Origin of the sequence: Bibersteinia trehalosi (assembly GCF_004346205.1) — a bacterium.
In the GTDB taxonomy this organism is placed as follows: Bacteria; Pseudomonadota; Gammaproteobacteria; order Enterobacterales; family Pasteurellaceae; genus Bibersteinia; species Bibersteinia trehalosi.
Map to the genome: position 1 here is coordinate 173,015 of NZ_SMAM01000003.1, position 57,161 is coordinate 230,175.

Genomic DNA, 57,161 nt, shown 5'->3' on the forward strand with positions numbered 1-57,161 from the left:
AAAAATACCACGCTTTTGAAGGGCAATTAAAAGGGGTGGACAGCCGTATTCTCGTGGCGCAAGTACCGGGTGGAATGCTCACTAATCTTGAAAGCCAGCTCAAACAGCAAAATGCTTCCGATAAACTTGATGCGGTATTAACTGAAATTCCAAAAGTACGTGAAGATTTAGGTTTCTTGCCGCTTGTTACCCCGACTTCGCAAATCGTAGGGACTCAAGCAGTAATGAACGTATTAATGGGTGAGCGTTACAAAACCATCGCTAAAGAAACCGCGGGCGTATTAAAAGGTGAATATGGTAGAACGCCTGCTCCTGTTAATACTGAATTACAAGCTCGTGTTTTGGAAGGTGGAGAAGCGATTACGTGTCGCCCTGCAGATAAAATCGCCCCAGAAATGGATAAACTGCTTGCAGAGGTGAAAGCACAAGCGGCTGAAAAAGGGTTAAAACTTGCAAATGAAGTGGACGACACATTAATCGTGGCACTTTTCCAACAAGTTGGCTGGAAATTCTTAGAAAACCGTAATAACCCAGCCGCGTTTGAGCCTGTACCAACTGCAGAAAGCAAAGCCGCAGAGAAATCAGCGGCAGCGCCTACACCGAAAGCAGGTGAACCAGCGGTTTACACCGTTGAGCTTGAAGGTAAAGCCTTTGTGGTGAAAGTGAGCGATGGTGGCGACATTAGCCAAATCAGCCAAGTTGCCGCACCGCAAGCAGCACCAGTTGCCGCTCCAGCCCCTGCAGCAGCGGCAGCACCAACAGGAGCTGGCGAGCCAGTTACTGCACCAATGGCAGGTAACATTGTTAAAGTGTTGGTTTCTGAAGGGCAAAGCGTGGCACAAGACGAAGTGTTACTCATCTTAGAAGCCATGAAAATGGAAACCCAAATCTGTGCAACCAAAGCTGGCACAGTAAAAGGTATTAAAGTCAAAGCAGGCGATGTGGTTGCCGTTGGCGACACCTTGCTAGAGCTTGCCTAAGGGGGCTGAATGGAAAGCATTATTGCATTAATTCAAGGCACAGGCTTAATGCACTTAGAGTGGGGGCAAGCGGTGATGATTATCATCAGTTTGGTGCTACTCTGGCTTGCAATTTCTAAGCAGTTTGAGCCGTTATTATTGCTGCCGATTGGTTTCGGCGGCTTGCTTTCAAACATTCCTGAGGCAGGCTTAGCAATGACTGCACTGGATAATTTGCTACACAGTGGCACAGCCGAACAGTTGGCGATTGTGGCTGCAAAATTAGGCACAAGTGCAGATTTAGGCTCAATTAAAACCGCTTTAAACACTGCTCTGCCATCAGTTCAAAATGAATTGGATGTGATGGCGGGCGATATGGGCTATACCGCAGGTGTGCTTGCCTTGTTCTATAAAATTGCAATTGGCTATGGGGTTGCACCACTGATTATCTTTATGGGCGTTGGTGCAATGACAGACTTCGGCCCTCTACTTGCTAACCCAAGAACGCTACTTTTAGGTGCTGCAGCACAATTTGGTATCTTTGCAACTGTACTCGGTGCAGTGGGCTTAAACTGGTTAGGTGTGATTGATTTCACTCTGCCACAAGCTGCAGCCATCGGGATTATCGGTGGTGCAGACGGCCCAACTGCAATCTATATTGCCAGCAAACTCGCCCCTGAATTATTAGGTGCAATTGCAGTTGCAGCTTACTCTTATATGGCATTGGTGCCGTTAATCCAACCTCCAATTATGAAGGCTTTAACTAATGAGCAAGAACGTAAAATCAAAATGGTACAACTTCGCCACGTTAGTAACCGTGAGAAAATCTTGTTTCCAATTGCATTATTGTTATTAGTCGCTTTCTTGTTACCGGATGCAGCACCATTGCTCGGTATGTTCTGTTTCGGTAACTTATTAAGAGTCAGTGGCGTGGTTGAGCGTTTGAACGACACCGCACAAAATGCATTAATTAACATTACCACGATTTTCTTAGGTTTATCCGTAGGTTCAAAATTAGTTGCCGATAAATTCTTACAACCGCAAACATTGGGTATTTTATTATTGGGTGTTATTGCATTCTGTATTGGTACCGCAAGTGGTGTATTAATGGCAAAACTTATGAACAAAGTGAGCAAAAACAAAGTAAACCCACTGATTGGTGCCGCAGGTGTTTCAGCTGTACCGATGGCTGCTCGTGTAGCCAATAAGGTGGGCTTGGAAGCGGATAAACAAAACTTCCTACTCATGCACGCAATGGGCCCGAATGTGGCTGGCGTAATCGGCTCAGCCATTGCCGCTGGGGTAATGCTCAAATATATTGCGACCCTTGGCTAAACGAGATTAAATTAAAAATCCCGCTTCGGTGGGATTTTTTCTGCTTGTATTTTGCAAAATTTTCCCTGAAATCGACCGCTTGCTTTATAATAATGCTTTTTTTAACGGAGATAACAATGGATTTCCCTATTTGCCCACAATGTAACAGTGAAAATACTTACCACGATTCTATTCAATTTGTTTGCCCAGACTGTGCTTACGAATGGACAGGCGAAGAAGTTGCAGAGCAAGATGATGAGGATCAATTAATTGTAAAAGATGCTAACGGTAACTTACTTGCAGATGGTGATGATGTTATTTTAGTCAAAGATCTTAAACTAAAAGGTTCATCAGAGGTATTAAAAAAGGGTACGAAATATAAAGGTATCCGCCTTGCCCACGGCGATCACAATGTTGATTGCGGTAAGATTATGCTGAAATCAGAGTTTTTGAAGAAAGCTTAATATCCCATTAAAGGCTAAGTTTATACTTAGCCTTATCTATATATTTTAAATTCGTAATTGCGCAACGAGAGCCTGAAAAAGCGGTGAATTTTGGCGGCTGTTAGGGTAATAAAGATGATAGCCGTCATAGTGCATTGCCCATTCATTCAGAATAGGAACGAGCGTGCCGTTATTTAACTCGGTTTGAATGCTGTCTTTCGGTGTCCAAATAATGCCTAAGCCTTGTTTTGCGTAGTGTGGTAACAAGAAGCCATTATTTACGGTGAGATTACCCTGTGGTTGAAGCTTGATCGTTTTTTGCGTGATGGGATCATTAAATTCCCACGTCATAATGCCCCCCAGTGTGGCAAGACGATGTTTTAGGCAACAATGTTTGGTTAAATCAAAAGGGGTTTTTGGCGTGCCAAATTTTGCCAGATAGTCAGGACTGGCAGCGGTAACCATTTGTAAATCAGGCGAAATGCGTAACGCAATCATATCTTTGGCAACATCTGCACCAAGCCGTATGCCTGCATCAAAACGCTCTGCCACAATATCCACAAAACGGTCTTCGGCAACCAGCTCTAATTCCACTTCGGGATAACGTTTGGCAAATTCAGCAAATTTATCGGCTAACACATAGCGAAAAACGTGTTCATTGCCGTTAATGCGTAATGATCCTTTGACGGTATTGCGAAATGCACTTAATTCGTCTATTTCTTGGTCAATTTCCGCAAAGAGTGGCACGAGTCGCTGATAGAGCTGTTCGCCTGCTTCGGTGGTGGAAATGCTACGAGTGGTGCGGTAAAACAGTTTTATATTCAACCGTTCTTCAATGCCTTTAATACTATGGGATAACGCCGACTGCGATACGCCCATTTGTGCTGCGGCTTTGGTAAAACTGCCTGTTTGTGCCACTTTCAAAAAGGCACGGAGATCGTTAAGGTTTTCTTTCATGTTGACTTTATTGATGAATTTTTTTCATAAGAGTATCCTGATTTTCCTATCTAATCAAAATAAATCTACCGTTTTATACTTATCTTAAAACAAGCAAGCGATTAGAAATCAGATGAAATTTGCAAAATGGCTTATACGGTAAAATTAAAAGAGCCGCAATAGACGCTAACACAAGCGATTGCGACATTATTCTAAATTCAAACGGAGCAAAAAATGAAATTAAAAACGACTTTGTTACTCGCAACATTAAGTGCGGTAGTTTTAACTGGTTGCCAAACTGCAAGCAATGCCTTACAGATTGAAAAACAGGGTAGCTTTACCGTAGGCGGAAGCTATGTGACTCACAAAGGCACATTTAATCCCGAGCACTTTATTAGCCCGAATGGGCAACGTGCTTATGGCGATTTTGCTTATGTGAAATATCAAACGCCCGTCAATGCGAAAAAATATCCACTGATTTTCCAACACGGTGGCGCACAATCTTCTCGCACTTGGGAAAGTACCGTTGATGGGCGTGAAGGATTTGATAGTTTATTTTTGCGTAAAGGGTATAGCGTTTATTTGCTGGATCAGCCAAGAAGCGGTAAAGCGAACCTTTCTACCCTAGCTGTTACTCCTGATACCCCTTGGGCAAGTAATCCAATGTATGGCGATAAAACGTTATGGATTCTTTCTCGAATGGGCAGTTACGATAACAACGGCAAGCCTGTGGCGAATGCTCAATTTCCACAAGGTGAAACAGCTTATCAAGCCTTCCAACAAGCGTGGACAATTGGCTCTGGCCCGCTGGATAATGATTTAAATGCAGACGTATTAGCACAGCTTGTTAATCAAACTGATGGTGCAATCCTTGTGACTCACTCAATGGGTGGTACTATCGGCTGGCGTGCTGCATTGCGTTCAAACAAAGTGAAAGGCATTGTGGCGTGGGAACCGGGTGGCACACCGTTTATCTTCCCTGAAAATGAAATGCCAAAAATCACCAAAGCTCGCTTTGAAGCGCTTAGCGGATCGGCAATAGGCGTACCCATGAGCGAATTTAAGAAACTGACTCAACTTCCAATCGTGCTTTACTACGGTGACTATATTCAAGTGGGATCGAAAAATGTTGGCGAAGATAAATGGGGAACTGAACTGGAAATGGCAAAACAGTTTGTAGCAGCCATCAATAGACATGGTGGAGATGCGACACTCGTTCATTTGCCTGAGATCGGCATTAAAGGCAACTCACACTTTTTAATGGGTGAGAAAAATAATGCCCAACTTGCCGAGTTAGCCGCAGATTGGTTAAAAGCGAAAGGGTTGGATAAATAATCATTTTTAACAAATAAAAGGAAATCATAATGAACTTACAACAACTCCAAGATCGTTTAGCATTAAAAGATTTAGTAGATACCTTCTCTAATCTTGCTGATGAAAAAAATGTGACCGCACAAATGCCATTATTTACGGAAAATGCCATCGTCAATACCTATATTGGTGGTGAATTAGTATTTGCAATGCAAGGGCGAGCGGAAATTGAAAAAGTGTTTACGGAATACTTAACACCTTTTCATTCAGTTTATCACTTAAATGGTCAGCATACGGTAACGTTTCAAGATGAAATGAATGCGAGTGCAATCAACTATTGCCAAGTGGCATTGGTGCGTAAAAATGAAGCGGGCAAAGACGTGATGTTAAGCCATTATGTGCGTTATCACGATACTTATGTGAAACAAGCGGGTCAGTGGCTTATTGCTGAACGCATTGCAAATTTTATGATTAGTGAAGAGCGAGTGATGGGGGCGTAGCGTGAAGGGAGGGCTTAGCCCTCCTTTTCGTTTAAAGCTGATTTAACCAAGCTAGAAATGCTTCTGCGGGCATAAAACCTGTAACTCGAGCTTGGCTTATTTCCGTTCCTTGCTCATCAAAGAATAAAATTGTGGGTAAGCCGAGCACATTGAAATGTTTCATGAGTTCATCATTAGCAGGTGAGTTTTTAGTCATATCAACTTGTAATACCAGCATTTCACTCAATTTAGCTTTCACTTCGGGATTTGGGAATGTGTATTTCTCAAACTCTTTACAAGCAACACACCAATCCGCATAGAGATCGAGCATTACTTTTTTTCCTTGTGAAGCGGTTAGTTTTTGTTGTAATTCTGCAAGTGTAGTCACTCGGCTAAAGTGAATAGGCGCTTGTGTTGTCTGGTTGGTATCTCCCCAAACTAAATCTGCGAAAGGCTTTGCACAGAGTGCAAGCGCAATGATTAAAAGTAGTTTTAGGCTTTTCTGATAAAGCTTGGCAGGGCCAACTTTTTCATAAGCCCAAGCAATAAAGGCAATTGCCAATGCTGACCATAGATAGCTTTCCCATTCAGGGAAGATGCGAGCAAGTAAAAATACGGGTAACGCTAGCATCACAAAGCCAAAAATCGTTTTCACATTGAGTAACCAATCGCCTGATTTAGGCAGAATTCTATTCCCGAACAGAGTAATTAAAATTAATGGAATACCCATTCCTAAAGCGAGCAGATAGAGAGCTCCGCCCCCTGTAATGAGATCGCCACTTTGTGCAACATAAAGCAGCGCGCCAGAAAGTGGCGCTGAAGTACAAGGTGAAGCAACTAAACCAGCGATCATGCCCATGATAAACACACTGATAAATGAACCGCCTTGTTGCTGTTGGCTTAGCGTGTTTAGCTTTTGTTGCCAGCTATTTGGTAGGCGGATTTCAAATAAGCCAAACATTGAGAGTGCCAGTATCGTAAATAAAATAGAGAGCCCGATCAGCACAGGTGGGCTTTGTAAAGCGACTTGGAATGGTAAACCAATTGCTGCAACGATTAAGCCTAGCAGAGTATAAGTTAATGCCATACCTTGCACATAGGTAATACTTAACAAGAGGGCTTTGGCGGTATTTGGGCGGTTTTGGTTGCCGATAACAATCGCAGAGAGCAATGGCAACATGGGTAATACGCAGGGGGTAAAAGCTAAGCCGATACCAAGTACAAAGAACCAAAAGACAGAAAGGCGACTTTGCGATAAATTTTGGGCAAGTTGGTCTTGTTTGGCAATAGGAGCATTTGTTAAAGCGGTTGTATTTTCCGTATTTTTTGCAAAATTTTGCGTATTATCAACCGCTTGCTTGGCTAAATCGAGAATAACGGTTTCAGGTGGATAGCAAAATCCTTTGGTGCAACCTTGATAACGAATTTCGACTTTCCCAACATGTTTTTGGAGTGGAACCTGAATGGCAAGTTGATGGCGGAAAATCTCGACATCGCCAAAAAATTCATCGTGATAACGTTCACTGGCAGGGAATTGTGGCTCGTCTAACTCACTATGAAGGCCTGTTATTTCAATCTCTTTTTTATACAGATAATAGCCATCTGCAATTTGCCAATTAAGTTCAAGGAGATTTCCTGATTGTTTATGCGAAAAAGCAAATGCTTGCTCACTACTGAGAAACTTTGGCTGTGATTTAAATAATCCTGCTTGTGCACTGCACGCAATAAGTAGCAGGGAAAGGTAGGTCAAAAAACGCTGCATAGGTTAGTTCCCGAATAAAATAGTCGCAGATTGTAATATGGATGTATGACTTGAGAAAGTGATAATTTTCAACGGGGCAATAAAAAATAATTAACAAAATTTTTTCAAAAAATTACTTGCATAATTATTCATTAAATTCTAATATCTATTCAAATTTTCGAAAATAGGATTACACGAATGGCAATTCGTATTCATAATGTCAATTTTTTCTATGGCAGTAATCAAGCGCTGTTTGACATTAACTTAGATATTGAAAAAGGCGATACGGTTGTATTACTTGGGCCGAGTGGAGCAGGGAAAAGTACACTCATTCGCACTTTAAATTTAATGGAAGTTCCACAATCGGGCTCATTGCAGGTTGCAAATCATCAGTTTGATTTAACTGCTAAAACAGATAGTAAGCAAGTCGCATTATTGCGAAGAGAAGTGGGAATGGTGTTTCAGCAATATCATCTTTGGAACCACTTAAGTGTTATGCAAAATTTAATCGAAGCGCCAATGAAAGTGCTTGGATTAAGTAAAACAGAGGCATTAGAGCGTGCTAACGGATTGCTTGCACGTTTAAAGCTTGCAGAATTTGCAGATCGTTTCCCATTGCAGCTTTCTGGCGGGCAACAACAGCGTGTTGCGATTGCTAGAGCATTAATGATGCAACCTAATGTGCTGCTATTTGATGAACCAACAGCTGCCCTTGACCCTGAAATTACCGCGCAAGTGGTAGATATCATTAAAGAATTGCAGGAAACTGGTATTACGCAAGTGATTGTTACGCATGAGGTATCAGTTGCCCGTAAAGTTGCGACGAAAGTCGTGTATATGGAACAGGGTAAAATTATTGAATTTGGTGATGCAACTTGTTTTGAACAACCAAAAACAGCGGAGTTTGCTAACTATCTTTCTCATTCTGATTAGTATAAGGACACAACAATGAAAAAATTACTTTTAAGTGCAGTGATCGCTGCGACTACTATGGCAAATGCGCAAGAAATTACTTTTGCTATGGAACCAAGCTACCCTCCGTTTGAATTAACAAACGAAAAAGGTGAGATTGTGGGGTTTGATGTGGATGTGGCAAATGCCATTTGTAAAGAAATTGGTGCAACTTGTCATTTTAAAAGCCAAGCATTTGATGCTTTAATCCCTAGCTTAATTAAAGGTCGTGGCGGTTTTGATGCGGCAATTTCTGCCATTGATATTACAGAAGCACGTGCAAAACAAGTGGCATTTACGGATGCTTACTATGAAAGTTCTGCAAGTTTTATTGCGGTAAAGGATAAAAATGTAAGCTTAGAAACTGCGAAGAAAGTTGGGGTACAAAATGGTACAACCTATCAGCAGTATGTGAATAATGAAACTAAACAGTATGCAGCTTCTTCTTACAATAGCTTGCAAGATGCTGTATTAGACCTAAAAAATGGTCGTATTGATATTATCTTTGGTGATACCGATGTGTTGCGTGATATGTTTGAGAAAAATCCTGAATTAGGGTTTGTCGGTGAAAAAGTGACTGATAAAAAATATTTCAATAACGGCTTAGGTATTGCAGTGAATAAATCTAAGACAGAGTTAGTTGAAAGCTTAAACAAAGGTATCAAAGCAATTAAAGAAAGCGGTGAGTACCAAACAATTTATGATAAATGGATGACTAAATAATCTTTATGTTTTTTGATTATCTTCCTTTAATGTATACCGCAACCCTAATGACCCTAGGGTTAGCGGTTTGTTCGTTATTAGTTGGTATGTTGCTCTCAGTCGTTTTTGTGAGTTTAGAAACGAGCAAATGGGCAGCGTTACGCAAGACGACAACTGTATTTCTAGCATTATTACGAGGTTTGCCAGAAATTTTAGTGGTATTTCTGATCTATTTTGGTGCACCTGAAGTGTTGGAGATGATTACAGGGCAATTCATTGAATTAAGTGCTTTTGGTAGTGGGGTTACGGCATTATCATTGATTTTTGCCTCTTATGCTTCGCAGTCGCTACGAGGCGCTATTCAAGCTATTCCAATTGGGCAATGGGAATCAGGGGCTGCGCTTGGTTTAAGTCGTGGCTATACCTTTATCCATATTGTAATGCCACAGGTGTGGCGCCATGCATTACCTGGGTTAAGCAATCAATGGCTGGTGCTACTTAAAGATACCGCGCTGGTATCTTTAATTGGGGTACATGATTTAATGCGCCAAACTGAATTGGTTAATACTCGTACTCATGAGCCATTTACTTGGTATGGTTTTGCGGCTTTGATCTACTTAGCAATTACCTTAATTAGCCAGTTCTTTATCCGCCGTTTAGAACAGCGCGTAACTCGTTTTGAAAGAGGAGGCAGATAAAAATGTGGCAAGAATATTTATCCGTCATTGCACAGGGAATCCCAACCAGTTTAATGCTGACAGCAGTCGCATTAGTTGTTGCTTTCGTGCTGGCTGTGCTGCTAACCTTCCTGCTTTCAATGGAAAATAAACCGATAAAATGGTTAATTAATGGTTTTTTAACGCTATTTACAGGAACGCCATTATTGGTGCAATTTTTTCTGATTTATGCAGGGCCGGGACAATTTGAATGGATTACCCAAAGTCCTATTTGGGGATTACTCTCGAATGCGTGGTTTTGTGCAATGCTTGCTTTGGCGCTTAATAGCACTGCTTATTCTACCTTGCTGTTCCATGGCGCGGTAAAAGCGGTTCCTAAAGGGCAGTGGGAAACTTGTGCAGCATTGGGGCTAAACCGCATACAGACGTTAAAAATCTTAATTCCGTATGCATTGCGTCGAGCATTACCTTCATACAGTAATGAAATTATCTTAGTATTTAAAGGCACATCCTTAGCTTCAACTATTACCATTATGGATATAATGGGCTATGCACGTCGTTTATATGGTACGGAATATGATGCACTTACGATTTATGGTATGGCTGGTGTAATTTATCTTGTGATTACAGGAATAATGACGGTAGTACTGCGTAAAGTTGAACGCAAAGTACTTTCATTTGAGCGCTTAGAAGCGGAAAAAGCCTAAAATTATTTTAAAATGGCTTAATAAGCGGTGGATTTTTGCAAATTTTCTGCAAAAATCCACCGCTTTATTTTTGGATACGGCAAACTATTTTTGGCTTTCAACTGCTTCCATTGCACGTAAAGCATAGGTATATGCTGCTCCTGCATTTAACGCAATCGCAGTAGCTAGCGCGCCAGCAATTTCACTTTCCGTTGCTCCTGCTTTTGCGGCTTCTTCTGCGTGAACGCTAATACAGCTTTCGCAACGAGTGGTAATTGCTACGGCTAACGCAATAAGCTCACGGGTTTTTGCATCAAGAGCTTCCGCTGCCGCAGCGGTATTTAGTGCTTTATAAGCATCAAACATTTTAGGATGATTTTGCGCAAGTTTACCGAATGATTGTTTGACATGTGCTGTATGTGCTTGCCAGTCTGTAAATTGTTGCATAATGATTTCTCCGTTGGGTTGTATAAAAAACAGTGCTATTATTGCGATCTTTTCAGAATGTTTCTTATTAAAAAATCTCAATTTCTAGCAAAATCGTATGATCAAAAGTTTAGATAAATTAGTACAACTCGCTCAAGTGAGTGGTGGGATTAATGTGCAGTGTCATTTTCAGGGAGAATGGCTGGTACAGCATCAATGCCAAGCCGCACAAGCGATTGTGCATATTGTAGTAGCAGGGACTGGATGGCTAAAGTTAGCCAATGAAACACACTATCGTCCACTAAAGCAAGGAGATATTGTATTGCTCAGTCGTTCTACCTCTCATCAATTAAGCTATCATAAACAATATAATGGTGTTTCATTGTTACCAAGCATTGAACAAAAAGGTGGAATACAGATTCGAAAAATTCATAATGGGCAAGGCAATGAGCTGGAGTTATTTTGTGCGTGTTTTCACTATGAGCCACAATCTGAGTTGTTTAGCAGTTTGCCTGATTGCCTATGGCTAAACTTACCTAATCAGGTGCTACAACCAGTTTTAAGTTTGTTACAACTTGAAATTGCACAGAATGAAACAGCATCACAGCAGGTTATTGATTGTTTATCGACAGTATTGCTTATTGAAATTTTACGCCGTTATTTGCTGCAACAGCCCGATGATGTTGGTGGAATTTTACGGGGTATTCATGATCATCGACTTAATCAGTTGATTCAGAAAATTCTACATGCCCCAGAACAGGATTGGTCGATAGAGATGATGGTAAAGCAAAGCCCGATTTCTCGGGCACAGCTTATGCGCTTGTTTAAACAAAAAATAGGGCAAAGCCCGCATGCTTTTGTGCATAAAATTCGGTTACAAAAAGCAGCACAATTACTTAAACATTCCGCTAATTCGGTTCTAGCAGTGGCATTATCAGTTGGCTTTCTCTCTGAAACGCATTTTAGTAAAGCATTCAAACAACGCTATGGAATAAGCCCAAGTGCTTATCGCCGAGAGCATTAAAAGTGGGGCTAATGCCGTTCTTTTAAATAACCAATCCACTCTTTTAAAGCAAGCATATTGCTGTTCATTGCGCCAGCTTGCGGGATAAAATACATTAAATTCATTCCATAGGTTTCGGGGGTTGCTCCTGCGCCGACACTAGCAGGAAGCACCTCAAAACCTTGTTGCTCAAATAACATTCTAGCGCGTTGCATGTGCCATTGGTTTGTCACCAAAATGATTTTGTTAATATGTTGCTTAGCTAAAATTTTGTGGCTAAATAATGCATTTTCTTTGGTTGTCTTGGCTTGTTCTTCTAGCCATTTGGTTGGCACTTGGTAAAACATTTGTAATTCTTTAGCCATAACTGACGCTTCTGAAACGCCATTAGGCGCTGAGCCTGTGATTAAAATAGGCAGTTGCGTTTCTCTGTGCAAAAATGCCGCATAGCGCACACGTTCTACCGCAATTTGGTTCGTAGCAAGCTTGGCAAATAGCTCCTTACTATCGCGTAATCCTCCGCCCAATAAGACAATGGCTTGCGCATTACGGTAATCTGTGAGTGTGAGATTATCTTCTTTGATTAGGCTATCATTCAGTAGTTTTGATGTATATGGAATGCTGAAAAGATAGAGGATGCTGATCCCAAGTAATGCAGCACTATAGCCGATTTTACGCCAATTAAATTTAAAGCAGAACAGCGCAAACAGCCATAATAGCAAAGCATTAAATGGTGGTAGAATGATGGCTGTAATTATTTTAGTGAGCTCAAACATAGCTTAAGAATATAAAAAACGGGAGCGCATTATTCCTGATCTATTCTTGCTTGTCTATGGCTAAAAAATTACAATGGTAAACTCTTTTACAAGCGGTTAGATTTATGAAAAAAATTGCAATTATCCCTGCTCGCGCAGGTTCAAAGGGTATCAAGGATAAAAACTTACAATTAGTAGGTGGAATCTCTCTGGTCGGACGCGCGGTTTTAGCTGCAAAAGAGTCGGGAATGTTTGACGAGATAGTTGTAACCTCTGATGGTGAGAAGATTTTACAAGAGGCTGAAAAATATGGTGCACAAGCGTTGCATCGCCCACTTGAGCTCGCACAGAGCGATACTCGTACTATTGATGCGGTGTTACATTGCTTAAATAGTCTAGAATTTAGCGATGGTATTGCAACTTTATTGCAACCGACTAGTCCATTACGCACAGCACTTGATGTTCGTAACGCAATGCAGATTTTTTTAAATGGCGATTGCAAATCGGTTGTTTCTGCCTGCGAATGTGAGCACCATCCGTATAAATCATTTTCCTTAGACGGCGATGAGGTAGTACCTGTGCGAGAATTAACAGATTTTGAGGCTCCTCGCCAGAGTTTACCGAGAATGTATCGTGCTAATGGCGCAATTTATATCAATGATATCCGCTCGCTCTTGCATGCAAAAAATTTCTTTATTCCGCAAGTTAAATTTTATTTAATGCCAAGTTATCGTTCGGTAGATATTGATGCTACTCACGATCTGCAACTTGCAGAAAGCTTAATTGAGAAAGAAATTTAATGAAAGTTGTTAAAGATAGTGCAATTTATCTGATAGGCGAATTGACGGCACGTTCGGTGCCGTTTTTACTTTTGCCTTATCTCTCGCGTAAATTGGGCGTGGAAGGATTTGGGCAGCTTTCCTATTTTCAAGCGTGGTTGGCGCTGTTTACTATTTTTATTAGTTTGAGCCAGGAAGGTGCCGTTGCTCGCTATTTCTATTTTTATGGTAAGCGTTCGCTCAATTTAGTATTACGAACAGGGTATAGCTATAGTTTTGCTATTGGTATACTGATTTTAGCGGTTTGTTGGCTAACGCAATCAGAAATTTTAGCCATTGTAGCATTATCTGCTCTGTTTCAATCTTTTTTAAATGTGCAATTGACAGTACGACAATGCCGTAAACAGGCGCTGTCTTATGCGTTAATTCAGCTTTGTTCAACGATAGTATCTGCAGCTCTGACAGTACTATTGTTAGAAATCTACCAAGATGATTTAGTTGAGAAGCGCTTATTAGCGATTTTATGTAGCAATATTTTTGTTTTTACTCTTGCTTATGTTTTATATACACGGCATGTTCATACAAAAAGGTTTAGTTTCCAGCGTTATAAAATAGCACTTTACTATTTGCTTGGCTTTGGCTTTCCGCTTATTTTACATAACGGTAGCCTATTTTTACGTGGACAATTTGATCGCTTTCTGATTAATCATCAATTTAGTCAAACTGAATTAGGCTTATATGCAATGGGCTTACAGATAGCATCTATATTAACCATTGTAATTCAGGTGCTAAATAAGGCTTTAACACCTCATTTATTTGAAGGATTAAAGCAGAAAAAAATCACATTACGCGATATTCATCGCTGGGCAACATATAGCTTACTAATTATCCCTATTCCTGCTTTAGTTATTTGGTTGATTCCTGAAGATATTGTTATTTGGATTTTAGGGGAACAATTCGTAGGGACAAAGTATTATATTACACTATTTTTAATTTCATCTGCGTTATTAATTCCTTATCTGATTTTAGTGAATTACCTTTTTTATTTTGGAAAAAATAAGCAAATTTCATTTTGCTCAGTATTGGGAACCATCTGCTACATTATTGCATTATTACTATTGAGTAAGACAGAAGTTCAATATATTCCTTATGCGGGAATTTTAGGGGCGATCATTATTCTTCCTTTGCTATATACTATGACCGCAAGAGTGAGTAAAAAATTATGAATCTAATTATTTGTTGTACGCCATTGCAAGTGCTCATTGCAGAAAAAATTATGGAAAATTATCCTGAAGAAAAGTTTTTTGGGGTTATGCTACATACTGTAGATAATAGCAAATTTTCTCATTATAAGGCGCGTTTAAAAAGTAAATGCCAAGCTGGATTTTTTTCTTTATTACAGCATAATGATAGAATTAATTTGTTAAAAGAAATTATTCGGCTAAAATTTTTCTTTACAGGGAAATCTTTTGTTAGGGTATTCGTTGCCAATTTTACCGAATTACATATTCAATTTTTACTTAGTTCAGTAAAATTTGAACAGTTTTACACTTTTGATGATGGTACAGTAAACATTGTAGAGAGTAGCCCTTTTTTGAGGAATGATCCTAAAACACCTATGCGTAAAATGATTAATTGCATTTTAGGTAATCGTTTTTCTAACCAGAAATTAAGAACATTATCACAAAAGCACTACACTATTTATCAAGGTTTTCCAAATATCATTAAAAATACGGAAGGGATTGATTTAATTGAAAATAGTGAAATTAACAGTGATGATGTTGAGTCAGTAAATATTTTACTTGGGCAACCTGTTTATGCTGATGATGATGCTAATATTGCCTTAGCAGAAAAAGTGATAAAAAAATTTAATATCCATTACTATTTTCCTCATCCGAGGGAAAAATATAAATTATCAAATATAAGCTATATTAATACACCGCTTATTTTTGAAGATTATATTATTAGTAAGTTTTCTAAACGTAAATGTAAAGTATATACCTACTTTAGTAGTGCAATTTTGAATTTGAATAATAAAAGCCCTAATATTGATATGGCTGCCCTCAAAATTGAAACTCATGATCCCGCATTTGATGCAACCTATGCTCTTTTTGAGAAACTAGAAATTAATGTTATCGATATTCGAGAATAATATGCAAAAATATTTAATTTCCTTAGATAAGGATAATCTACGAAGAGAACTCTTTTTTTCCCAGCCAGATACAGCTGATTTCCAAATTTTTTCAGCATTTAATACGATGTCAGAAAGTGAAGAATATTTAAGTAAGCGGTTTGAATTAACCAATTTTTTGCAAAAATATGGAAGGCATGCTACTAAAGGTGAAGTTGGCTGTACTTTAAGTCATTTAGGCGTTTATCAGCAAATTATACAAGATGACTCAATTGGGGAAAACGAATTTAGTTTAATTTGTGAAGATGATGTACTATTTCACCAAGATTTTCCGGTGGTTTTGCAGGCAATATTAAATCAACAATCTTCAGCGGATATAATTTTATTAGGGCAATCAAAAATTGCAAAATTTAATGATAGGGAACTTGAACTTAATTATCCTACAGCGTTTTTAACAGACTTAAAACAAAATGGTTTTGCTATCGGGTATCCATATAAAAATTATTATGCTGGTACAGTCTCTTATTTAATTCGTAAATCTGCAGCAAGGATCTTTTTACAAACATTAGAGCAAGAGAAGCCTTTTTGGCTTGCTGATGATTTCATTTTATTTGGAGATGAATTTGGTTTGAATATTCAAGTTGTTCGCCCTTTAGTAGCAATTGAAAATCCTAAACTGAATTCAAATTTAGAAGCTTTGCGAGGTTCAAATTCGCACTATTTTTGGCAGAAGTTAATTAAATACCCTGCAAAGAAACTCTTAGCAATAAAACGAAATATAAGGAAATAAAATGTCGGCGATATTTAATCTATTTTATATTTATGATCCTTGGTTATTCCATTTTTTTCGAATGGCATTTTTATATGGGGTTTTAGCTTGTGTCATATTAATCTATCGTTGGGCGCAGAAAAAATTAGTTGATGGTATTATTTTACCAATAGATAGTTTAGTTGTTATTATTGGTTTGATTTTATTTAGTATTATTCCTATTTTTCTAAATGCAACAACGGAATTTGCAGTCATTATTCAATATGTAAAAACGTTAATTTTATTTATATTTGGTATAGCGATTTATAATCTATTTTATGCTAATGAAAGCGGACAAGCAAAAGTAATTCGAGACCTAAAAATAGGGATTGTTATTCAATCTATAGTGGGTATTCTGGCATTATCCGGCATACCTTTTGTGATTGATTTAAGCCTTTCAACAAATGTACTTTTGCCACGCTTTTATGGCTCAGAACAAGAATATCGTTTATATAACATTACCTCAATGGCATTTTTTCAGTTAAGTATTTTTTACTTAATGCTAATGCACTTCTTACTAGCTTATAATGCAAAGAATAATAATGTTAATAGTTTGTTTCTGTTTTTATTGTTATTTATTGGTTTAATTTCAGGACGAACATTTTTATTTTTATCAGTATTGAGTATTTTAGTTTACTTTAAATGGAGATATATCCCTGTATTAATCGTTTTTAGTGGTATTTGCTTGTTCTTAGCAATAAATTTTTCAGAACACAAATATGTATTACATGCACTAGAACCGCTCATTAATATTCTAAAAATTACAGGGGTATCATCAAGCGCAGAGCAAGCAGTGGTATTTAATGATATTTCTCAAATTAGTTCATCAAGTGAGAATTTAGTTAAAAATCAGCTTTATTTGCCAAAGCTGAAACAAATATTACTTGGTGATGGTTACTACTATACGCCCGCAGGGCATTATTATGGTGCAACAGATTCAGGCTTTATTCGCCAAATATTATATGGTGGTATTGCTTACTTAGCGGTTTGCTTTTTCTTTACCGCTTATTTTGTTTATCGCATTGCTCAAAATTGGTTTGATACGAGTTGGAAATTTATACTTTCAACTATATTAATTCTCTCTATTTTAAATATTAAGGCTGATACTTATGCCTTCCCAGGAATTATGTTAGTATTATTAATGTTTCTTTCGTTATTTGGTCGTAATGGCAAGCAAGTCGTTATTTTTAAACGTGGTAATTAAATAATGTTTAGTATTATTATTCCGTCTTATAATCGTCAAGAATATATTGCGGATTTATTAAAAAGTTTAGAGTGTCAGACAGTACATAATTTTGAAGTAATTATTGTGGATGATTGTTCTACTCAATCGGTAGAAATTAAACAATTCTATTCATTTCCACTAAAAATTATTCGTAACTCAGTAAATCAAGGAGCTGCTAAAAGCCGTAATATTGGAGCGAATGTAGCAGAAAAGGAATGGCTGTTATTTTTAGATGATGATGATCGCTTTGCGTTAGAAAAGTGTGAAATTTTAGCACATAAGATTTCTCAGGATCCTCAGGTGAATTTTATTTATCATCCGGCAGAATGTATTATGGTCAATGAGCATTTTAGCTATTTTACTCGCCCATTTACTGATATCGCAGATATTACATTAGATAATTTGCTTAGAGCGAATAAAATAGGTGGAATGCCGATGATTGCGGTAAAAAAATCACTATTTTTAAGTGTAAATGGTTTATCTGATGAGTTGCTTTCTTTAGAAGATTATGAATTTCTATTAAAGTTAGTGACTAATAAAAATTTTAAACCGTGTTATGTGGATAATGCATTAACTAAATGCGCATTTTATACTCAGCGTGCAAGTGTTTCTACTAACACAGAAAATACAGAAAAAGCAATTCAAGAGATTGCAAAAAAATATGTTAAAACAGCGCAACAACAGAGAAACTTTACATTTAATTCACTTTATATGCTCTCTTATACTCATATGATGAATTTATCACGTAAAGCAGGTGTTTTTTATTTAAGAATGTTTTGTGGCAGTTTTAATTTAAAATATTTAGCAATTGCGTTGATCACTTTTATTTCGCCTAAGTTGGCAATTAATATGAAACGGTATTTTTAATGAAATTCTCGGTATTGATGTCGCTCTATATTAAGGAGCAAGCAGCGTATTTAATCGAATGCTTCGAAAGTTTGGCAGCTCAGACTATTTTAGCTGATGAAATTGTTATTGTCTTTGATGGTAAAATTACGCCTGAATTAGAGCAAGTTGTACAAAATTTTGCTCAAAAACTACCGCTTGTTATTGTTCGATTGGCTGAAAATCAAGGTTTGGGTAAGGCTTTGAATATTGGCTTAACCCATTGTAAGAACGATTGGGTGTTTCGAATGGATACGGATGACATTTGTGTGCCGGATCGTTTTGAAAAACAAGTCAGATTTATTGAACAACATCCCGATTTAGTGATTGTTGGTGGGCAAATTGCCGAATTTGACAAAGATGTGCAGGATATTGTCAGCTACCGCCGAGTACCAACCTCTTATCAAGAAATTGTGAAATTCACCCAAAAACGTTGTCCATTTAACCATATGACGGTCGCCTACCGTAAGCATGAGGTTTTAGCTTGTGGTGGTTACCAAGACTTACAAGAAGACTATTATTTATGGATTAAATTGATTGCATTAGGCAAAGTTGCTAGTAATTTAGCCGATATATTAGTTTATGCCCGAGTAGGTAATGGTATGGTTGGACGTAGGCATGGTCTTTTACAAGCAAAAGCAGAGTGGCGGTTATTTAAACTGAAACGACAGCTTGGATTGCAAGATCTATTCTCTGGATTAGCCGTATTTTTGATGAGAGCATTGCCTAGATTACTACCTGTTTCATTACTTAGCCAAGTGTATAAATTAACTCGTCGCTAATAGATAAACATACCCACAATTTGTGGGTATGCGAAATTATTTGATAAACGTTGCAGAATAATTGAGTTTCTTTATCGCATTGACAATATCTGCTTCTTGTACATGTTGTTGTGCCACAATGACCACATTGCGTTCTTTAAAAGATGCTTTGCTTGACATTACTCCTTCCACTTCTCGAACTTCTTTATTGACTAAATAGACACAAAGTTGGCAATACATTTCTGGAATATGGAAGGTCATTGTTTTTTTCTCTATTGCTTGAGCAAAATTAGCTAGAGCAGAGAAAGATAAAAAGGTCAAAAGTAATTTTTTAAGCATAGTTTTCTAAAATCCATGGTAAAAAAGTTGGGTAGAGCAAAAAGAAAAGAATCAGTATAAATACTGCTGCATATAGCCACATCAATGTACGATGAGAGAGATATTTGCTACAGATAATTCGCTTGGAAAAGAATAGTAGCCAAAAACCATATGCAAAGATGGTAAGCGAAATGACTGTCATCGGAATTTGTAGCCATGTGAGTTTGCCTAATTGCATAAGCCAAGGTGAAGAGATCCCAAATAGCAGATATATTAAAGGTGCAATGCAACAAAGGCTTGAGGCAATGGCGGCTGAAAGAGCCGCCATTAGAGTTGTTATTAGGTTATTTGAGTTTTTTGGAGATGTACTCATATTTAAACTCTTTCGGATCGAAATGGTTTAATGGATCGCCACCAATTTCCGCATAAGGGTAGCCAAAATTGTTGATAGGAGCGAGTTCTGGTTGTGGATAGAGATCGAAATCTCGTGCGTGATTAAAGCCTACCCAATTCATTTCCCAGTTACCGAAAAGATATTTTGCCACCGCTTGAGTATCTGCATCTTCCACTGATTTATGCTCCGCTAAACGCATTTTGGCTACATCGGCGGAATCCACTGGCAGCCAACCAAAACCTGCTAAATAAAATTCAGCACGGCAATGCTGCCCACCGGCAATATCAGCAATGCCATTTTCATCCGCAGAACCAAAAGCACCTTTGGAATACTTACCCATTTTAATAGCTTGTCCTAAGCGGATACCAAAAACTTCTCGGGCAGGAATGCCAACAGCTCGTGCTAAAGCCACAAATACGGAGTTAATATCGGTACATTTACCTGAAAGCTTTCCACTGGTAAGGATTTTTTCAACATTACCATCGCCACAACCTAACACGGAATTATCTCGTTCCATATTAGCAACAATCCAGTTATGAATAAGACGAGCTTGTTCGAGCGGATTCTTTTCATTACCTACGATTTTCTCGGCAAACTCTTTTACAATCCCATCGGTTTTAATGTGTTCTGTCGCTTGGAGATAAGGCTGTACATCCACCCCATAAATGATTTTTTCAGGCACTTGATAGTTTTTCAGTGCATTTTGTGCCATTGGTTCACGATCACGAGTTTCAATAACTAATTTGAGTGTTAAATCTCGTGTTTCCGCTTTTTCGTCCCAACTAGCAAACAGCGTTTTTGCCCCATATTGGTTATTTTCCGTAATGTAAGCATGTTGGAAATTGCCATCAAACTCAAGTGATTTCACATCTTGGTAAGGAGTATTGCTTGGTAATGGAATCCAAAGTTTTGTTTCGCCATTTGAACCTTTAGGTACGGCTAAATCATAGCGTTGAGTTAATTCATAAACGTGAGTTTGAGTATAGTAGGATTGGCTAGCAACAGCCAAAGCAGCAGGGCTAAATGCCACTGCGAGTAGGGTAAGAGATCTCTTCATAGTTTGTCCTAATAGTTAAACTTAACATATTATACTTGGCGATAATTTGCCAAAACGGATAACATTCTAATGGAAATTTAACAGAATTTAAACAAACTTCAGTGACAATTTTTCGAGATCGTTCCAAATATCATTGCTAAATGTTTGCTTCACTTTCTTTTCAATTTCAGCCAGTGATTGAATAATCTGAAAGAGTTTTTGATAATTCAAACGTTGAACCGCATTTTGATAAATTGGGCGTTTATTCTGCCAAATCTTCAAGCGGTCAAATTCTTGGCGTAAATTGCCAAGATAAAGTGGCTGGCTTGAGTGAATAGTTTGCGGTGAGCGAGTAATTTCGAGCAAGATCATCAACTCTTTTTGCAAAATTCTCAGCAAAACGACCGCTTGTACATCCTCATTTTCAAGTTGGCGTAAAATTCGCACTGCTCTTGCTATTTTTCCAAGTAATAGGGCATCAACCCACTGAAATGGCGTAAATTGCGCGGATTGCTCAACAATTTCTTTCGCCTGAGTTATCCCAATTTTCTTATTGCTATACTGTAGCTGTAGCCATTGTAAAGCTTGCTTTAATGCGAGTAAATTCCCTTCGTAGCTATAACAAAGTAAGCCGATCGCTTCATTATCTAATTGTAAATTCATTGCTTTAGCACGATGATTTAGCCAAGTTGGCATTTTATTGATGTCGGGCGTTTGGCAGTTAATGATCGTGCTGTTCGCTTCAATTTGCGTAAACCATGCCTGCTTTTCCATTGCCTTAGAAAATTTAGGCAGGTGTAGAATAAACAGCAGATCGGGATGTGAAAGAGCAAGTAGTTCGTTTAATTGTTTCTGCTGAGTGGCTGTGGTAGATTCAGGCAAATCAAGGATGAAAATCTGGCGGCTAAAGAATAGTCCCCCAGATTGTGCTTGTTCGAAGAGATTTTCCCATTTGGTATCTGGAGCGACAGTGATTTCGGTTTTTTCATCAAATTCTTGCTGACGAGCAAAGGCGATAATGCTGTCTTTAGCTTCACCAACCAGCATTAAATCTGCACCACTTAATACATAAAAGGGCGTAAGACCTTTTTCTAACGCCATTTTTAAGCCTTCTGGAAAAATCCGCTGTAACATTGTGCTATTTTGTTTTGTTAATTTCGGTATGTAGCCCCGCAATTTTGATTAGTAACTGACGAGAAGCTTGTTCATACATTTGACGCATAATACTTTCGCGCTCTTCAGATTTTGCAAGGGCCGCACGAGAATCATCAAAGAATGTTCGGTGTACAGATACTTCTAGTGGATAGCTTTGCTGATCCGGCATTGTTACTGTTGCGGTTACATTTAAACTGAGAATTTTTTCCGCTTCACGCGCTTGCTTAAATACCGAGGCAACGGTATCGCTACTTTGCGTTGAATTCAGGCGTAAATTAGCGACATTGGCTGATTTTGGCACGATATGAATATCATTTGATAACATCTGATTGCGTAAAACACGGGACATATCGCTATATTGATCAGCACTTTCAAACGAGAGTGTACGTAGCTCTTCGGGAAACAGCTCACTGTTTTTAAATTGCCAACCGCAAGCGGTTAAAAAAATTGCAAAAAATGCAAAAAGTTTTTTGAACATTTGGATGAAATCCCTTGTAAAGGCGTATGTCATACGCCCTAATCATTGCATAAAAGGGCGTATGCAATACGCCCCTACATTTAGATGTGATGATATTACGCTTTCGGCTTCACCGCAAAGCTAAACATTTTCAGTGGTACGTAAATTTCTTTCACCACCTCCATATTCTCCAAGAATTTTTGCACATTCTCATCGGCAAGTGCCGCTGCTTTGATCTCTTCTTGGGTCGCTGTGGCTGGTACAGTCACTTTACCACGCACTTTGCCGTTTACTTGCACCACGATAAGTTTTTCATCTTCTACCATCGCTGATTCATCAGCTTGCACCCACTCGGCAAAATCAATGGTGCCTTCAAAACCGAGATCATTCCAAAGTTCAAAACAGATATGTGGTGTGATTGGGTAAAGCATACGAATCACCGCACTTAATGCCTCTTTCATTACCGCTTTATCTTGATCACCAGCAAGCTCAGCTTTGGTGAGTTTGTTCATTAACTCCATAATCGCCGCAATTGCGGTGTTGAATGTTTGACGGCGACCGATGTCATCGCTCACTTTGGCGATCGTTTTGTGCACTTCACGGCGAAGCTCTTTTTGTGCTTTCGTGAGAGCTGAAACATCTAATTCAACGCTTGCTGGATTTTGGTTATATTCGTAAGCCAAATTCCAAAGGCGTCCTAAGAAACGTTTTGCCCCTTCCACACCAGATTCTTGCCATTCCAACGTCATTTCCGCAGGTGAGGCAAACATCATAAATAAACGTACGGTGTCTGCACCGTATTTTTCCACCATCTCTTGTGGGTCAATACCGTTGTTTTTGGATTTTGACATTTTGGTCATACCGCTATGCACAAGCTCACGTCCTTCTTTATCAAAGGCTTTGAGAATACGACCTTTATCATCTTTTTCCAGTGTCACTTCAGTTGGGCTCACCCAAATACGCTCGTTAGTTGGGCTAGTGTAGTAGAATGCGTCCGCAAGCACCATACCTTGACAGAGCAGTTTTTCCGCTGGTTCATCACTACTTACCAAACCTGCATCACGCAGTAATTTGTGGAAGAAACGGAAGTAGAGCAAGTGCATGGTAGCGTGCTCAATACCGCCGATATATTGATCCACTGGCAACCAGTAATTCGCTTCATCGCTGTCTAGCATGCCTTCGGCAAATTGTGGGCTGGTGTAGCGTGCGTAATACCAAGAAGATTCCATAAAGGTATCAAAGGTATCAGTCTCTTTTAATGCTGGCTTGCCGTTGTAGGTGGTTTTTGCCCATTCAGGATCGGCTTTAATTGGGCTTTTCACGCCGTCCATCACCACATCTTCTGGCAGGATAATCGGTAAATCTTGCATTGGTGCAGGCACAACTTCGCCGCTATCAAGGGTCAGCATTGGAATTGGTGCACCCCAATAACGTTGGCGAGACACGCCCCAGTCACGCAAGCGGTAATTCACTTGGCGTTTGCCCACACCTAATGCTTCTAATTTATCCGCAATGCCGTTAAATGCTTGCTCAAAGGTATTGCCATCAAATTCCGCAGAGTTGATGAGTTTGCCGTGTTCGGTGTATGCTGCTTGGTTGAAATCCCACTCTGAACCATCAAGCGGTGCGATAACTTGGTTAATTTGCAAATCGTATTTTTGAGCAAATTCAAAGTCACGTTGATCGTGAGCAGGCACTGCCATCACTGCCCCTGTACCGTAGTGCATTAACACAAAGTTTGCCACCCAAATTGGGACTTCTTTGCCTGTTAATGGGTGAATTGCATACAAACCAGTAGCCATACCTTTTTTCTCCATCGTCGCGATGTCAGCTTCGGCAACTTTGGTGTTTTTCGCTTCACGAATAAATTCTGCAAGTTTTTCGTTATTTTTAGCCGCTTGCTCAGCAAGAGGGTGAGCGGCTGCCACCGCCACATAACTTACACCATAGAAGGTATCAGGACGAGTGGTGTAAACAGGCAAGGTTTGATCGCTATCTTTAATTTGGAATGTAATTTCTACCCCTTCCGAGCGACCAATCCAGTTGCGTTGCATGGTTTTTACTTGATCAGGCCAGTTTGGAAGCTGATCTAAACCGCCCAGTAACTGCTCGGCATAATCGGTAATTTTAATAAACCATTGCGGAATTTCACGCTGTTCCACTGGCGTATCACAACGCCAGCAACAACCTTCGTGAACCTGCTCATTTGCAAGCACGGTTTCATCATTCGGACACCAGTTTACGGTTGAAGTCTTACGATAAACTAAGCCTTTTTTGTATAACTCAGTAAAGAACCACTGCTCCCATTTGTAGTATTCTGGACGACAAGTAGTGACTTCACGATCCCAGTCAAAACCAAAGCCCAAAATTTTGAGCTGATTTTTCATATATTCAATGTTTTCGTAAGTCCATTTTGCTGGTGCGGTTTTGTTCTTAATCGCCGCCCCTTCTGCTGGCAAACCAAATGCATCCCAACCCATTGGTTGCAGCACATTTTTACCGTTCATACGTTGATAACGAGACACGACATCACCAATGGTGTAGTTACGCACGTGCCCCATATGCAGACGACCTGACGGATATGGGAACATAGAAAGGCAGTAGTATTTTGGCTTAGAGATATCTTTGATAGCTTTGAATACTTTATTTTCGGCCCAGAATTGCTGAACCTTTGGCTCAATCGCACTTGGATTATATTGCTGCTGCATAAAATTTGACCTTTATTTAAAAGCGAAAAAAATTGCGTGTAGGATAGCGTAAAAACGGCTTTTTTTGAATGGTATGCGGTAGGATTTTAGGGCTTTTTTGCAAAGCAATGTGCATATGCTATAATTCCAACGCATTTCTGCCGCCCAAAGTTGGGGCGAGATTTGCAAAATTTTTATGGAAAATAACCGCTTGTTGGCGGTTTTTTGTTTTATGTTCCCCTCTCCCTGATTATCGTTTCTGAACGAAACGCTAATCTATCCCTCTCCCCAGTGGGGAGAGGGTGGAGAAGCTGAAAGCTTCGGAGGGAGAGGGGAAAACGTATTCTGAAATCAACAAGTAACCTCTCGTATGGGTTACCACTGTAAGGAATTTAAAATGCCAATTATTACTTTACCAGACGGTTCACAACGTCAATTTGACAATCCAGTTTCTGTAATGGAAGTCGCCCAATCTATCGGTGCAGGCTTAGCAAAAGCGACCATCGCAGGGCGTGTAAATGGCGAACGCCGTGATGCTTCCGACATCATTTCCGAAGATGCTAGCCTTGAAATTATTACTGCCAAAGATGAAGACGGTTTAGAAATTATTCGCCACTCAACCGCACACTTATTAGGGCATGCGATCAAACAACTTTTCCCGAATGTAAAAATGGCAATCGGGCCGACCATTGATAACGGCTTTTATTACGATATTGATTTAGACAGATCTTTAACCCAAGAAGATATTGATGCGTTAGAAAAACGTATGTTAGAGCTGGCAAAAACCAATTATGACGTGGTGAAAAAACGTGTTAGCTGGCAAGAAGCAAGAGATACTTTTGAAGCGCGTGGTGAAACGTACAAAATGGCGATCTTAGATGAGAATATCAGCAAAGACGATCAGCCAGCCCTTTATCATCACCAAGAATATATTGATATGTGTCGTGGGCCACATGTGCCAAATATGCGTTTCTGTCATCATTTCAAATTGCAAAAAATTGCAGGGGCATACTGGCGTGGTGATAGCAAAAATAAAATGTTGCAACGTATTTATGGTACAGCATGGGCAGATAAGAAACAGCTTAACGACTATTTACAACGTTTAGAAGAAGCGGCAAAACGTGATCACCGTAAAATCGGTAAAGCGTTAGATCTCTACCATATGCAGGAAGAAGCACCGGGTATGGTGTTCTGGCATAATGATGGTTGGACTATTTTCCGTGAGTTAGAAACTTTCGTGCGTACCAAACTCAAACAATACGACTACCAAGAAGTAAAAGGCCCATTTATGATGGACAGAGTATTGTGGGAGAAAACAGGACACTGGCAAAACTACGGTGATTTAATGTTCACCACCCAATCAGAGAACCGTGAATATGCGATTAAGCCGATGAACTGTCCGGGGCACGTGCAAATTTTCAATCAAGGTTTAAAATCTTACCGTGATTTGCCGTTGCGTATGGCAGAATTTGGTTCTTGCCACCGTAACGAACCGTCTGGTTCATTACACGGCTTAATGCGTGTACGTGGCTTTACCCAAGATGATGCGCATATTTTCTGTATGCCAGACCAAGTGGAATCAGAGGTGACGTCGTGCATTAAAATGGTGTACGACATTTACAGCACCTTCGGCTTTGAAAACATTGCGGTGAAACTTTCAACTCGCCCAGAGAAAAGCATTGGTACGGACGAAATGTGGGCAAAAGCAGAAAAAGACCTTGCGACTGCATTAGAACACAACGGCTTGGAATATGAAATTCAAGAAGGCGAAGGGGCATTCTACGGACCAAAATTAGAGTTTGCTTTGCGTGATTGCTTAGATCGTGAATGGCAATGCGGTACGATTCAGTTAGACTTCTTCTTACCAGAGCGTTTAAGTGCCTCTTACGTTGCTGAAGACAACGATCGCAAAACGCCTGTAATGATTCACCGTGCGATTTTGGGTTCATTAGAACGCTTTATCGGCATTATCACCGAAGAGTATGCCGGTTTCTATCCAACTTGGTTAGCCCCTGTGCAAGCAGTGGTGATGAATATCACCGATAGCCAGTCAGATTATGTGCAAAACGTGGTGAAAACCTTGTCTGACGCAGGTATCCGTGTCAAAGCGGATTTACGCAACGAAAAAGTCGGCTTTAAAGTGCGTGAACATACCTTACGCCGTGTGCCATATATGTTAGTATGTGGTGATAAAGAGATCGCAGAGGGTAAAATTTCCGTGCGTACTCGTAAAGGGGCTGATTTAGGCACTTATAAAGTAGAAGAATTTGTGGAAATCCTCAAAGCACAAATTAAAAACCGAGAGCTGAAATTGCTAGGTGAAGCGTAAGCGGTAGAAAAACGGCATTTTTTGCAAAATGAAGATAGAGGCGGATGAGATATCCGCCTTTTTATTGCAGGTTAGCTATTTTTGGACGTAGGTACAGGCTGATTTTATGCTGCAGTATCGCGGGCGTTGCAGTTTGAATGGGATTCATCAAGTATTGGTGGCAGAGTAATTCTAAACAAAATTGCAACAGTTGATTAAGCCAAAATGCAAGAGTCGAAAGCATATTCTTTAACTAGGTAATGTGAAGTGATTATAAAATATCGTTCTGGTCTTGCTCAATGCCTTAAAACCAAGTAAAATCCCCCCGTTTTGCTCATTTTAGAGCCAGAGGTCGAAATTGAGCTTGTGACAAGCGGGCTGATTTTCGTAAAAATTTACCAATAGAAGGAATTTAATTATTAAACCTGCAAAACGTGTTCAGTCTAACCGTGCTCATCGCTTAAATGATGAGATTCGTGGTGTTAAAGAAGTTCGCTTAACTGATGAAAATGGCGAGCAAGTCGGTATTGTATCTATTCAGGAAGCTCAAGCACGAGCAGATGAAGCTGAATTAGATTTGGTGGAAATCAGCCCAAATGCAGAGCCACCAGTTTGCCGTATTATGAACTACGGTAAATTTATCTACGAAAAAGAGAAAGCCGCAAAAGAGCAGAAGAAAAAGCAAAAAGTCGTACAAGTGAAGGAAATCAAATTCCGCCCAGGTACTGACGTTGGCGATTATCAAGTGAAATTGCGTAGCATTTTACGTTTCTTGGAAGATGGCGATAAAGTGAAAATCACTGTACGTTTCCGTGGTCGTGAAATGGCTCACCAAGATATTGGTTTTGATGTGCTAGAGCGTGTAAAACAAGATACTGCTGAAATTGCAGTGGTCGAAAGTGCATCGGGTAAATTAGAAGGTCGCCAAGCAGTTATGGTGATTGCACCGAAGAAAAAATAATTTTTCCTTGCAAAAAATGAGCGGTTCTTATAGAATCCGCTCGTTTTTTCGTTGGAAAAACATAAGGCGAACAGGCAGACTCAGCAGCCTGATTTGCTTTTTTATTGCAATGAAAATTGCACGGAGAGTAATTAGTGCTTTTCAAGTAAGGGTAGCAAATGTTGCACTTCGCCTAATTACAAATATTCACTAAAACAATGCGGAGTTTTTTAACAATGCCTAAAATTAAAACAGTACGTGGTGCTGCTAAGCGTTTCAAAAAAACAGCGTCTGGCGGTTTCAAACGTAAACAATCTCACTTACGTCACATTTTGACTAAGAAAACCACTAAACGTAAACGTCACTTACGTCATAAATCAATGGTAGCGAAAGCTGACCAAGTTTTAGTTGTAGCGTGCTTACCATACGCATAAGCCTTTAAGGTTGCGTAGAAAGTACGGACGTACGAATAGAAATTCTTAGTAGGGGCGGAATGCTTACGCCCGTGAAATCAAAATAGACAATTTAGGAGATTAAATAATGGCTCGTGTAAAACGTGGTGTTATTGCAAGAGCACGCCATAAGAAAGTTCTTAAGGCTGCTAAAGGTTATTATGGTGCACGTTCACGCGTGTATCGCGTTGCTTTCCAAGCAGTAGTTAAAGCTGCTCAATATGCTTACCGTGACCGCCGTCAACGTAAACGTCAATTCCGTCAATTATGGATTGCTCGTATTAACGCAGCAGCACGTCAAAACGGTTTATCTTACAGCAAATTCATCAACGGCTTGAAAAAAGCATCTGTTGAAATCGACCGTAAGATCTTAGCTGACATTGCAGTATTTGACAAAGTTGCTTTTGCTGCATTAGTTGAGAAAGCAAAATCTGCTCTTTAATGTTTAAAGAATAGAGAATAGGACGCTGAAAAGCGTCCTTTTTTACTTTTATGCGATGAAAAAATTGATCATTATTCGCGGGCATGCAGGTGCTGGGAAATCTACTTTTGCTCAGCAGAAGATCGACGCTTTTAAAAAAGAATTTCCGCAAGCAGAGGTTTTTCATATAGAAAATGATAAATTTCTGTCTGAAAATGGTAAATATCATTGGACGCCGAGTCGCTTTAAACATGCAAAGCAGCAAGCTTTACAGGCATTGAGCCAAGCTTTGCAAACGAAACATAATTGTTGTTTGATTGTGTTAAGCAATGTTGGTGTAAATGCTACTTTTCTCATGGCTTTAATGGCACAAGCTAAAGCTTTGGGGTTTGTTGTCGAAATTTATCGGGTGCAAAATTTTTTTCGTAATCAGCATGGGGTTAGCTTAACGCAGGTATTAGAGATGTATCTAGCTTTGCAGTGTAACCCAATTTCTGATGAAATATTTGTGCCGGTAATAAAACCAATGAATGCTTACGTGCGCCAACGCTTGCTAAGGTTAATTTTGCAGAAAAATGCAGAAAATATACCGCTTGTAAAAGATTCTTTACCTAACTAGAAATAACTAGACAAAATATTCGTTAGAATAGCGAGCAAGATAACGAACGGGATTTGGAATAGGAGAATACATGAAAAAGTTAGCTGTGGTCATTGGGGGATTTGTATTAGCTGCTTGCTCTAGTCCTGTACAGCAAAGTTCTGTGCCAATGGATATGAAAACAGTGCAAGAATATCAGGCGCGCATAGCCACTGCTCAAAGCAACAAAGTGGCTGCACAAACGCAAAATGAGCCATGGGAATTGAATCAAAGTGATCATCGGCCAAAAGTTGTTGTGGTTCAGACTCATCCAAGAGTATATCCATCCTTTTACTATGGCTGGGGTAGACATCATCGCCATCACAGTGGGGGTGGTGTGCGCTTAGGTGGCTATTATTAACCAAGCGGGATAATGGCATTAAGAATTGATAAAGATAAGGGCTATCTGTTGATCTGTACCCCAAAAGTTGGACTAAACAACCAACAGATTAAGGTGCAGATTTTTTATGACTAAATACAACCAATCTTTCAAACAATAAGTCATCGAGTTTTATCTTCAAAATGGTAAGAATCGGTTTAACTTTTTGGGGGCTGATCAGTAGAGATAGCCCTTTCATTTATTAATTTCCAAACAATAAGCTATCATCACTGAGTTGCTCATGGCGACTTTGTTCAAACAGACGTAGTAGATCCGGCACATCCATTTGTTTGCGTTGTTCTCCGCTCACATCAAAAGCGACTTGTCCTTGGTGTAGCATTACTGTTCTGTCTCCATAGTCTAACGCTTGGCGCATGGAATGCGTTACCATCAATGTTGTAAGCTTTTGTTCGCGTACAATTTTATCGGTTAATTCCATCACAAAAGCCGTCGTTTTAGGATCGAGTGCTGCGGTGTGTTCATCTAATAAGAGAATACTCGAAGGTTGCAATGATGCCATTAATAAACTCACCGCTTGACGTTGCCCTCCTGAAAGTCGTCCCATTTGGTCAGTTAGTCGATTTTCTAGACCTAAGCCAAGTAATGAGAGCTTTTCTTTAAATAGTTCTCGTAGTGAGTGGTTTAAAGCAAAACCTAAACCGCGTTTTCTGCCGCGTTGGTAGGCAAGTGCCATATTCTCTTCAATGGTTAAACTTTCGCAAGTACCCGCCATTGGATCTTGGAAAACACGAGCGACTAATCCCGCACGCTGCCAGCTTGTTTGGCTATTTACATTTTCACCTTGAATGAGTATTTCACCGCTATCGATAGGGTAATCACCACTAATTGCATTTAGCATGGTAGATTTGCCCGCGCCATTACTGCCAATTACAGAGACAAACTCACCTTCTGCAACATTTAATGAAAGGCCTCTCAAAACAGGATTTTCAATTGCACTACCACGATTAAAAGTAATAAATAGATTTTTGAGTTCAATCATGATTATCTCCGTTTGACCTGAAATTTTTGTTTTAACCGTGGCAAGACAAGTACAATAACAACGAGCAATGCTGTAATCAAATTAAGGTCTTGTGGGCCGAAGCCAATATTATTTAACGTGTCATTATTCAGTGCTAATGCGATAAAAATACGGTAGAGAATGGAGCCGATAATGACCGCGAATGTGAGCCATATAATGCGTTTTGCTGAAAAAATTGCTTCGCCAATAATGACTGCTGCTAAGCCAATTACAATTGTACCCACGCCAATAGAAATATCAAATCCACCATTGCTTTGCACATATAATGCACCTGCAAGGGCAATTAATCCATTTGAAATAGCCATACCGAGTAAGGTCATCTTATTCACTGCAATACCTTGTGCTTTTGCCATACGCGCATTTGTTCCTGTAGCACGAATCGCTAAACCTGTTTGAGTCGCAAAGAAAAGATCGAATAGCAGTTTAGCAATAATTACGACAAAAACAGCAATAAGTAAGCGAACGATAGCCAACTGTAAATCATCATTAGCGCTAATGCTGTCGTAAACGGTTGGATCTCCAAGCAGAGAGACATTAGGTTTACCCATGATGCGCAGATTGATGGAATAAAGTGCAATCATCATTAAAATACTGGCAAGTAATTTTTCGATTTTGAAACTGATGTGCAAACTAGCAGTAATTGCACCTGCAACTGCCCCTGCTACCATGCCAATTAGTGTAGCAATCCATGGATCGATATTATTTAGAATACAGAGCACACAAACTCCGCCTCCTAATGGAAAGCTACCATCTGCGGTGAGGTCTGGGAAATCTAAGATTTTGTAAGAGATAAGAACGCCTAACGCGACGAGTGCGTAAATCAGCCCGAGTTCTAGTGCACCAATCCAAGTAATATTAGTGAGGAAGGTGCTTAAAAAAAAGAGTAAATCAGTCATTGAAACCATACTATTTCACTAGTACAAAACAGGCTGTATTGTACGCTATTTTTTGAAATAAATCAGTTTTTTTGAAAAAATTTTTAACGCAATCCTTTGCGTTTCAATGGCTTACCGACAAATATAAAAATAAGGCGTAAAATGCGCACCATCTTTATTTTACAAGGAAATTGTTATGATTGAACTATTAGGTTATTTGGCAACAACTTTAGTTGCTGCATCGTTTTTATTAAAAGATGTCATTAAACTGCGTTTAGTTAATGCGATTGGCGCTGCTTGCTTTGTCGTGTATGGCTTGATTGTTGGTACTTATCCCGTTGCCTTGTTAAATGCGTTTTTGGTCTGTGTAAACGGTTATTATATTTGGAAAGCGAAACAAGAAAAGGATTAGCAAGCGGTTGTTTTTTGCTACTTTTTTACAAAAAAATGCAGGTTTAAAACCTGCATTTTTTGATGGTTAGTAGTCAATGAATGATTGGCTATTTTCACCTTCTTTTTCCACCACGGGTTGGATCATATGCTCGCGCTTTAAGCCTAGATCGAGTGCTGTGGCGATAGCAATAAAGATAGTTGAATAAGTACCAAACCCAATACCAATTAATAATGCTAAAGAGAAGCTATGCAGAGTTGGCCCACCGAGTAAATAGAGAGCCCAAACTACCACTAAGGTTGTTAAAGAGGTGACTATTGTTCTTGCGAGTGTTTGGCTTAGTGAGATATTGATGACATCAGCCGATGAGCCACGACGAATTTTAGGGAAGTTTTCCCTTACGCGGTCAAAGACAACGATACTGTCATTTAGTGAATAACCTACTACAGACAAAATAGCAGCGACAAAGGTCAAATCTATTTCGATCTGCAAGAAAGAAAATGCACCTAAGGTTACTAAAACATCGTGGAATAAGGCAATTACCCCACCTGCAGCCAGCCGCCATTCAAAACGGAAGCCGACATAGGCAAGAATCATCGCGAGTGTACCCAAAGTTGCGTAAATTGCACCTTGTGTCAGTTCCTCACCAACGTTTGGCCCCACGAATTCGATACTTTTGACTACTGCATTTGGATCGATTTGCTGATGCAATACATCCATTACTTTATTACCCAGTGTCATATCACCTTCAGCGGCGCCAAGGCGGATCATTAATTCACTTTGGCTTCCTGTGGTTTGTACTAACGCTGAGGCGTACCCGTTTTTCTCTAATACGCTACGTACTTGAGCGAGATCAGCTGGCTGTGAAAAGCTAGTCTCAATTACTGTTCCGCCTGTGAAATCTAAGCCCCAGTTAAAGCCTTTCGTCACAATGGTAAATACACAGAGAGCCGAGAGAATTATTGAAAATAGATAAGCCCCAAGACGGTATTTCATAAACGGAACTAAGCGATAAGGCAACTTGACTTCCGTCGCATTTTTTTCTGTTTGAGTCGTCATGCAATCCCCTTAAATCCAAAGTTTTTTCACACGTTTGCCGCCATATACCCAGTTTACCAGCATTCTAGTACCAGTAATTGCAGTAAACATTGAGATCATTACCCCTAATGCAAGGGTTACCGCAAAGCCTTTAACCGGCCCAGTCCCCACCGCATACAAAATTAATGAGGTAAGAATAGTGGTTAAGTTTGAGTCAAAGATACTTGAAAATGCACCATCATAACCTTCGTGAATAGCTTGCTGTATTGAGCGACCATTGCGCATTTCTTCTTTAATCCGCTCGTAAATAAGTACGTTCGCATCAATTGACATTCCTACAGCAAGAACAATCCCCGCAATACCAGGCATGGTCAAGGTTGCCCCAATTAATGACATTAAACCCACAGTTAAAATGAGATTAACGATCAACGCCATTGATGCAAAGATTCCAAAGACTTTGTAGTACACTAGGCAGAAGATTAAGGTTAAGCCTAAACCCAATAAACCAGCCTCCATACCTTGAGCAATATTGTCTGCTCCCAATGATGCACCAATAGTCCGTTCTTCAACGATAACGATAGGTGCAATTAATGCGCCAGAGCGAAGTAATACCGCGAGGTTTTGTGCTTCAGCAGGACTGTTAATGCCTGTAATTTGGAAATGTGAACCTAAACGGGAGTTAATAGTTGCAACATTAATGACTTCTTCGTGTTTTTCTAAAATGACTTTGCCATTAGCATCACGTTTACCAGAATCTTTAAATTCGCTGTAGAGCGTAGCCATTGGTTTGCCGACTTCCGATTTGGTGATTTCCCCCATGAGACTACCACCTTCACTATCCAGCTCAATACTGACTTGAGGTAAACCACGTTCATCAATCCCTGATTTAGCATTAATAATATGCTCACCACCGAGTGATGGACGCATTCTGAGGACAACAGGACCTCCATGGCGATCATATTTCAACTCAGAGTTTAGTGGCACTATACCGCGGCTAGCCTGACCAAGATCGGCCTCTTGATTAACCATCCGAAATTCAAGTGTAGCTGTTGCTCCAAGGATTTCTTTTGCGCGTGCAGTATCCTGTACCCCTGGTAATTCCACCACAATACGATCAGCGCCTTGGCGTTGAATAGTAGGCTCTGAAACGCCAAGTTCTTCAACACGCTTACGCAGGATAGTTAGGTTTTGCTCAATAGCTAAATCACGTGATTCTGATAATCCTTGTGCGGAAGGCGTTAATACTGCTACGTTTGTGGAAGTGAGTAAGACATCTAGTGTTGGATAAGTACGACGAATGTAGCGTACCGCTTTTTCTGCACCATTTTCATCATTAAATTCAATTTCAGTGCCGAAATTATCGACTTTTTTAAATGACTTTGTTTCTATATTGTCTTTGCGGAATATGGCGCGTAAGCTATCTTGCAGTTGGTCTTGCTGCTTCGTAAGCGCGGTGTTCATATCCACTTCCATTAAGAAACGAACCCCACCACGCAAATCTAAGCCACGTTTCATTGGTTCGCCACCAATAGAGGTGAGCCATTCAGGCGTAGCCGGAGCCAAATTTAATGCCACAGAATAGTTATTACCAAGCACTTCGGCAATTTTTTCCTTGGCAGGAAGTTGTTCTTCATCTTTATTTAAACGCACTAAAATAGAGCCATTTTCTAAGCTCATTGCTTTGGGAGTGATATTTAAAGCGCTGAGAGCTGATTGCACTTGGGTGAGCGTTTCTTGAGATGTTTGTTGCCCACGAGTGCCAGAAATTTGTACTGATGGGTCTTCGCCATAAAGATTTGGAAGGGCATATAGAGCGCCAATGGCGATCACAAGGATCACCATTAGGTTCTTCCAAAGCGGGAAACGGTTTAACACAATAAGTCCCCTATTTTGTTGGAAGGATTAGAGAGATTTGATAGAACCTTTCGGTAATACCGCCACCACGAAAGCACGTTGAATAGTCACCTCTGTGGTATCGTTTAATGCGATAACGATATTTTCATCTTCAGCAGAAACTTTCGTGATTTTACCAACTAAGCCGCCGCTAGTTAAAACTTCGTTACCTTTTGCAAGGCTTGCTAAAAGCTCACGTTGTTGTTTTTGGCGTTTTGCTTGTGGGCGGTAGATCATAAAATAGAAGATCGCACCGAATACCACTAGCATAAAAATCATTTCCATACCGCCACCTTGTTGCATAAAAAGCTCCTTAACATGTTGTGATTAATAGGAAAAAAGAGGGCGCTAAAATAGCATATTTCCACTTGGTTTTCATCAGAAAAAATATGGATATAACAGATCCGCTCTCTTTTGTGTTGTATTCTAGGTAGAATGTCGTCCGATATGGGAGCAATTCTGTTAAATTCAATACAAGAAGGAAAATGATGAAGAAAAAATATCTACAAGCGGTGCTTTTTAGTGCAATTTTTGCAAATTCAGCCCTTGCACATAACATTTCGTTAAATGCTGGCTTACCTGCTGTTACAGTTGCTCAAGATGGTGAACTCATTGCAAAAAAGGCAAAAATGTGCAATATCAGGGTTGGGATAGCGCTAGTTTGAATGGTAAAGTGCGTGTTATTTTTCACATTGCCGGTAGGAGTGCAGCAAAAGAAAAAAATCAAGCACTGGTGAATGCGATTAAAGCCGCAGGCTTAGATCGTAGTAAATATCAAACAACGACAATTATTAATGCGGATGATGCTATTGTTGGGACGGGGCTATTTGTGAAAAATAGCGCAGAAAACGGCAAATTAGAAAATCCGCATAGCCAGGTTGTCCTAGATCAACAAGGGAAAGTGAAAAGTGCTTGGAAATTAAAAGCAAAAGAAAGCTTTGTGGCGGTATTAGATCGGCATGGTAAAGTGCAATTTGTTGCAGAAGGTAAACTTTCAACTGAACAAACTCAACAAGTTATTCAGCTTGTGAAAAAACTATTGAATGAATAAGAAACGCTAAGCGTTTAAGTTAAATCGCGTCTTGCTTAAAAACGGTCTCGCATCATGATGGGAGACCATTTTTCTCAAATTAATTTGGATAACTCTGTGCCATTTCTGTTGTGATCCATTCTACAAAGAGCTGAACTTTGAGAACCTCTGCCATTTGGTGAGGATAGACGACATAAAAAGTCTTTTCATCAATGAGCCCTGTAGGGAACGGTTCAATTAAATTACCCTGCTCAATTTCATGCTGAGCCAAAATTTTATTGGCGATCGCTACGCCTTGGTTGTGCATTGCGGCTTGTAGAGCCATAAACGTATGGCTAAACATTGTGCCAGCTTCTTCCACATCAATTTTGTCGTCTAGCTTGAAGTGTTCTATCGTACGCTTCCACTTGTTGCGACTAAAAACATGCAACAACATTTTTCCAATAATATCATCTGGTGTGTTTAATGGATTTTCGGCTAAATATTTGGGTGAAGCTAAGATCACTAAAGGCGCTTCTGCTAAACAAACAGACTCAAGGTTATCCCATTTTCCGTTTCCATAGTAGATGGCAACGTCAATTTCTTTCCCTAACTGACCTTCATCTTGATCAACCCCTTTAATGCGAACTTCTACATCGGGGAACTTCTCATGAAAATCATTTAGACGAGGAACGAGCCATTGCATACCGAAGGTTTGGGGCACGCTGATGGTTAAAATTTGTCGATTGTTTTTAGCGCGAATTTTATCTGTTGCTTTGGCGATCTGTTCTAGAAGCGGTCGAATTTCCTCAAAATATTGCAAACCCGATTCTGTGAGCTCGAGAATACGGTTACGCCGGTGAAATAATTGTATGCTCAAAAAATCTTCTAATAATTTGATTTGATGACTTACGGCAGCCTGAGTAACGAAGAGTTCTTCGGCAGCTTTAGTAAAGTTAAGATGACGAGCAGCGGATTCGAAAGCTTTTAGCGCATTAAGAGGCGGAAGTTTTTTGTTATTCATAGCAAAGAACGATTGATTGATGATAAAGCATTACTTTTTTTGATTAATAAAATAAAAAAATCTCGTTTGTTACAGAGGATAAATCTCTCTAGAATAGCAACCCATACTTAGATGGATAGTGAACAACATTTTGTTGTTTGTATTTTTAAGTATGATGTTGTGTTTGCATATTGGTCTAGTTTATAGACCGTGAGTAATTCATTACTCATTTCACTTCCTGTATATTTTGACCGATTTGGTTGATAACCGCCCACTTGGGCGGTTTTTTTATGCCAAAAATCTGTGACATTCTAGCAGAAAGTCGCAGAAAACCAAAAATTTTTATCATTCTAAAAAAATTTGCTTTAGAATAGCCAAATTCGATTTTAATACACAATAATAAGGACACAACAATGACCCCAAAAGAGATTGATTGGCAAAATCTAGGCTTTTCTTATATTAAAACTGATTATCGCTTTATCGCACGTTGGAAAGATGGCAAGTGGGATAAAGGCGAACTTACTACTGATAATACTCTTCATATCCACGAAGGTTCGACCGCACTTCACTATGGACAGCAATGTTTTGAAGGCTTGAAAGCTTATCGTTGTAAAGATGGCTCAATTAACCTTTTCCGCCCAGATCAAAATGCGCTACGAATGCAGACGACTTGTGATCGATTGCTTATGCCACAAGTACCAGTAGAAATGTTTATTGAAGCATGTAAGCAAGTGGTTAAAGCAAATGAAGCATGGCTTGCGCCTTATGGTACAGGGGCAACACTTTATCTGCGTCCATTTGTGATTGGCGTAGGTGAAAATATTGGCGTTCGAGCTGCGCCTGAATATATTTTCTCTGTTTTCTGTTGTCCTGTTGGAGCTTATTTCAAGGGTGGTTTAGCGCCGTCTAATTTCCTTGTTACAAATTATGACCGTGCAGCGCCTCATGGCACTGGCGGGGTAAAAGTGGGGGGTAACTATGCGGCAAGTCTGCTGCCACACGAATTAGCCGCAGAGCGTAATTTTGCAGACTGTATCTATCTTGACCCTAAAACTCACACTAAAATTGAAGAAGTTGGTGCCGCAAACTTCTTTGGCATCACGCGTGATAACAAATTCATCACACCTAAATCACCATCAATTTTGCCAAGTATTACGAAATATTCTTTGCTATGGTTGGCAGAAAATCGTTTAGGCATGCAAGCCATTGAAGGTGATGTCTATATTGACGAACTTGATCAATTTGCAGAAGCAGGGGCTTGTGGCACTGCTGCTGTGATTTCTCCGATTGGCGGTATTCAAAATGGTGATAATTTCCATGTGTTCTATTCTGAAACCGAAGTTGGGCCAATTACCCATAAACTTTATGATGAATTGACAGGTATTCAGTTTGGCGATGTAGAAGCGCCAGAAGGCTGGATTGTGAAGGTAGAGTAGTAACAAGCGGTGGATTTTCCACCCTATTTTGCAAAAGGGCGAATTGGTATTCGCCCTATCTTTATGGAGCATATATGATTCAACGTTTTGAAGTCGGGCATCGCTATTCTGAAGTTGCTATTCACAACCATGTTGCCTATTTAGCTGGCCAAGTACCATGGGATGCCTCGGCAGATGCTTATGGACAAACGCAGCAAGTACTGGCAGAAATTGATAAATGGTTAGCCCTAGCTGGTACAGATAAAAGCCGTATTTTGATGGCACAAATTTATCTTGCTGAAATGGGCGATTATGCAGAAATGAATCGCGCTTGGGATGAATGGGTAGCAGAAAATCATGCGCCGCCACGCGCGTGTGTAGAAGCTAAGCTGGCTATGCCAGAGTGGAAAATAGAAATCGTGGTAACCGCTGCAGTGTAGAGTAGGAAGAGGATGAAATATAACTGGATTTTATTTGATGCCGATGAAACGCTTTATTCTTTTAACTCATTTCACGGCTTAAAGCCAATGTTGGCTCGCTATGGCATTGATTTTACTCAACAACATTATGATGAGTTTCAAGCCGTTAATCAGCCGTTGTGGGTGGCGTACCAAAATAAAGAAATTACCGCAAAAGAGCTGCAAATGACCCGCTTCGCCAAACTTGCGAAGCAAACAGGACAAGATCCATTGATATTAAACCAAGAGTTAATGGCGGAAATGGCAAAGGTTAGTCGTCCTCTGGAAAACACGTTAGCCATGCTCCAAGCGTTATATGGTAAAGTGCAGATGGGGATTATTACGAATGGTTTTCGAACCTTGCAACAAAAACGCTTAGATAATACAGCTACGGGGCAGTTTTTTGAGATGGTGGTAGTGTCTGAAGACGTTGGTGTGGCAAAACCCGACCGCCAAATTTTTGATTATGCATTTGCTCAAATGGGGGAGTTTGATAAATCAAAAGTGCTTATGGTTGGTGATACGCTTGCCTCTGATATTTTAGGCGGTAATTTGAGTGGGATTGATAGCTGTTGGTTCAATCCGCATCAAAAAACAAATGAAACAGATATTCGTCCAACTTATGAAATTCACTCCATGTTAGATTTAATTCCTATTGTAAGCGGTCGAATTTAACCCAAAATTTGCAAAGGGTAACAGCTATGAAATTACAGCAACTTCGCTATATAGTGGAAATCGTTAATCAAAATTTAAATATTACCGAAGCCGCGGAAAGTTTGTACACCTCTCAACCGGGAATCAGTAAACAGGTGCGGCTACTTGAAAGTGAACTTGGTATTAATATTTTTGAACGAAACGGTAAGCATATTAAAGGACTCACTTCAGCAGGCGAGAAAATTGTTGAAATTGCGCGGGAAGTGTTAGTGAAAGCACAAAGTATTAAAGCGGTTGCTGAAGAGCAGACTCGTCCGAATAAAGGTGTGTTACGCATCGCGACAACAAACACCCAAGCTCGTTATATGTTGCCAGCAGTGATTAGCCGTTTTAAAACAAAATATCCTGAGGTGAGTTTACATTTGCATCAAGGTTCACCTACTCAAATTTATGATGCCTTAATGGCTGGAGAGGTAGATCTCGCGATTACGACCGAAGCGCAATATTTGTTTGAAGATGTCATCTCTTTGCCCTGTTATCGTTGGAATCGTTCAGTAATTGTTAAACCGGATCATCCTCTAGCCATTCTCGCGAACCAAAAACAACAACTGACTGTCCAACAGCTCGCTCAATATGAACTGATTACTTATACTTTTGGTTTTACTGGGCGCTCGGATCTCGACCAAGCATTTAACCAAGAAGGGTTGGAACCAAATATTGTGTTCACTGCAACCGATGCGGATGTGATTAAAACCTATGTTCGCTTAGGATTAGGAGTTGGGATTATGGCAAGTATGGCACATACTCAGGAAGATGAAGATTTAATCGCGATTGATGCTTCTCACCTCTTTCAATCGAGTATGACCCGTATAGCTTTTAAACGTGGTATGTTTTTACGTAACTATATGTATGATTTTATTCACTATTTCTCTCCTCATTTAACTAAAATGCAGGTAGAGCAGGCCGAACAGTTACGTGATAACAATGCAATTTTACGTTTATTTGAACAAACTCAATTAGAGGAAAAATAATGAAACTGATGAAAAAAGTGTTAGTGCTAGTGACCGGATTATTGGCTATCGCTGTAAATTCTGTGGCAGAAGATTTTAATATTAAATATAGCTCAAACTATCTGATGCCGGCGTATGTGCATTTTAAAAATGATGGCAAAAGCTATTCGATTGTGTCGAAAATTAATGTGCCGCTGTATAACATTGTATTCAGTGCAAAAGGGCGGGAATATGGTAATCAATTCCATATGCTGAGTTATCAAGATAGCCGTAACGGTAAAAATTATGCCATTGCAGAATTGGATTCCAATACCATTCAATATGGTAAAGTGAAAGAACCACTGAAAAAGGAGAGCATTAAAATGCCAACTTTCGATCTATTTAGCGTGGCCTTTCAGCTAAGTTATTATGATCGGTTGCCAAAAAGTTTTCAAACTACGAATGGCAAAAAGTTGTATCCAACAGAAAACGTAGTGCTTAATAAATCGCAACAAACTATCAAAGTAAAAGGTCAGAATGTTGAAGAGATTACCTATCGTTTCAAAACGGGTGGCAAATATATTACAGTGAAAAAGCATGCAGGAGAAAAATTCCCTCGCTATATTTCTTACAATCGTGATGGCGATAATTACGAACTGAAGTTTGATAGTTTTGTAAAATAATTCAAATAATGAAAAAGAGAGAACGATAATTTTCGTTCTCTCTTTTTATATAAGATTAAGCTAATTTTTCTAAAAATGCTGGAAGGTTTTGCGCACCAACCTGTTGAGCTACCACTTCACCATTTTTGATAATTGCTAAGAATGGGATACTGCGTACGCCAAATTGAGCCGGCACTTGTTGGTTCTCATCCACATTCATTTTTACGATACGGACTTTATCTCCCATTTCTGCGGCCAAATCGTCTAATACCGGGCCAATTGCACGACAAGGTCCGCACCATGGAGCCCAGAAGTCTAATAATACAGGCACGTCCGATTTTAAAACATCTTGTTCAAAAGTTGCATCAGTTGTGTGTAATACGCTGCTCATAATTTTGTTTCCTTAAATTTAATTAAAAAAGAAAACGCCCTGTGAACCAGAGCGTTCAAGCTATTCGACAAGATAGTCACTTATCTCCCACTTTTCAAGTAGGAATTTTAAATTGCTGTGATTATTTTTCTTCATGAAGCTGATCTTGTGGTAACACAAGATTCAGAGTTAATGCCATTAATGAACCAACAGTAATTCCCGAACCAAAAATTTCTTTGATAAATGACGGAAGTTTATCTAACAACTCGGGGCGGGTTGTCACAGCTAAACCACAACCAATAGATACGGCAATAATTAAGCCATTACGGCGGCTACGTTCAATTCGGTCAAGCATTTGAATACCGGCTGCAATAATCATGGCAAACATAATTAAGCCGGCACCGCCTAATACTGGCGTTGGAATAGAAACAATTAATGCGCCAAAAACAGGGAAAATCCCAGCAATAATCAACATGATTCCCATAATGGTCACAACATAACGGCTTGCAACACCAGTTAATGAAATAATGCCGATATTTTGTGAGAAAGAAGAGAATGGGGTTGTAGACATGAGTGCAGCAAATGCTGAGCCTAAACCATCACATAAAATCCCGCGGCGTAAATGTTCTCCGGTAACTTCAGTTTTTGTAGCATTTCCCACGGCAAGGAAGTCTGCATTAGATTCAACAATGGTGACTAAATAAGCAATACTCATGCCAATAATGCCTGAAATTGGGAAGGCTAAGCCAAAATGTAGCGGCTTAGGTAGAGCGATAATCTCTGCTTGTTTTACGGTACTGAAATCAATCCATCCTAATAATAGGGCGACAATATAGCCAACCAACATACCAATTACGATAGCTGCAGCGGAAAAGATACCTTTTCCCCATTGCACTAAGCAAATCACTAAAATTAATACAAATGATGCCATTGCTAAATTAGCCGGATCCGCATAATTCGCATCGCCTTTTTGACCGCCGGCAAACCAATCGACCGCAACGGGGATCAAGCTTAAACCAATCATCATTACCACTACTCCCGTCACCACAGGGGGAAAGAGTTTACGTACATAAGGCATAAAAAAGCTACCAATAATCATCACCAGTGAACCAACTAATGCTGAACCCATAATGCCCGCTACGCCATGCTCGCTAAATCCAATTGCAATTGCAGCCGCCACGAAGGTAAAGCTTGTTCCCATTACGGTTGGTAAGCGCAAGCCAACAGGGCCAACACCTTGGCATTGAATAATAGTGACAATACCTGAAACCAACAATGCTGCATTGACTAATACAATGGTGTCGGCAGTCGGTAATCCAAGCACTCCGCCTAAAACTAATGGTACAGCGATAATTCCTCCGATTGCAGCGAGCAAATGTTGAGCTGCAAGTAAGAGAGATAACCCAAATGGCGGTTTGGAATCGACAGGATAGCGTAAATTTTGCATAATGAGGTTCTCTTGAGTGTAGAAATAAAAATGGGCGGTATTATAATTATTTTTTTAGATAAAGCAATCGTTTGCGCGAGATGTTTTTTTGGTAAAGAAATATGAATAGCTGACCGCTTGTTTCGCTTTATTTTTGAGCATAATTGAGTTAATAGGAGTTTAAAATGACAACAATTACATTACAGCTAGAAGGTTTACACTGTGGACACTGTGTGAAAAGCGTAGAAAATGCATTATCTGCATTAGCAACGGTACGAGCCGTAAAGGTTGATTTAAACACTCAAACTGCAGTTGTTGAAAGCGATGAAACGCCCACAACATTGATTGAAGCTATTGTTGAAATTGGCTTTGATGCAAAAGAGGCATAAGAAGAGGGTAGTTTGATAGGGAATCCTCATGAAAGAACAACAATATTTACTCAACGGCTTACACTGCGCCGCTTGTGTCCGACGAGTAGAAACAGTAGTTAAGCGGTTAGAAAATGTCGAATATGTTTCTGTTAATCTTGCTGATCAAACCGCGTTTGTACAAGGTGATATCAGTGCAAACCAAGTGATTGCTGCAATAACAAAAATAGGTTTTGGAGCGGAGTTACTGGAAAGCGAGCAAGAACGTCGCGTTAAGCAACAACAGCAAACAAAAAAAATTTTAAATGAGAAAAAACAGCAGTTTATTTTAGCGTTAGCTATTGGTGCAATTTTAATGCTGTTTGGTATGCAATTTGGTATGCAGCCTACGCATGAGAATCGTTGGATTTGGCTATTTTGGGCGGCAATATCTGCCTTCACGATGTATTTCAGTGGACGCCATTTTTTTGTTGGCGCTTGGAAAACATTTAAACAGCGCACAGCAACAATGGATACGTTGATTGCATTAAGTACAGGCGTTGCATGGAGTTATTCTTTCTTTCTGACTCTTTTCCCACAGCCGCATAGCCACCTCTATTATGAAGCGAGTATGATGATTATTGGCTTTCTTAATTTGGGTAAATTCTTAGAATTGAAAGCAAAACAGCGTTCCTCATTAGCATTAGAGAAATTACTAGATCTCGCACCACAACAAGCGGTCATTTTGGAGGAAAATTCTGCAAAAGTTATTCCCGTGAAGGGAATTAAAGTGGGTATGCAGATCCAAGCGCTCACAGGAGACCGCTTAGCCGTTGATGGTACATTATTGCAAGGTACGCTTTGGGTTGATGAATCTATGCTAAGTGGAGAGCCTTTGCCTATCGAGAAAAATAGCGGAGACAAATTGCGAGCAGGTACCATTGTACAAGATGGTGCGGGTGTGTATATTGCTGAGCAGGTCGGTTCACAAACAGCACTTGCGCGTATTATTCATGCGGTTCGTCATGCGCAGTCGAGCAAACCGCCGTTAGCACAATGGGTTGATAAGGTGGCGAGTGTATTTGTGCCGATAGTCGTTTCAATTGCGTTTATTTCTGCTCTGGTTTGGCTTGCTGTTGGCAAAGATTTTGCCTTTGCATTGTCGATTTTTACCACCGTGTTGATTATTGCTTGTCCTTGTGCTTTAGGGCTTGCTATCCCACTTTCCACCATTGCTGGCGTAGCAAGGGCGGCAGAATTTGGGGTTTTGGTGAGAAATATTGAAGCATTGCAGGCAAGTAGTGAACTGGATACTTTAGTATTTGATAAAACAGGGACTCTAACGACAGGTGAAATGCAGGTGGTAGATGTCCAGATATTTAATGGAGCAGAACAAAATGAAGCGCTTGGTTTAATTAAAGCGCTTGAATGTCAATCTAATCACCCGATTGCTAAAGCAATTGTAAAATTTTGTGAAAATGTGACCGCTTGCTCGGTTGAAAATGTACAAGTGGTGAAAGGGCTGGGTATAACCGGAATATATCAAGGGCAAAAGGTTAAACTTGGTAATAAGGAATTTGTAAAATCAGAGCACTGGGTTCAGCCTTTATTCTCTTCAACAGCAATAATCGGAACGGAAGTTTGGCTTTCACTTGATGACATTGTTTTGGCTAAACTGACTTTGCAAGATCAACTTAGAGCTGAGAGTAAGCAGGCGATTCAAGTTTTTCAAGCACAAGGTTATCTGTGCATCATGCTCACAGGAGATCGCTCGGAGGTTGCTCAATATTATGCTAAAGAGCTAGGTCTTGATGCGGTTATTGCAGATGTGCTACCTGAGCAAAAGTCTGCTGAAATAGCTAAGTTACAAGCTCAGGGCAGAAAAGTTGCTATGATTGGTGATGGGATTAATGATGCGCCAGCGTTAGCACAAGCTAATGTGGGCGTGGCAATGCATCAAGGCAGTGAAATTGCCCTAGAAACCGCTGATTTATCTTTAATGCAAGCAGGGTTAAAACCGCTGAGTGCAATTTTGCCATTTTCTAAAAGTGTACTGAAAAATATGCAACAAAGCCTGCTTGGCGCATTTTTCTACAATATTATTAGTATTCCTGTCGCTGCCGGTGCTCTATATCCGTTTACCGGTTGGTTGCTTAACCCGATGATTGCCGCCATTGCTATGGCATTGTCATCGGTGACGGTGGTACTAAATAGTCAGCGCTTGTTAGCCACGCGCTAGCTAAAAACGCTTTATTGGAATAATGAGGTGGTGTGCATTTGCTTCGCGGTGGCAAAATTTGTCGCTATTGAGCGTGAATTTGAGTGAATATCTGGTATTTAGATAACTATTCTCATTTACGATGAGGTTGTTGATTATCATCTTTAACAACATAATTGAGAATGAATATCATCTGTTGATCTTCTCTGCATTTCTCCTTATAATCTCTAGCACGAGAATAACCATACTTTGAATAAGGAGAAAGACATGAAGAAGTTACTCGTACTACTGAGCTCAGCATTATTGCTAGCCAATCCACTTGCGGCAAAGCAGTTTAAAGCGGTAACAACCTTTACTGTAATCCAAGACATTGCACAAAATGTGGCGGGTGATGCTGCGGTTGTGGAATCTATTACTAAACCTGGTGCTGAAATTCACGAATACCAGCCAACACCCCAAGATATTGTAAAAGCCCAATCCGCAGATTTAGTGCTTTGGAATGGCATGGGCTTAGAGAGTTGGTTTGAGCGCTTTTTCAGCCAAGTGAAGGGTAAGCCATCGGTATTGGTGACTGAAGGCATTCAGCCAATTGCTATCGCAGAAGGCCCTTATAAAGATAACCCAAACCCACATGCTTGGATGTCGCCAAAGAATGCTTTAGTTTATATCGAAAATATTCGTAAGGCATTTGTCGAGCATGATCCTGCCAATGCAGAAACTTATAACCGTAATGCGAAAGCATATGCAGAAAAAATTATGGCGTTAGACGAACCATTACGCGCGAAGCTCAATGCAGTACCTGAGGCGCGCCGTTGGTTAGTAACCAGTGAAGGTGCATTTAGCTATTTAGCTGCTGACTATGGCTTCAAAGAACTTTATCTCTGGGCAATTAATGCTGATGAGCAAGGTTCTCCGCAACAAATTCGCAAAGTGATTGATCAAGTTCGACAGCATAAAATTCCAGTGGTATTTAGTGAAAGTACGGTTTCTGATAAACCTGCAAAACAGGTAGCGAAAGAAACAGGTGCAGTCTATGGTGGCGTTTTATATGTTGATTCACTTTCAACTGCAGATGGTGAAGTACCAACTTATATTGATCTGCTTAAAGTGACTGTTTCAACCATTGTTGAAGGGTTTAAGCAGTAATGAAAAATTCGCTGAAAGTGGAAAATGCGACAGTACGTTATAATAACGGGCATACCGCAATTTATGATGTTACTTTTCAGCTTCAAGGGGGCACAATTTGTGCCCTTTTGGGCGTAAATGGTAGTGGGAAATCTACACTATTTAAAAGTATTATGGGGTTAACTCCTCTTTCCCAAGGTAAGATCGAACTTTGTGGGTTACCCATCAATCAAGCATTAAAACGTAATTTAGTCGCTTACGTCCCACAAAGTGAAGAAGTTGATTGGCAGTTTCCTGTATCGGTTTATGATGTTGTGATGATGGGGCGTTATGGCTATATGAACTTTTTGCGTATTCCCAGTAAAACGGATAAACAGAAAGTACAACAAGCTATGGAGAGAGTCGGTATTGCTCATCTTGCTGAACGGCAAATTGGGGAATTGTCTGGTGGTCAGAAAAAACGTGTTTTCTTAGCTAGAGCATTAGCACAACAGAGTCAGATTATTCTGCTTGATGAACCCTTCACTGGGGTGGATGTCGAGACCGAAAATACCATTATGCAATTGCTTAAACAGCTACGCGCTGAAGGGCATCTCATTTTAGTTTCCACTCATAATTTAAATACTGTTCCCGCCTTTTGTGATCAAACCGTCATGATTAATCGTACTGTGCTGTTTTATGGTGATATTGCGCAGACATTTACGCCAGAAAAGCTAGAACAAGTTTTTGGGGGGTATCGCTATACAGTTGCGCTAAGTAGTAAGGAGCCGTCTTATGCTTGAGGTATTACTTGAGCCTTTCAGCTACGACTATATGTTTAAAGCCATTTGGGTGAGTGGGCTGATTGGCGGAGTATGTGCTTTTATGTCGGCATACTTAATGTTAAAAGGCTGGTCATTAATTGGTGATGCGTTATCTCATGCGGTAGTTCCAGGGGTTGCAATTGCTTATGCATTTTCTCTGCCTTATGCGCTCGGCGCATTTTTTTCTGGTTTTCTTGCCACGTTAGCTATTTTAGCGGTGAAATCATTGAGCAAATTACGTGAGGATGCAGTAATCGGCTTTATTTTCAGTACTTTTTTTGCAATTGGATTACTGATTGTCTCGATCAATCCAACCAGTGTTAATGTGCAATCTATTGTTCTGGGGAATATCCTTGGTATAGCAGATGAAGATATTGTGCAACTCTATTGGATTTTGGGAATTTCAACGTTATTACTTGTGCTGTTTTGGAAAGATCTCTTGCTGGTATTTTTTGATGAAACACAAGCGCGAGCGGTTGGATTATCGCCCTTACGTTATAAAATTTTATTTTTTAGCTTGTTAAGTGCATGCGTTGTAAGTGCACTGCAAAGTGTCGGTGCAATTTTGGTGATTGCAATGGTGGTGACCCCTGGTGCAACCGCATACTTGCTGACAGATCGTTTTGGCTATTTAGTGCTTATTGCAATTATCATTGGAAGTGTAACAAGTGCGATGGGGGCTTATTTAAGCTACTTTGCAGATGGTACAACAGGTGGATTTATTGTATCGATACAAACTGGCATTTTTCTATTAGCTTTTCTGTTTGCGCCTAAATATGGTTTCATTCCGCGCCGTTTTGCAAAAAAACAGCCAAATGTGAGCGCTTGTAAAGCCGAAAAAACAGGAGAGAAAGCTTATGGTTGAATGGTTGAGCGAGCCTTTTGTTTTCCCTTTTATGCAACGAGCACTCATTATTGGGATTTTGGTAAGCTCGGTGTGCGCTGTGCTTTCTTGCTATTTAGTCTTAAAAGGCTGGGCATTAATGGGTGATGCAATTTCACATGCTGTGCTTCCTGGGATTGTTATTGCGCATTTGTTATCTTTGCCACTTGCTTTAGGTGCTTTTTCTGCTGGTATTTTTAGTGCGGTAGCAATTGGTTACTTAAAACAGCATAGCCGCATTAAGCAGGATACCGTCATGGGCATTGTGTTTTCGGGTATGTTTGCCTTTGGTTTAGTGATGTTTGCAAAATTGGATACGAACCAGCACCTATTGCATATTTTATTTGGGGATATTCTTGGTATTCATGACCACGACTTTTGGCTAAGTTTAGGTATTGCCACTCTTGTCTTGCTGATTATTTTGGTTAAGCGCCGTGACTTTTTGCTTTACTGCTTTGACCCAAGTCATGCAAGGGTTGCAGGGTTAAATAGTCAGCTATTGCATTATGGTTTGTTAGTACTACTGACCGCAATGATCGTGAGTGCGATGCAAGTTGTTGGTGTTATTCTTGTGGTCGCGATGTTAATTACCCCAGGGATGACAGGATTTGTTCTCAATAAGCGCTTTGATAAAATGCTTCTGACGGCCGTTTGTTCTGCGGTGTTAAGCGCTTATTTAGGCATTTTGCTGAGTTTCCACTGGAACGTTGCAACTGGGGCAATGATTGTGGTGCTACAAGCAATCTGCTTTGTGCTTGCACTACTGTATAGCCGGCTTAAGGCAATTTTGCATTAAAATAATCCATGATGAGTTCACAAGCTATACGTACTTTTTCTGATTGTATTCGTTGTAATGTCACTAAATAGAGTGGAATTGCAGGAAGTTGCCAATCTGGGAATAGACGAATTAATTCGCCTGTTCCCAGCATTTTTTGTACATCCACATTGGGTTGTAATGATATACCCAAGCCACTTGTCGTTAAGCAGCGACTAGCATAAAGCGTATTACAATGTATCCGATAAGCTGGCTGAATGCTTTTTTGTTGTTTGCCTTTTTTCAGCGTAAATTGTTGAAATTTGGGATTAGAAAAACTGATCCAATCCAGCGATTGTAATTCTTCCAATGTTGTTGGCACAGCCTTATCAGTAAAGAATGCTGGGCTTGCCACGGTATGCCATTCAAAGTCAGTGATATGTCGTGCAATCATATTATCACTCAGAACCCCTTCTCCAGCTCGGATAGCAATATCGATCCGCTGTTTTTCTAAATCGATCAATTTATCTTCAAACAGTAAATTGAGTCTAAAATCAGAGTAGCGATCAAGAACCGATTTGAAAACATTAACGAATAAACTATCGGTGAGCCCTGTGACACAAGCAATATTCAATTGTCCTGATGGCGATGAACGAAGCTGCTCAAGGCTTTTGAGAGCATTATCGGCATTTTTTTCAATTTGCGCAGCATGTTCATAAAATGCTTCTCCTGCTTCGGTGAGTGAAAGTTTACGCGTTGTGCGAGTGAGTAGCTTGATATTTAATTGTTGCTCAAGTTTCTGGATGGTTTGACTAATGGCAGAGGCGGTCATTTGTAATTTCTCTGCTGCCGCTTGCATTGAGCCATGTTCCACTACTTTCACAAATACCGTCATGGCTTTGTAATCATGCATAATGTTTCCTATTATTTAGTGATACTTAATAGTGTATTTAGAAATCTTACTCTTATCAACTAATGCACAATACGTATAATGCACGCTTTAAATTTCATTCATATTTTAAGGAAAGCAAAATGAATCAATTAATTGAAAATTTACGTCCATATGCATTACTGATTGCTCGTGTTATTGCTGGTTATATGTTTTTATTACATGGCACAGCAAAATTCTTTGAATTTCCCGTTTCAATGACAGGCGGCAATGGCGCTGTTGCATTCTTTTCAATTTATGGTGCGGCAGCAGTGTTAGAATTAGTTGGGGGGATTTTTATTATTTTAGGCTTATTTACCCGCCTAACAGCTTTTATACTCTCTGGCCAAATGGCAGTTGCCTATTTTATGTTTCACGCTAGTGCTGAAACATTGTTCCAACCAATGCTAAATAAGGGAGAATTAGCTGCGCTTTATTCACTCTTTTTCTTAGTTCTCATTTTTACGGGAGCAGGAAAAATAGCACTTGATTATAAGATCGCGAGCAAAAATTAATTTTTTTACATAATTTCAACAAACGGATTAGTGGATCAGCTGCTAATCCGTTTATTTTTCGGTAAAATCAGCCGAATTTTTTTATTTATAAGGATGTGCTATGCACCACTTTGGTTTTCCGCTGGAAACGATCATTATTTTCTTCTCCGTCATTGCCCTTTCGATTTATTTAGATCTTTTTGCTCATCGCAATGCAAAGGAGATAAATGTTAAAGATGCGACATTATGGTCGCTATTTTGGATTGGACTTGCGCTTGCATTTTATGCCTATATTTGGGTGCGCTTTGATAAAGCATTTGCTGATCTTTATTTAGCGGGCTATGTACTGGAAAAAAGCTTATCTATTGATAATTTGATGGTCTTTATGGCAATTTTTGCCTCATTCGGTATTGTTGGTAAATTGCAACACCGTATTCTTTACTGGGGGATTTTGGGGGCACTACTTTTCCGCGGTATTTTTGTTGTTATCGGTAATGGGCTATTTTTACTGACACCTTGGGTAGGTTTTTTATTCGCACTTTTTGTACTCTGGAGTGGAGTAAAAATGTGGAAAGAGAGCAATAGCGATAAAAGCGAAGAAATTGAGGATTATGCTAATCATTGGAGTGTGCGCTGGGCGAGCAAGGCATTTCCTGTCTATACTCAATTATTTGCTGATCGTTTTTTAGTGAAAGATAATCAATTGAATGCTGAACAGAAACAGAGAGTAACCCGAAAAGGCTTAACTTACATCACGCCTGCGTTGCTTTGCTTAATTGCGATTGAAACCTCTGATGTGGCTTTTGCCTTTGACTCTGTTCCCGCGGTTATCGCTGTAACACAAGAGCCATTATTAGTTTATGCGGCAATGATTTTTGCGATTTTAGGATTGCGTAGCTTATATTTTATTCTTGCCGCCCTAACTAAATATTTAGTGCATCTTGAGAAAGCTGTCATTGCATTGTTATTTTTTATCGGTTTGAAAATGGGGCTACAATCGTGGAACCACACAATGGGAGATACAGGAATTCATCTTTCGCCTAATGCAAGCCTACAGATAGTATTAGGTGTGTTAGCTTTAGGCGTGATAGCCTCATTTATTTTTCCCAAGAAAAAAGAAAAATGATGCCGTACTATTTTAAGGCATAAGTGGCAAGCGGTACGATTTTGTAAAATTTTTGCAAGATCGCACCGCTTGCTTTATGCTTACGCTATTTTTATTTATAAATTATTTCTAAAGAGAATCTAATTTTGAGCAAACGTCGTTTAACCCAAAATCAACAACGCCGCATTCAGTCTAACCATCAACGTAAAATACATAAAGCTGAATTCGAATGGCAAGATGAAATGCTTGGTGAAATTCGGCAGGGGGTGATTGTTACCCGCCATGCAAAACACGCTGATGTCGAAACCGAAAATGGTGAAATCTTTCGTTGTAACTTACGACGGACATTGAAAAATGTTGTTGTTGGCGATGTGGTTTCTTGGCGCTTAGGTAATGAGCAATTGCAAGGGATTAGCGGAGTTATTGAGGCGGTTTTTCCTCGCAAAAATGAGCTAACCCGCCCAGATTATTACGATGGCATCAAAGTGATGGCATCAAATATTGATCAAATTATTATTGTCTCGGCGGTGCTTCCTACATTATCACTTAATATAATCGATCGCTATTTAGTGATTTGTGAAAATGCGCAAATTCCAGCTCTAATTGTGCTAAATAAAATTGATCTATTGAGTGAACAGGAGCGGGTAGAAGTACAAAAACAGCTGGCAATTTATGAAAAAATTGGCTACGAGACACTCTGCCTTTCTGCAGATACCGGTGAAAATATGCCGGCTTTGCACCGTTATCTTGCTAAAGGAACATCTATTTTTGTTGGACAATCAGGGGTGGGTAAATCCAGTTTAATTAATCAATTACTACCGGAAGTAAATGCATTAACAGGATCTATCAGCGATGTTTCAGGCCTAGGGCAACATACCACAACCGCTTCTCGTTTATACCATTTAGAACAAGGCGGGAATTTAATTGATTCTCCTGGAATTCGAGAATTTGGCTTGTGGCATTTAGAACCAGAACAGATCACCCAAGGTTATCGAGAATTCCAAAGTGTACTTGGGACTTGTAAATTTCGTGATTGTAAACATAAAGATGATCCAGAATGTGCATTAAGGGCTGCGGTAGAACAAGGCAAAATTGATGCTGTGCGTTTTGAAAATTACCACCGCTTATTAGAGAGCCGAGAAGAGAGTAAAAGCCAGCGTCATTTCAGAAAAGAGTAAGAGATTTCTTCCCCATTTGGGGAAGAAATTTTTTTGGCTAAATTTGCCCATGGTGCTCTACATGGATATTGGTATTTTCCATCCCCTCCTGGTTTTCGTAATCATGTTTAAAACCACGCAGTTTAACGGTAATGTTATTCTCTTTTGCATAAAAATTGGCAAAATCGTCAATTAACTCCAGCACATCACTGGCAATATAAACACTACGCTCGGCATCTATCGTGATAGTCGAGTCTGGGCGAATGTTTTTCAATGTTTTCTTAATCGCAGCTTTGTTTAAGAAGGAGACTTCTTCAGACAGAGTTAAAACGATACTGTGTGCTTCAGCAAGCTGCTCGCGGCTGAGGTAGTAAGCGCGTTTCATATTGCCATAAAGCAGGAAGATTATGCTAATAACTAAACCAATTCCGACCCCTTTAAGAAGATCTAAAAACACCACAGCAATCATTGTGGCAAGGAAAGGGATAAATTGGTAAATCCCTTTGCGCCAAAAATGGCGATATGTTGCAGGACGGGTCAGTTTATAGCCAATTAAAATTAACACAGCTGCAAGGGTTGCTAGTGGGATTTGATTAAGTAGATTTGGAATAGCAATAATGCAGATCAGCAGTAATAGCCCATGAATCACCGCTGATAATTTGTGTGTTGCGCCGGCATTGGCATTGGCAGATGAGCGAACGATCACTGAAGTCATCGGTAATCCTCCAATCAATGAGGCTACGATATTTCCGACACCTTGCGAACGTAATTCGTGGTTAGTATCTGTAATTCTACGACGTTGGTCTAAGCGATCGGCAGCTTCGATGGAAAGTAAGGTTTCAATAGATGCTACGACGGCAATTGTTGCACCGGTTAGCCAAACATAGGGATTTAATAAGCCGGTGAAATCTGGGAAACGGATTAGGCTTTCCGCTTCTTCTAAAGAGTGCGGGACTGGAAGTTGTACGAGCTGAGAAGTTGGAACAGCTAATCCACTATCAAAATAAATAAAGAGATCATTTAACAGGATACCAGCAAAAACGGCAATTAGTGCTGATGGCAGAAGCTTCAACTTGTTCAATAGAGGGTTTTTCTCCCAAGCAATAATAATTGCAATGGAGACTAATGCAATAATTAATGCGCCAAAGTGAATCTGTCCGCTCTGGATAATTTGCCAAAGAGAGCCTTTAGTACCAAATGCGTAAGGTAATTGCGATAGAATAATCAGCACGCCAATACCTGCTAGCATGCCTTCAATCACTGAAATTGGGATATAGTTGGTAATACTACCGGCACGAATCAAGCCCAATAATAATTGCAATCCTCCTGCAACTAAGCCTGCACATAAGAAGAGTTCAAATGCACCTAGCTCGGTGATCGCCGCGAGCACAATGGCAACTAAGCCTGCTGCGGGGCCTGAAACACTAATATGTGAGGTGCTTAATGCTCCGATAACTATTCCGCCAACGATGCCAGAGAGCACTCCAGCCAGTGGAGGGGCGCCAGATGCGAGTGAAATCCCTAAGCAAAGAGGCAAAGCAACTAAAAAAACGACTAATCCAGATGAAAAATTTTGTTTGAGCAACTGCCCGAAACTGTGTTCTTTACTCATAACAGACCTTATTTCACAAAAAGAAATTATTCTATGCCTTTTTTACGGAAAAAACTGTGAGAAATATCATTTTTCTGTGTTTTAACCGAGGAAAGAGGTAATAAAATGAAAAACTAGTTTGCGAGAATTTGTTCGCGTAGCCCACTTTGGCGTTGAATATCCGTTCTTACTGCATTTTTCCAAATGCGCTCACTCGCAAACAGCGTAAATTTTTCTTTTGCACGAGTGACTGCGGTATAAAGCAGCTCTTTGCTCAATACAGGGGAGTGACTGTGAGGCATCACCATTAATGTATGTGCAAATTCAGAACCTTGAGATTTATGGACAGTCATCACATAAGCCGGTTCATAATTAGGCACTCGACTTGGGGAAATATTAAGATATTGCCCATTTTCATTGCTATCGAAATAGATGCGCAGTTTGCCTTGCTCATCTGGTAACATTAAGCCGATATCGCCGCTAAAAATATGTAGTTGAGCCGCATTTTCCGTGATCAAAATCGGTTTACCAATATAGCTTTCACGGCTTTGGTTAAATTCGATTAAATGGCATTGCCGCAGAGCTCCGGCTATCTCTTGATTTAAGTTCTCAACGCCCAGTTCGCTAACGCGTAATGCAGATAAGAAGCGCACTTGTGAGAATGCTGCAAAAATTTGCGCCACGCTAATGCTAGCTGGTGATTGCTGACGTTGTTTGACTAAACTAAGATAAGGACGATAAAGTTGCACTGCCTGTTGCACCACGAGTTTTACACACTGCTGTTGCCATTGTGTCTTTTCTGGGGCGTTTGTCATAGCAGGATAGGTAATGAGTTGCAGATCGCTAAAAGCACTATTTGCAAAACTTTGCCAAGAATTGCCCGCTTGTTTGGCATTAATTTGGGCGGCAAGATAGCCTATACCAGAATATTCGCTAAAACGACGACTTTCTCGTAAGTGACATAGGCTGTCGCATACTGCGGGTACTTGGCTATTGCTGGAAAATAGCTCATAGCCTGTTACACATTGCAGATAATCACAATGCTGTTTGCTATAGCCGAGGGGAAGTAATTCGCCTAATTCGCTCATTGCATTGCCGGCTTCAACAGAGGCAAGCTGATCTTTATCGCCTAAGAGGATCAGGCGAGTTGTGGGCTTTAAGGCGTTAAACAGTTTTTCCATGACGAAGAGATCGATCATAGAGGCTTCATCAACCACTAATAGATCAACATGCAGTGGGTTATCCGCGTTATAGTGTGGTAAATCACGGTTTGGTCGAATACCTAATAAACTATGCAGTGTTTTGGCACTGTTTGGTAGAAGTTGTTTTAATTCATCTGGAATTTGAACTAATGACAGCAAACTATGCGTAATGGATTCTTTTAAACGTGCTGCTGCTTTGCCTGTTGGCGCAGCGAGGGCAATATTAAGTGGTGTTAGACCTAATTTGAGCTGTTTAAGTTGTAATGCCGCCAGCAAGATTGCTACGGTATAGGTTTTTCCTGTACCAGGGCCACCTGAAATTAAGCAGAATTTTTTGGCTAATGCTGTGGCAACGGCCACTTTTTGCCAATCAATTTTTGCAGATTGGTGAATAAAAAATTGAGCCAGAATCGCTTGATTTAAGCTGTTCTCTGCGCTGTCTGGAGTATGTGTTTGCACAGTTTGTTGCATTTTCCGAGCAATTCGGTGTTCTGCTTGCCAATAGCGGTAGAAATAGAGTCGATTATGCTGGAACAGCATCGGGGCAACATGCTCAGGATTATCGCTAAATGCGATATGTTCAGCTAAGTAAGATTGCCATTCAAGCGCTGGGATTCGTTCAATTTTTTGCAAAATTTCGTTGAAATAGTCCCGCTTGTATTGGTAATTCTTTAGCCCAAAAGGGTTTTCAATTATGCTTGAATCGAGGCGAAGGCAACTATGTCCTTGCATCACATGAAAAGAAAGTAATGCGGCTAGGAATAACGTTAAGTTTTGCTGAGTGGGGGAGTAGTCGTAAGCTTGTTGTTTGCTATCAATCCATTTGGCAAATTGATAATTAAGTTCAGAAATAAGATTCTCTTGTTTGAGTTCGGCAAGTAGTTTGAGCATAACCGTTATAAAAAAATCCACGCGATTGCGTGGATTTTATTGAGTTAAATTTAATTATTCAACTGTTAAAATACGGCAGGTGTTAGTACCACCTTCGCGTAATTCATCACCGTGAGTAAGTAACACGATATCGCCAGCTTTTAAGTAACCAAATTCTTTTAATAAGCTGATTGCTTTTTTCGCACCATCAATTGTGCGGCTGTCTTCGTTATAGAAAATTGGTGTTACACCACGATATAGTGCTGAACGGTTTAAAGCTTGTTCGTTACGAGAAAGTGCATAAAT

General features: G+C 39.9%; 60 protein-coding genes and 1 pseudogene (2 of these 61 running past the window's edge). 39 read left to right on the forward strand and 22 right to left on the reverse strand.

The annotated features are described in order from the left end of the window. The 3 genes from oadA to EDC51_RS04400 all read left to right on the forward strand — a co-directional run. Positions 1–980, forward strand: partial view of a sodium-extruding oxaloacetate decarboxylase subunit alpha gene (gene oadA / locus EDC51_RS04390; RefSeq protein ID WP_131928272.1) — the 3' portion only. It extends 826 nt beyond the left edge of the window; the window shows 980 of its 1,806 coding nt (coding positions 827–1,806); its start codon lies off the left edge, out of view; it ends in the stop codon at positions 978–980. Between the two features lie 9 nt (positions 981–989). Further along, positions 990–2,294 (forward strand): sodium ion-translocating decarboxylase subunit beta, encoded by a 1,305-nt coding sequence (locus tag EDC51_RS04395; RefSeq protein ID WP_015432997.1) that lies wholly within the window; start codon positions 990–992, stop codon positions 2,292–2,294. A gap of 116 nt (positions 2,295–2,410) precedes the next feature. Beyond that, a complete protein-coding gene (locus EDC51_RS04400; RefSeq protein WP_064318848.1) occupies positions 2,411–2,737 on the forward strand; it encodes a zinc ribbon domain-containing protein YjdM in 327 nt (108 codons plus the stop codon). Between the two features lie 45 nt (positions 2,738–2,782). Here EDC51_RS04400 and EDC51_RS04405 read toward each other — a convergent pair whose 3' ends face one another. After that, on the reverse strand, positions 2,783–3,673 hold the full coding sequence (locus EDC51_RS04405; RefSeq protein WP_131928273.1) for a LysR family transcriptional regulator: 891 nt from the start codon (positions 3,671–3,673) through the stop codon (positions 2,783–2,785). A 213-nt stretch (positions 3,674–3,886) separates the two neighbouring features. On the opposite strand from EDC51_RS04405, the gene EDC51_RS04410 reads away from it, so the two are divergent. Beyond that, positions 3,887–4,987, forward strand: a complete 1,101-nt coding sequence (locus tag EDC51_RS04410; protein ID WP_131928274.1) for an alpha/beta hydrolase — start codon at positions 3,887–3,889, stop codon at positions 4,985–4,987. A gap of 29 nt (positions 4,988–5,016) precedes the next feature. Next, a complete protein-coding gene (locus tag EDC51_RS04415) occupies positions 5,017–5,463 on the forward strand; it encodes a nuclear transport factor 2 family protein (RefSeq protein WP_131928275.1) in 447 nt (148 codons plus the stop codon). Between the two features lie 31 nt (positions 5,464–5,494). Here the strand turns inward: EDC51_RS04415 and EDC51_RS04420 are convergent, their stop codons facing one another. Then, entirely contained in the window at positions 5,495–7,204 is a 1,710-nt protein-coding gene (locus tag EDC51_RS04420; RefSeq protein ID WP_131928276.1) for a protein-disulfide reductase DsbD, read from the reverse strand. A 177-nt stretch (positions 7,205–7,381) separates the two neighbouring features. Between EDC51_RS04420 and artP the strand changes: the two genes are divergently transcribed. The 4 genes from artP to artM are packed head-to-tail and all read left to right on the forward strand — an operon-like array spanning position 7,382 to position 10,220. Then, on the forward strand, positions 7,382–8,116 hold the full coding sequence (gene artP / locus EDC51_RS04425; protein WP_125134579.1) for an arginine ABC transporter ATP-binding protein ArtP: 735 nt from the start codon (positions 7,382–7,384) through the stop codon (positions 8,114–8,116). 15 nt (positions 8,117–8,131) lie between these two features. Next, on the forward strand, positions 8,132–8,857 hold the full coding sequence (locus tag EDC51_RS04430) for a transporter substrate-binding domain-containing protein (protein WP_015432989.1): 726 nt from the start codon (positions 8,132–8,134) through the stop codon (positions 8,855–8,857). 5 nt (positions 8,858–8,862) lie between these two features. After that, positions 8,863–9,534, forward strand: coding sequence for an arginine ABC transporter permease ArtQ (gene artQ, locus EDC51_RS04435; RefSeq protein WP_015432988.1), 672 nt, complete (start codon positions 8,863–8,865; stop codon positions 9,532–9,534). A 2-nt stretch (positions 9,535–9,536) separates the two neighbouring features. Then, entirely contained in the window at positions 9,537–10,220 is a 684-nt protein-coding gene (gene artM / locus EDC51_RS04440; protein ID WP_131928277.1) for an arginine ABC transporter permease ArtM, read from the forward strand. 84 nt (positions 10,221–10,304) lie between these two features. Here the strand turns inward: artM and EDC51_RS04445 are convergent, their stop codons facing one another. Further along, positions 10,305–10,646 (reverse strand): carboxymuconolactone decarboxylase family protein, encoded by a 342-nt coding sequence (locus EDC51_RS04445; RefSeq protein WP_015432986.1) that lies wholly within the window; start codon positions 10,644–10,646, stop codon positions 10,305–10,307. Between the two features lie 97 nt (positions 10,647–10,743). On the opposite strand from EDC51_RS04445, the gene EDC51_RS04450 reads away from it, so the two are divergent. Continuing rightward, positions 10,744–11,649, forward strand: coding sequence for a cupin domain-containing protein (locus EDC51_RS04450; RefSeq protein ID WP_131928278.1), 906 nt, complete (start codon positions 10,744–10,746; stop codon positions 11,647–11,649). Between the two features lie 8 nt (positions 11,650–11,657). Here EDC51_RS04450 and EDC51_RS04455 read toward each other — a convergent pair whose 3' ends face one another. Further along, on the reverse strand, positions 11,658–12,404 hold the full coding sequence (locus EDC51_RS04455; RefSeq protein ID WP_125134581.1) for a YdcF family protein: 747 nt from the start codon (positions 12,402–12,404) through the stop codon (positions 11,658–11,660). 104 nt (positions 12,405–12,508) lie between these two features. On the opposite strand from EDC51_RS04455, the gene EDC51_RS04460 reads away from it, so the two are divergent. From EDC51_RS04460 to EDC51_RS04490, 7 genes are read left to right on the forward strand one after another with little or no spacing between them, the layout of a single operon-like run. Beyond that, positions 12,509–13,183 (forward strand): acylneuraminate cytidylyltransferase family protein, encoded by a 675-nt coding sequence (locus EDC51_RS04460; protein ID WP_131928279.1) that lies wholly within the window; start codon positions 12,509–12,511, stop codon positions 13,181–13,183. Further along, positions 13,183–14,388, forward strand: a complete 1,206-nt coding sequence (locus EDC51_RS04465) for a flippase (RefSeq protein ID WP_131928280.1) — start codon at positions 13,183–13,185, stop codon at positions 14,386–14,388. The genes EDC51_RS04460 and EDC51_RS04465 overlap by 1 nt, the downstream gene beginning before the upstream one ends. Continuing rightward, on the forward strand, positions 14,385–15,314 hold the full coding sequence (locus tag EDC51_RS04470) for a glycosyltransferase family 52 (protein WP_131928281.1): 930 nt from the start codon (positions 14,385–14,387) through the stop codon (positions 15,312–15,314). Before EDC51_RS04465 ends, EDC51_RS04470 begins: the two co-directional genes overlap by 4 nt. Position 15,315: 1 nt before the next feature. Continuing rightward, positions 15,316–16,083 carry a glycosyltransferase family 25 protein gene (locus EDC51_RS04475; protein WP_131928282.1) on the forward strand — a complete coding sequence of 256 codons (768 nt, stop codon included), beginning with the start codon at positions 15,316–15,318 and terminating at the stop codon, positions 16,081–16,083. Position 16,084: 1 nt separating this feature from the next. Further along, positions 16,085–17,305, forward strand: a complete 1,221-nt coding sequence (locus tag EDC51_RS04480) for a hypothetical protein (protein ID WP_131928283.1) — start codon at positions 16,085–16,087, stop codon at positions 17,303–17,305. 3 nt (positions 17,306–17,308) lie between these two features. Continuing rightward, a complete protein-coding gene (locus EDC51_RS04485) occupies positions 17,309–18,193 on the forward strand; it encodes a glycosyltransferase family 2 protein (protein ID WP_131928284.1) in 885 nt (294 codons plus the stop codon). Next, the gene (locus EDC51_RS04490; RefSeq protein WP_131928285.1) at positions 18,193–18,993 is read left to right on the forward strand and encodes a glycosyltransferase family 2 protein; all 801 of its coding nucleotides are present in this window, start codon (positions 18,193–18,195) and stop codon (positions 18,991–18,993) included. Before EDC51_RS04485 ends, EDC51_RS04490 begins: the two co-directional genes overlap by 1 nt. Before the next feature lie 36 nt (positions 18,994–19,029). On the opposite strand, the gene EDC51_RS04495 is transcribed toward EDC51_RS04490, so the two are convergent. From EDC51_RS04495 to leuS, 6 genes are all read right to left on the reverse strand, one after another. Further along, positions 19,030–19,311 (reverse strand): heavy-metal-associated domain-containing protein, encoded by a 282-nt coding sequence (locus EDC51_RS04495; protein ID WP_131928286.1) that lies wholly within the window; start codon positions 19,309–19,311, stop codon positions 19,030–19,032. Then, entirely contained in the window at positions 19,304–19,663 is a 360-nt protein-coding gene (locus tag EDC51_RS04500) for a hypothetical protein (RefSeq protein WP_025266889.1), read from the reverse strand. Before EDC51_RS04500 ends, EDC51_RS04495 begins: the two co-directional genes overlap by 8 nt. Then, the gene (locus tag EDC51_RS04505) at positions 19,635–20,741 is read right to left on the reverse strand and encodes a transglutaminase-like domain-containing protein (RefSeq protein WP_131928287.1); all 1,107 of its coding nucleotides are present in this window, start codon (positions 20,739–20,741) and stop codon (positions 19,635–19,637) included. Before EDC51_RS04505 ends, EDC51_RS04500 begins: the two co-directional genes overlap by 29 nt. A gap of 87 nt (positions 20,742–20,828) precedes the next feature. Continuing rightward, positions 20,829–21,854: a DNA polymerase III subunit delta gene (gene holA, locus EDC51_RS04510; protein ID WP_131928288.1), complete on the reverse strand. Its 1,026-nt coding sequence runs from the start codon at positions 21,852–21,854 to the stop codon at positions 20,829–20,831. Between the two features lie 4 nt (positions 21,855–21,858). Then, a complete protein-coding gene (locus EDC51_RS04515; protein ID WP_131928289.1) occupies positions 21,859–22,353 on the reverse strand; it encodes an LPS-assembly lipoprotein LptE in 495 nt (164 codons plus the stop codon). Between the two features lie 95 nt (positions 22,354–22,448). Continuing rightward, positions 22,449–25,040 carry a leucine--tRNA ligase gene (gene leuS, locus EDC51_RS04520; protein WP_131928290.1) on the reverse strand — a complete coding sequence of 864 codons (2,592 nt, stop codon included), beginning with the start codon at positions 25,038–25,040 and terminating at the stop codon, positions 22,449–22,451. A 376-nt stretch (positions 25,041–25,416) separates the two neighbouring features. Between leuS and thrS the strand changes: the two genes are divergently transcribed. The 6 genes from thrS to EDC51_RS04550 all read left to right on the forward strand — a co-directional run bounded on the left by thrS (position 25,417) and on the right by EDC51_RS04550 (position 30,138). Further along, positions 25,417–27,348, forward strand: coding sequence for a threonine--tRNA ligase (gene thrS, locus EDC51_RS04525; RefSeq protein WP_131928291.1), 1,932 nt, complete (start codon positions 25,417–25,419; stop codon positions 27,346–27,348). A 397-nt stretch (positions 27,349–27,745) separates the two neighbouring features. Further along, a complete protein-coding gene (gene infC, locus EDC51_RS04530; RefSeq protein WP_081601340.1) occupies positions 27,746–28,288 on the forward strand; it encodes a translation initiation factor IF-3 in 543 nt (180 codons plus the stop codon). 215 nt (positions 28,289–28,503) lie between these two features. Then, positions 28,504–28,701 carry a 50S ribosomal protein L35 gene (gene rpmI, locus EDC51_RS04535; RefSeq protein ID WP_005596065.1) on the forward strand — a complete coding sequence of 66 codons (198 nt, stop codon included), beginning with the start codon at positions 28,504–28,506 and terminating at the stop codon, positions 28,699–28,701. Between the two features lie 106 nt (positions 28,702–28,807). Next, positions 28,808–29,161: a 50S ribosomal protein L20 gene (rplT, locus tag EDC51_RS04540; protein WP_006249240.1), complete on the forward strand. Its 354-nt coding sequence runs from the start codon at positions 28,808–28,810 to the stop codon at positions 29,159–29,161. A gap of 55 nt (positions 29,162–29,216) precedes the next feature. Beyond that, complete coding sequence (locus EDC51_RS04545) at positions 29,217–29,759, forward strand: ATP-binding protein (RefSeq protein ID WP_131928292.1); 543 nt, start codon at positions 29,217–29,219, stop codon at positions 29,757–29,759. Positions 29,760–29,829: 70 nt separating this feature from the next. Continuing rightward, complete coding sequence (locus EDC51_RS04550; RefSeq protein WP_131928293.1) at positions 29,830–30,138, forward strand: hypothetical protein; 309 nt, start codon at positions 29,830–29,832, stop codon at positions 30,136–30,138. A gap of 220 nt (positions 30,139–30,358) precedes the next feature. On the opposite strand, the gene EDC51_RS04555 is transcribed toward EDC51_RS04550, so the two are convergent. After that, complete coding sequence (locus tag EDC51_RS04555) at positions 30,359–31,156, reverse strand: ABC transporter ATP-binding protein (protein ID WP_131928294.1); 798 nt, start codon at positions 31,154–31,156, stop codon at positions 30,359–30,361. Positions 31,157–31,158: 2 nt separating this feature from the next. Beyond that, positions 31,159–32,091: an ABC transporter permease gene (locus EDC51_RS04560; protein WP_025266893.1), complete on the reverse strand. Its 933-nt coding sequence runs from the start codon at positions 32,089–32,091 to the stop codon at positions 31,159–31,161. 175 nt (positions 32,092–32,266) lie between these two features. Between EDC51_RS04560 and EDC51_RS04565 the strand changes: the two genes are divergently transcribed. Beyond that, positions 32,267–32,482, forward strand: coding sequence for a YgjV family protein (locus tag EDC51_RS04565; protein ID WP_015432963.1), 216 nt, complete (start codon positions 32,267–32,269; stop codon positions 32,480–32,482). 66 nt (positions 32,483–32,548) lie between these two features. On the opposite strand, the gene secF is transcribed toward EDC51_RS04565, so the two are convergent. From secF to yajC, 3 genes are read right to left on the reverse strand one after another with little or no spacing between them, the layout of a single operon-like run. Next, complete coding sequence (gene secF, locus EDC51_RS04570) at positions 32,549–33,520, reverse strand: protein translocase subunit SecF (RefSeq protein ID WP_125134592.1); 972 nt, start codon at positions 33,518–33,520, stop codon at positions 32,549–32,551. 9 nt (positions 33,521–33,529) lie between these two features. Next, entirely contained in the window at positions 33,530–35,374 is a 1,845-nt protein-coding gene (gene secD / locus EDC51_RS04575) for a protein translocase subunit SecD (RefSeq protein ID WP_082892856.1), read from the reverse strand. 27 nt (positions 35,375–35,401) lie between these two features. Then, the gene (yajC, locus tag EDC51_RS04580; protein ID WP_015432960.1) at positions 35,402–35,695 is read right to left on the reverse strand and encodes a preprotein translocase subunit YajC; all 294 of its coding nucleotides are present in this window, start codon (positions 35,693–35,695) and stop codon (positions 35,402–35,404) included. A 185-nt stretch (positions 35,696–35,880) separates the two neighbouring features. Between yajC and EDC51_RS04585 the strand changes: the two are divergent. Continuing rightward, positions 35,881–36,443, forward strand: a pseudogene (locus EDC51_RS04585) (YtfJ family protein). 79 nt (positions 36,444–36,522) lie between these two features. Here EDC51_RS04585 and EDC51_RS04590 read toward each other — a convergent pair. Beyond that, on the reverse strand, positions 36,523–37,425 hold the full coding sequence (locus EDC51_RS04590) for a transcriptional regulator GcvA (protein ID WP_015432958.1): 903 nt from the start codon (positions 37,423–37,425) through the stop codon (positions 36,523–36,525). A 368-nt stretch (positions 37,426–37,793) separates the two neighbouring features. On the opposite strand from EDC51_RS04590, the gene EDC51_RS04595 reads away from it, so the two are divergent. The 5 genes from EDC51_RS04595 (at position 37,794) to EDC51_RS04615 (ending at position 41,603) form a co-directional block, all read left to right on the forward strand. Beyond that, complete coding sequence (locus tag EDC51_RS04595) at positions 37,794–38,840, forward strand: branched-chain amino acid aminotransferase (protein ID WP_282957651.1); 1,047 nt, start codon at positions 37,794–37,796, stop codon at positions 38,838–38,840. Positions 38,841–38,914: 74 nt separating this feature from the next. Beyond that, complete coding sequence (locus EDC51_RS04600; RefSeq protein WP_131928295.1) at positions 38,915–39,259, forward strand: RidA family protein; 345 nt, start codon at positions 38,915–38,917, stop codon at positions 39,257–39,259. Between the two features lie 12 nt (positions 39,260–39,271). Then, on the forward strand, positions 39,272–39,952 hold the full coding sequence (yjjG, locus tag EDC51_RS04605) for a pyrimidine 5'-nucleotidase (RefSeq protein ID WP_131928296.1): 681 nt from the start codon (positions 39,272–39,274) through the stop codon (positions 39,950–39,952). Between the two features lie 26 nt (positions 39,953–39,978). After that, positions 39,979–40,962, forward strand: coding sequence for an HTH-type transcriptional regulator CysB (gene cysB, locus EDC51_RS04610; RefSeq protein WP_125134598.1), 984 nt, complete (start codon positions 39,979–39,981; stop codon positions 40,960–40,962). Positions 40,963–40,970: 8 nt separating this feature from the next. Next, positions 40,971–41,603 carry a hypothetical protein gene (locus EDC51_RS04615; protein WP_409360072.1) on the forward strand — a complete coding sequence of 211 codons (633 nt, stop codon included), beginning with the start codon at positions 40,971–40,973 and terminating at the stop codon, positions 41,601–41,603. A 55-nt stretch (positions 41,604–41,658) separates the two neighbouring features. Here the strand turns inward: EDC51_RS04615 and trxA are convergent, their stop codons facing one another. Together trxA and EDC51_RS04625 are read right to left on the reverse strand one after the other, a co-directional pair. Further along, a complete protein-coding gene (gene trxA, locus EDC51_RS04620) occupies positions 41,659–41,973 on the reverse strand; it encodes a thioredoxin (protein ID WP_015432951.1) in 315 nt (104 codons plus the stop codon). Between the two features lie 121 nt (positions 41,974–42,094). Next, positions 42,095–43,399: a nucleobase:cation symporter-2 family protein gene (locus EDC51_RS04625; RefSeq protein WP_064318880.1), complete on the reverse strand. Its 1,305-nt coding sequence runs from the start codon at positions 43,397–43,399 to the stop codon at positions 42,095–42,097. Positions 43,400–43,563: 164 nt separating this feature from the next. On the opposite strand from EDC51_RS04625, the gene EDC51_RS04630 reads away from it, so the two are divergent. The 6 genes from EDC51_RS04630 to EDC51_RS04655 all read left to right on the forward strand — a co-directional run bounded on the left by EDC51_RS04630 (position 43,564) and on the right by EDC51_RS04655 (position 49,550). Further along, positions 43,564–43,767 carry a heavy-metal-associated domain-containing protein gene (locus tag EDC51_RS04630; RefSeq protein ID WP_131928298.1) on the forward strand — a complete coding sequence of 68 codons (204 nt, stop codon included), beginning with the start codon at positions 43,564–43,566 and terminating at the stop codon, positions 43,765–43,767. 28 nt (positions 43,768–43,795) lie between these two features. Beyond that, a complete protein-coding gene (locus EDC51_RS04635) occupies positions 43,796–45,964 on the forward strand; it encodes a heavy metal translocating P-type ATPase (protein WP_131928299.1) in 2,169 nt (722 codons plus the stop codon). A gap of 246 nt (positions 45,965–46,210) precedes the next feature. After that, entirely contained in the window at positions 46,211–47,089 is an 879-nt protein-coding gene (locus EDC51_RS04640; RefSeq protein ID WP_015432947.1) for a metal ABC transporter substrate-binding protein, read from the forward strand. After that, positions 47,089–47,850: a metal ABC transporter ATP-binding protein gene (locus tag EDC51_RS04645; RefSeq protein WP_125134601.1), complete on the forward strand. Its 762-nt coding sequence runs from the start codon at positions 47,089–47,091 to the stop codon at positions 47,848–47,850. Before EDC51_RS04640 ends, EDC51_RS04645 begins: the two co-directional genes overlap by 1 nt. Beyond that, the gene (locus EDC51_RS04650) at positions 47,843–48,736 is read left to right on the forward strand and encodes a metal ABC transporter permease (RefSeq protein ID WP_015432945.1); all 894 of its coding nucleotides are present in this window, start codon (positions 47,843–47,845) and stop codon (positions 48,734–48,736) included. The genes EDC51_RS04645 and EDC51_RS04650 overlap by 8 nt, the downstream gene beginning before the upstream one ends. Beyond that, entirely contained in the window at positions 48,729–49,550 is an 822-nt protein-coding gene (locus tag EDC51_RS04655; protein WP_015432944.1) for a metal ABC transporter permease, read from the forward strand. The genes EDC51_RS04650 and EDC51_RS04655 overlap by 8 nt, the downstream gene beginning before the upstream one ends. Here the strand turns inward: EDC51_RS04655 and EDC51_RS04660 are convergent. Beyond that, positions 49,531–50,421 (reverse strand): LysR family transcriptional regulator, encoded by an 891-nt coding sequence (locus EDC51_RS04660; RefSeq protein WP_131928300.1) that lies wholly within the window; start codon positions 50,419–50,421, stop codon positions 49,531–49,533. The genes EDC51_RS04655 and EDC51_RS04660 overlap by 20 nt on opposite strands. Before the next feature lie 119 nt (positions 50,422–50,540). Between EDC51_RS04660 and EDC51_RS04665 the strand changes: the two genes are divergently transcribed. The 3 genes from EDC51_RS04665 (at position 50,541) to rsgA (ending at position 53,213) form a co-directional block, all read left to right on the forward strand. Then, positions 50,541–50,951, forward strand: coding sequence for a DoxX family protein (locus tag EDC51_RS04665; protein WP_131928301.1), 411 nt, complete (start codon positions 50,541–50,543; stop codon positions 50,949–50,951). Between the two features lie 100 nt (positions 50,952–51,051). Further along, positions 51,052–52,056: a TerC/Alx family metal homeostasis membrane protein gene (locus EDC51_RS04670; RefSeq protein WP_015432941.1), complete on the forward strand. Its 1,005-nt coding sequence runs from the start codon at positions 51,052–51,054 to the stop codon at positions 52,054–52,056. A gap of 125 nt (positions 52,057–52,181) precedes the next feature. After that, complete coding sequence (rsgA, locus tag EDC51_RS04675) at positions 52,182–53,213, forward strand: small ribosomal subunit biogenesis GTPase RsgA (protein WP_131928302.1); 1,032 nt, start codon at positions 52,182–52,184, stop codon at positions 53,211–53,213. A 37-nt stretch (positions 53,214–53,250) separates the two neighbouring features. Here rsgA and EDC51_RS04680 read toward each other — a convergent pair whose 3' ends face one another. The 3 genes from EDC51_RS04680 to pyk all read right to left on the reverse strand — a co-directional run. Further along, the gene (locus tag EDC51_RS04680; RefSeq protein ID WP_025289594.1) at positions 53,251–54,804 is read right to left on the reverse strand and encodes a SulP family inorganic anion transporter; all 1,554 of its coding nucleotides are present in this window, start codon (positions 54,802–54,804) and stop codon (positions 53,251–53,253) included. A 113-nt stretch (positions 54,805–54,917) separates the two neighbouring features. Continuing rightward, positions 54,918–56,876 carry an exodeoxyribonuclease V subunit alpha gene (gene recD / locus EDC51_RS04685; protein WP_131928303.1) on the reverse strand — a complete coding sequence of 653 codons (1,959 nt, stop codon included), beginning with the start codon at positions 56,874–56,876 and terminating at the stop codon, positions 54,918–54,920. Between the two features lie 54 nt (positions 56,877–56,930). Next, positions 56,931–57,161 carry the final stretch of a pyruvate kinase gene (pyk, locus tag EDC51_RS04690; RefSeq protein WP_025289592.1) on the reverse strand. It continues 1,206 nt past the right edge of the window, so the window shows 231 of its 1,437 coding nt (coding positions 1,207–1,437); its start codon lies beyond the right edge, outside the window — the gene reads right to left on this strand; its stop codon occupies positions 56,931–56,933.

Bases quoted from the DNA above. Each gene is read 5' to 3' on its own strand.
- EDC51_RS04395 (WP_015432997.1), top strand. From the start codon at position 990: ATGGAAAGCATTATTGCATTAATTCAAGGCACAGGCTTAATGCACTTA.
- EDC51_RS04400 (WP_064318848.1), top strand. From the start codon at position 2,411: ATGGATTTCCCTATTTGCCCACAATGTAACAGTGAAAATACTTACCAC.
- EDC51_RS04405 (WP_131928273.1), bottom strand. From the start codon at position 3,673: ATGAAAGAAAACCTTAACGATCTCCGTGCCTTTTTGAAAGTGGCACAA.
- EDC51_RS04410 (WP_131928274.1), top strand. From the start codon at position 3,887: ATGAAATTAAAAACGACTTTGTTACTCGCAACATTAAGTGCGGTAGTT.
- EDC51_RS04415 (WP_131928275.1), top strand. From the start codon at position 5,017: ATGAACTTACAACAACTCCAAGATCGTTTAGCATTAAAAGATTTAGTA.
- EDC51_RS04420 (WP_131928276.1), bottom strand. From the start codon at position 7,204: ATGCAGCGTTTTTTGACCTACCTTTCCCTGCTACTTATTGCGTGCAGT.
- artP (WP_125134579.1), top strand. From the start codon at position 7,382: ATGGCAATTCGTATTCATAATGTCAATTTTTTCTATGGCAGTAATCAA.
- EDC51_RS04430 (WP_015432989.1), top strand. From the start codon at position 8,132: ATGAAAAAATTACTTTTAAGTGCAGTGATCGCTGCGACTACTATGGCA.
- artQ (WP_015432988.1), top strand. From the start codon at position 8,863: ATGTTTTTTGATTATCTTCCTTTAATGTATACCGCAACCCTAATGACC.
- artM (WP_131928277.1), top strand. From the start codon at position 9,537: ATGTGGCAAGAATATTTATCCGTCATTGCACAGGGAATCCCAACCAGT.
- EDC51_RS04445 (WP_015432986.1), bottom strand. From the start codon at position 10,646: ATGCAACAATTTACAGACTGGCAAGCACATACAGCACATGTCAAACAA.
- EDC51_RS04450 (WP_131928278.1), top strand. From the start codon at position 10,744: ATGATCAAAAGTTTAGATAAATTAGTACAACTCGCTCAAGTGAGTGGT.
- EDC51_RS04455 (WP_125134581.1), bottom strand. From the start codon at position 12,404: ATGTTTGAGCTCACTAAAATAATTACAGCCATCATTCTACCACCATTT.
- EDC51_RS04460 (WP_131928279.1), top strand. From the start codon at position 12,509: ATGAAAAAAATTGCAATTATCCCTGCTCGCGCAGGTTCAAAGGGTATC.
- EDC51_RS04465 (WP_131928280.1), top strand. From the start codon at position 13,183: ATGAAAGTTGTTAAAGATAGTGCAATTTATCTGATAGGCGAATTGACG.
- EDC51_RS04470 (WP_131928281.1), top strand. From the start codon at position 14,385: ATGAATCTAATTATTTGTTGTACGCCATTGCAAGTGCTCATTGCAGAA.
- EDC51_RS04475 (WP_131928282.1), top strand. From the start codon at position 15,316: ATGCAAAAATATTTAATTTCCTTAGATAAGGATAATCTACGAAGAGAA.
- EDC51_RS04480 (WP_131928283.1), top strand. From the start codon at position 16,085: ATGTCGGCGATATTTAATCTATTTTATATTTATGATCCTTGGTTATTC.
- EDC51_RS04485 (WP_131928284.1), top strand. From the start codon at position 17,309: ATGTTTAGTATTATTATTCCGTCTTATAATCGTCAAGAATATATTGCG.
- EDC51_RS04490 (WP_131928285.1), top strand. From the start codon at position 18,193: ATGAAATTCTCGGTATTGATGTCGCTCTATATTAAGGAGCAAGCAGCG.
- EDC51_RS04495 (WP_131928286.1), bottom strand. From the start codon at position 19,311: ATGCTTAAAAAATTACTTTTGACCTTTTTATCTTTCTCTGCTCTAGCT.
- EDC51_RS04500 (WP_025266889.1), bottom strand. From the start codon at position 19,663: ATGAGTACATCTCCAAAAAACTCAAATAACCTAATAACAACTCTAATG.
- EDC51_RS04505 (WP_131928287.1), bottom strand. From the start codon at position 20,741: ATGAAGAGATCTCTTACCCTACTCGCAGTGGCATTTAGCCCTGCTGCT.
- holA (WP_131928288.1), bottom strand. From the start codon at position 21,854: ATGTTACAGCGGATTTTTCCAGAAGGCTTAAAAATGGCGTTAGAAAAA.
- EDC51_RS04515 (WP_131928289.1), bottom strand. From the start codon at position 22,353: ATGTTCAAAAAACTTTTTGCATTTTTTGCAATTTTTTTAACCGCTTGC.
- leuS (WP_131928290.1), bottom strand. From the start codon at position 25,040: ATGCAGCAGCAATATAATCCAAGTGCGATTGAGCCAAAGGTTCAGCAA.
- thrS (WP_131928291.1), top strand. From the start codon at position 25,417: ATGCCAATTATTACTTTACCAGACGGTTCACAACGTCAATTTGACAAT.
- rpmI (WP_005596065.1), top strand. From the start codon at position 28,504: ATGCCTAAAATTAAAACAGTACGTGGTGCTGCTAAGCGTTTCAAAAAA.
- rplT (WP_006249240.1), top strand. From the start codon at position 28,808: ATGGCTCGTGTAAAACGTGGTGTTATTGCAAGAGCACGCCATAAGAAA.
- EDC51_RS04545 (WP_131928292.1), top strand. From the start codon at position 29,217: ATGAAAAAATTGATCATTATTCGCGGGCATGCAGGTGCTGGGAAATCT.
- EDC51_RS04550 (WP_131928293.1), top strand. From the start codon at position 29,830: ATGAAAAAGTTAGCTGTGGTCATTGGGGGATTTGTATTAGCTGCTTGC.
- EDC51_RS04555 (WP_131928294.1), bottom strand. From the start codon at position 31,156: ATGATTGAACTCAAAAATCTATTTATTACTTTTAATCGTGGTAGTGCA.
- EDC51_RS04560 (WP_025266893.1), bottom strand. From the start codon at position 32,091: ATGACTGATTTACTCTTTTTTTTAAGCACCTTCCTCACTAATATTACT.
- EDC51_RS04565 (WP_015432963.1), top strand. From the start codon at position 32,267: ATGATTGAACTATTAGGTTATTTGGCAACAACTTTAGTTGCTGCATCG.
- secF (WP_125134592.1), bottom strand. From the start codon at position 33,520: ATGACGACTCAAACAGAAAAAAATGCGACGGAAGTCAAGTTGCCTTAT.
- yajC (WP_015432960.1), bottom strand. From the start codon at position 35,695: ATGCAACAAGGTGGCGGTATGGAAATGATTTTTATGCTAGTGGTATTC.
- EDC51_RS04590 (WP_015432958.1), bottom strand. From the start codon at position 37,425: ATGAATAACAAAAAACTTCCGCCTCTTAATGCGCTAAAAGCTTTCGAA.
- EDC51_RS04600 (WP_131928295.1), top strand. From the start codon at position 38,915: ATGATTCAACGTTTTGAAGTCGGGCATCGCTATTCTGAAGTTGCTATT.
- yjjG (WP_131928296.1), top strand. From the start codon at position 39,272: ATGAAATATAACTGGATTTTATTTGATGCCGATGAAACGCTTTATTCT.
- cysB (WP_125134598.1), top strand. From the start codon at position 39,979: ATGAAATTACAGCAACTTCGCTATATAGTGGAAATCGTTAATCAAAAT.
- EDC51_RS04615 (WP_409360072.1), top strand. From the start codon at position 40,971: ATGAAAAAAGTGTTAGTGCTAGTGACCGGATTATTGGCTATCGCTGTA.
- trxA (WP_015432951.1), bottom strand. From the start codon at position 41,973: ATGAGCAGCGTATTACACACAACTGATGCAACTTTTGAACAAGATGTT.
- EDC51_RS04625 (WP_064318880.1), bottom strand. From the start codon at position 43,399: ATGCAAAATTTACGCTATCCTGTCGATTCCAAACCGCCATTTGGGTTA.
- EDC51_RS04630 (WP_131928298.1), top strand. From the start codon at position 43,564: ATGACAACAATTACATTACAGCTAGAAGGTTTACACTGTGGACACTGT.
- EDC51_RS04635 (WP_131928299.1), top strand. From the start codon at position 43,796: ATGAAAGAACAACAATATTTACTCAACGGCTTACACTGCGCCGCTTGT.
- EDC51_RS04640 (WP_015432947.1), top strand. From the start codon at position 46,211: ATGAAGAAGTTACTCGTACTACTGAGCTCAGCATTATTGCTAGCCAAT.
- EDC51_RS04645 (WP_125134601.1), top strand. From the start codon at position 47,089: ATGAAAAATTCGCTGAAAGTGGAAAATGCGACAGTACGTTATAATAAC.
- EDC51_RS04650 (WP_015432945.1), top strand. From the start codon at position 47,843: ATGCTTGAGGTATTACTTGAGCCTTTCAGCTACGACTATATGTTTAAA.
- EDC51_RS04655 (WP_015432944.1), top strand. From the start codon at position 48,729: ATGGTTGAATGGTTGAGCGAGCCTTTTGTTTTCCCTTTTATGCAACGA.
- EDC51_RS04660 (WP_131928300.1), bottom strand. From the start codon at position 50,421: ATGCATGATTACAAAGCCATGACGGTATTTGTGAAAGTAGTGGAACAT.
- EDC51_RS04665 (WP_131928301.1), top strand. From the start codon at position 50,541: ATGAATCAATTAATTGAAAATTTACGTCCATATGCATTACTGATTGCT.
- EDC51_RS04670 (WP_015432941.1), top strand. From the start codon at position 51,052: ATGCACCACTTTGGTTTTCCGCTGGAAACGATCATTATTTTCTTCTCC.
- EDC51_RS04680 (WP_025289594.1), bottom strand. From the start codon at position 54,804: ATGAGTAAAGAACACAGTTTCGGGCAGTTGCTCAAACAAAATTTTTCA.
- recD (WP_131928303.1), bottom strand. From the start codon at position 56,876: ATGCTCAAACTACTTGCCGAACTCAAACAAGAGAATCTTATTTCTGAA.